Source organism: Cellulomonas sp. Y8, from assembly GCF_008033115.1.
In the GTDB taxonomy this organism is placed as follows: domain Bacteria; phylum Actinomycetota; class Actinomycetes; order Actinomycetales; family Cellulomonadaceae; genus Cellulomonas.
In genome coordinates this window covers 57,672-114,074 of the sequence record NZ_CP041203.1, presented here as the reverse complement: position 1 = coordinate 114,074, position 56,403 = coordinate 57,672, and the positions used below count along the sequence as shown (strand labels likewise).

Sequence of the window (56,403 nt, the reverse complement as noted above, 5' to 3'; positions counted from 1 at the left end):
GGGCTGGCGCCGGCTGCGACGCGGCCCGGACGCCGTCCCCGCGCCGCCGGCCGTCCCCGCCGACGACGCGCTCGGCGAGGCCCGGACCGGGCCGCTCGACGCGACGTACGTGTCGACGACCCGCTCCGGCGACTGGCTCGACCGGGTCGGGTCGCACGGCCTCGGCGTCCGCTCGGCCGCCACGGTGGCGGTCCACGAGGCCGGCGTGGTGGTGCGACGACGAGGGGCGCCGGACGTGTTCGTCCCGCGCGCGGCGCTGCGCGCGGTGGGCACCTCCGGCGGCATGGCCGGCAAGGTCGTCGGCGGCGAGGGGCTGGTCGTGCTGACCTGGGTCCCCAGCCCGGTCGACGACCCCCGAGGCCTCGACACCGGCCTGCGCCTGCGGCACCGCCAGGAGGCGGACGAGCTGCGCGCGGCCACCCAGACACTCATCGGATCGACACCCGCCGCGGGCGGGTCCAAGGAGAGCTCATGACGGACGCACTGCTGGTCCTGGAGGACGGGCGGACGTTCGCCGGCGAGGCCTACGGGGCCACCGGCACCACCTGGGGCGAGATCGTCTTCAACACCGGCATGACCGGGTACCAGGAGACGCTGACCGACCCCAGCTACCACCGCCAGATCGTCGTGATGACCGCGCCGCACATCGGCAACACCGGCGTCAACGACGAGGACCCCGAGTCGGGCCGGATCTGGGTGTCCGGCTACGTCGTGCGGGACCCCGCGCGGCGCGCGTCGAACTGGCGCAGCGACCGCAGCCTGGACGAGGAGCTGGCGGCGCAGGGCGTCGTCGGCATCTCCGGCCTCGACACCCGGGCCCTGACCCGGCACCTGCGCGAGCGCGGCGTGATGCGCGCCGCGATCGTGTCCGGCGACGCGCTGCTCGACGGCGCCGGTCGCCGGCGCGCGGCCGAGGACCTGGTCGCCGAGGTGCAGGACCGTCCGCAGATGGCGGGCGCGGACCTGGCCGGCGAGGTCTCCACGGACGCCGCGTACGTCGTGAAGGCGCTCGGCCCGGACGGCGCCGAGCTCGCGGAGCCCGTCGCCCGCGTCGCCGCCGTCGACCTCGGCATCAAGTCGATGACCCCGAACCGGATGGCCGAGCGCGGCATCGAGGTGCACGTGCTGCCCGCGCAGTCGTCCATCGACGACGTGCTCGCCACCGCCCCGGACGGCGTGTTCTTCTCCAACGGCCCCGGCGACCCGTCCGCGGCGACCCACGAGGTCGAGCTGCTCCGCGAGGTGCTGGACCGGAAGATCCCGTTCTTCGGCATCTGCTACGGCAACCAGCTGCTCGGCCGCGCGCTCGGCTACGGCACGTACAAGCTCGGCTACGGGCACCGCGGCGTGAACCAGCCGGTGCTCGACCGCGCCACGGGCCGGGTCGAGATCACCGCGCACAACCACGGCTTCGCCGTCGACGCCCCGCTCGACGAGGTGTCCGTCGCCCCGCACGACGGCGGGCGGTACGGCCGCGTGACCGTCTCGCACGTCGACCTCAACGACGACGTCGTCGAGGGCCTGGCCGCCCTCGACCTGCCGGCCTTCTCGGTGCAGTACCACCCCGAGGCCGCCGCGGGTCCGCACGACGCCGCCTACCTGTTCGACCGGTTCCTGGACCTCATGCGCGAGCCCGAGAAGGGTGCCGCCGCCGCCGGCCAGGCCACCGACGTCACCTCCACCACGAAGGGCGCCTGATGCCTCGCCGCACCGACATCCACTCCGTCCTCGTCATCGGGTCCGGCCCGATCGTCATCGGCCAGGCCGCGGAGTTCGACTACTCCGGCACCCAGGCGTGCCGCGTGCTCAAGGAGGAGGGCCTGCGGGTCGTCCTCGTGAACTCCAACCCGGCGACGATCATGACCGACCCGGAGTTCGCCGACGCGACCTACGTCGAGCCGATCACCACCGAGGTGCTGACCGCGATCATCGCCAAGGAGCGCCCGGACGCGATCCTGCCGACGCTGGGCGGCCAGACCGCGCTCAACGCGGCGATCGCGCTGGACGAGGCCGGCGTGCTCGAGGAGTACGGCGTCGAGCTGATCGGCGCCAACATCCCCGCCATCCAGAAGGGCGAGGACCGCGAGCAGTTCAAGCAGGTCGTCGAGGTCTGCGGCGGCGAGTCTGCGCGGTCGGCGATCGTGCACACCATCGACGACGCGCTGGGCGCCGTCGAGGACCTGGGCTACCCGGTCGTCGTGCGGCCGTCGTTCACCATGGGCGGCCTGGGCTCCGGCATCGCCTACGACGAGGCCGACCTGCGCCGGATCGTCGGCCAGGGCCTGCACTACTCGCCGACCACCGAGGTGCTCCTGGAGGAGTCGATCCTCGGCTGGAAGGAGTACGAGCTCGAGCTCATGCGCGACAAGGCGGACAACGTCGTGGTCGTCTGCTCGATCGAGAACGTCGACCCGGTCGGCGTGCACACCGGCGACTCGGTCACCGTCGCGCCGGCGCTCACGCTGACCGACCGGGAGTACCAGCGGCTGCGCGACATCGGCATCGCGGTGATCCGCGAGGTCGGCGTCGACACCGGCGGCTGCAACATCCAGTTCGCGGTGAACCCGGACACCGGCCGGATCATCGTCATCGAGATGAACCCGCGCGTGTCGCGGTCGTCGGCGCTGGCGTCCAAGGCCACGGGCTTCCCGATCGCGAAGATCGCGGCCCGCCTGGCCGTCGGCTACACGCTGGACGAGATCCCGAACGACATCACCGGCTCCACCCCGGCGTCGTTCGAGCCCACGCTCGACTACGTCGTCGTCAAGGTGCCGCGGTTCGCGTTCGAGAAGTTCCCGGCCGCCGACCCGACGCTGACCACCACGATGAAGTCCGTCGGCGAGGCCATGGCCCTGGGCCGCAACTTCACCGAGGCGCTCGGCAAGGCCATGCGGTCCATCGACCGGAAGGGCACGACGTTCCACTGGGACGGCGAGGCGCTCACCGGCGAGGCGCTGGACGCGCTGGTCGCGACCATCTCCCGCCCGACCGAGCACCGCCTGGTCGACGTGCAGCAGGTGCTGCGCGCCGGCGTCTCCGTCGACGAGGTGTACGCCCGCACCGGCATCGACCCGTGGTTCCTCGACCAGCTGCAGCTGATCAACGAGGTCGCCGCGGAGACCGCCGCCGCGCCGGAGCTGACGGCCGCGGTGCTGCGCCGCGCCAAGCGGCACGGGCTGTCCGACGTCCAGGTCGCGCAGCTGCGCGGGATCGGCGAGGACGTGGCGCGCGAGGTGCGCCAGGCGCTCGGCGTCCGCCCGGTCTACAAGACGGTCGACACCTGCGCCGCCGAGTTCGCGGCCCGCACGCCGTACCACTACTCGTCCTACGACGAGGAGACCGAGGTCGCCCCGCGCGAGCGCCCGGCGGTGCTCATCCTCGGCTCGGGCCCGAACCGCATCGGCCAGGGCATCGAGTTCGACTACTCCTGCGTGCACGCGACGCTGGCGCTCAAGGGCGAGTACGAGACCGTCATGGTCAACTGCAACCCCGAGACCGTGTCCACGGACTACGACACCGCGGACCGGCTGTACTTCGAGCCGCTGACCTTCGAGGACGTCCTCGAGGTCTACGAGGCCGAGAAGGCCGCCGGCCCGGTCGCCGGGATCATCGTGCAGCTCGGCGGCCAGACCCCGCTGTCGCTCGCGCAGCGCCTGGAGGACGCCGGCCTGCCGATCCTGGGCACCCCGCCGGCCGCGATCGACGCCGCGGAGGACCGCGGCGCGTTCGGCGCCGTGCTCGCCGCGGCGGGCCTGCCCGCGCCGGCGTTCGGCACCGCCACCACGCTGCCGGTCGCGCGGGAGACCGCCGCCCGGATCGGCTACCCGGTGCTCGTGCGCCCGTCGTACGTCCTCGGCGGCCGCGGCATGGAGATCGTCTACTCCGACGAGCAGCTCACCGAGTACGTCGAGCGCGCGCTGGCCGAGGCGACCGCCCGCGGCGGCGCGCTGCCCCCGCTGCTGATCGACCGGTTCCTCGACGACGCGATCGAGATCGACGTCGACGCGCTGTACGACGGGACCGAGCTGTTCCTCGGCGGCGTCATGGAGCACATCGAGGAGGCCGGCATCCACTCCGGCGATTCGGCCTGCGTGCTGCCGCCGGTGTCGCTCTCGGAGTCGGAGCTGCAGCGGATCAGCGTGTCGACCGAGGCCATCGCGGCCGGCGTCGGCGTGCGCGGCCTGCTCAACATCCAGTTCGCGCTGGTGTCCGACGTGCTCTACGTCCTCGAGGCGAACCCGCGCGCGTCGCGCACCGTGCCGTTCGTGTCCAAGGCGACGGGCGTGCCGCTGGCCAAGGCGGCGGCCCTGGTGATGACCGGCCGGTCGATCGCCGACCTGCGCGCCTCCGGCGTGCTGCCGGTCGACGACGCGAGCGTCATCGACCTGGACGCGCCGATCGCCGTCAAGGAGGCCGTGCTGCCGTTCAAGCGGTTCCGCACCGGCGACGGCACCGTGGTCGACACCGTGCTCGGCCCCGAGATGCGGTCCACCGGCGAGGTCATGGGCTTCGACACCGACTTCCCGACGGCGTTCGCCAAGTCGCAGTCGGCGGCGTTCGGCGGCCTGCCGACCTCCGGCCGGGCGTTCATCTCGGTCGCCGACCGGGACAAGCGGTCGATCGTGTTCCCGGTGAAGCGGCTCCAGGAGCTCGGCTTCGAGATCCTCGCGACGGACGGCACCGCCGCGGTGCTCAAGCGCAACGGCATCGCCTCGACGGTCGTGCGGAAGTTCTCGTCCGGCCGCGGGCCCGCGGGGGAGCCCACGATCGTCGACCTCATCTCGGCCGGCGAGGTCGACATCGTCGTGAACACGCCGTCCGGGCAGGGCGCGCGGGCCGACGGCTACGAGATCCGCGCGGCCACCACCGCGGCGGACAAGGCGATCGTCACGACCGTGCAGCAGCTCGGCGCCGCGGTGCAGGGCATCGAGGCGGCGCTGGCCGGGCCGTTCGGCGTGGCGAGCCTGCAGGAGCACGACGCGGCGACGGCGGGTCGCCGGGCCGCGGTGGCCGCGGGCGCGGCGGTCGCCGGGGGCTCCGGGGTCGTGGCGTGAGGCCGTTCGGCGCCCGCCTCGCGGCGGCGATGACCGAGCACGGCCCGCTCTGCGTCGGCATCGACCCCCACGCGTCCCTGCTGGACGCGTGGGGGCTGCCGGACAGCGCCGAGGGCGTGCGCCGGTTCGCGCTGACCGTCATGGAGGCCGTCGGCGGCCGGGTCGCGGCCGTGAAGCCGCAGGCCGCGTTCTTCGAGCGGCACGGCTCCGCGGGCGTCGCGGCGCTGGAGGAGGTCGTCGCGGCGGGCCGGGACACCGGGACGCTCGTCGTGGTCGACGCCAAGCGCGGCGACATCGGGTCGACCATGGGCGCCTACGCCGACGCGTTCCTGCGGGAAGGCTCGCCGCTCGCGGGCGACGCGCTCACGGTGTCGCCGTACCTGGGCTTCGGCTCGCTCGCGCCCGCCGTGGACCTGGCGCTCGCCACCGGGAGGGGGCTGTTCGTGCTCGCGCTCACCTCGAACCCCGAGGGGCTCGAGGTGCAGCACGCGCGGGGCGCCGACGGCGTGGCCGTGGCGGACCGGGTGGCGCGCTCGGCCGCGGAGTCGAACGCGGCGGAGCTCGCGGACGGCGGCGTGGCGGCGCGGGAGGCGCTGGGCTCGATCGGCCTGGTCGTCGGCGCCACCGTCGGCGACGCGGCCGCGCGGCTGGGCGTCGACCTGGCCGCCGTGCGAGGGCCGCTGCTGGCCCCCGGCGTCGGGGCGCAGGGCGCGGGACCCACGGAGCTCGCCGCGGTGTTCGGCGACGCGCGGTCGGCCGTGCTCGCGTCGTCCTCGCGCGGCGTGCTGGCCGCCGGACCGGGCGTCGGCCCCCTGCGGGACGCCGCGCGCGCGGCCGCCGACGCGGCGGGCGCCGCCCTGCGCTGACGCGCGCGCCCACGCCCCGGACCCGTTGCCCCGAGCGACGGGTCCGGGGCGTCTTCGACGCGACACGCTGCCGGGACGTGCCGGTTCGCCCTTCCCGTGCCATCCTCGGGAGATGGACCCCAGGGCCGGGTGCGACGTCGCACCGGGTACCCCGGGGATCACGTATGTTCCATGTCCCTGCCTCCCGACAGTGATGAGAAGGTGACTCACGTGGCACTTCCGACTCTCACCCCCGAGCAGCGCGCAGCGGCGCTCGAGAAGGCCGCCGCCGCGCGCCAGGCCCGCGCGGAGGTCAAGAACCGGCTGAAGTACTCGCAGGGCTCGCTGTCCGAGGTGATCGCCCAGGGCCAGAAGGACGAGACCATCGGCAAGCTCAAGGTCCTCGCCCTGCTCGAGTCCCTCCCGGGAGTGGGTAAGGTCAAGGCACGCCAGATCATCTCCGAGATCGGCATCTCGGAGACCCGCCGCGTGCGTGGCCTCGGCCCGCACCAGGTGAAGGCGCTGATCGACCGGTTCGGGTGACCGGTCGGCCCCACCGACGCCGGCCCGCGGGGCCGCACAACTCCAGGAGCACCAGAGCAGCATGACGACGCCGCGCGCCCGGTTGACCGTCCTCGCCGGACCCACGGCCGTCGGCAAGGGCACCGTGTCCGCCGACCTGCGGGCGCGGTACCCGCAGGTCTGGCTCTCCGTGTCGGCCACGACCCGGCCCCCGCGGCCGGGCGAGGTCGACGGCCTGCACTACCACTTCGTCACGCCCGAGGAGTTCGACCGCATGGTCGCCGAGGGCGAGCTGCTCGAGTGGGCGGTGGTGCACGGCCGGAACCGCTACGGCACCCCCCGGCGGCCCGTCGAGGAGCGGCTGGCCGCCGGGGAGCCCGCGCTGCTCGAGATCGACCTGCAGGGCGCGCGCCAGGTCCGGACGACGATGCCCGAGGCCCAGTTCGTGTTCCTCGCCCCGCCGTCGATGGACGAGCTGGTCCGCCGGCTCGTCGGCCGTGGCACGGAGGACGAGGAGGAGCGCGCGCGCCGGCTCGCCACGGCCGAGGTCGAGATGGCGGCCGAGCCCGAGTTCGACCACGTGGTGGTCAACGACGACGTCCGGCGCGCCACGGACGAGCTGGTCGCGCTGATGGGCCTGCCCGCGGCTGTAGACTGACGGGCAGTCCCCACCCCCTTCGACTACGGGAGCCACCGTGTCCGGAACCGTCGCCGAGCCCATCGGCATCACCGACCCGCCGATCGACCGCCTGCTCGAGCGCGCCGACTCCAAGTACGCGCTGGTCATCTACTCGGCCAAGCGCGCGCGCCAGATCAACGCGTACTACTCGCAGCTCAACGAGGGCCTGCTCGAGTACGTCGGCCCGCTGGTGGAGACCCGCCCGCAGGAGAAGCCGCTGTCGATCGCGATGCGCGAGATCGACGCGGGCCTGCTCACGGTCGCCCCGAACGAGGCCTGAGCCTCCCGCGCTGACGTGCGCATCGTCCTCGGCGTCGCTGGCGGCATCGCCGCGTACAAGGCCGCCCACGTCCTGAGGTCGTTCACCGAGGCGGGGCACGACGTCCGCGTCGTGCCCACCCGGGCGGCCCTGGAGTTCGTCGGGCGCGCCACCTGGGAGGCCCTGTCCGGGCACCCGGTGACGTCCGAGGTGTTCGAGGAGGTGCCCGAGGTCGCCCACGTGCGGCTCGGGCGCCAGGCCGACCTGGTCGTCGTCGCGCCCGCCACGGCGGACCTGCTGGCCCGCGCGGCCTCGGGGCGCGCCGACGACCTGCTCGCGGCCACGCTGCTGACCGCGACGTGCCCGGTGCTGATGGCGCCGGCGATGCACACCGAGATGTGGCAGCACCCGGCGACCCGGGCCAACGTCGCGACGCTGCGTGAGCGCGGCGTGCACGTGCTCGACCCGGACTCCGGCCGGCTGACCGGCGCCGACAGCGGCCCCGGCCGGCTGCCCGAGCCGGACGCCATCGCCGCGGCCGCGCTCGCGCTGGTCGACCCCGAGGGCAAGCCCCGTCCCCAGGACCTCGCCGGCCGCACCGTCGTCGTGTCCGCCGGGGGGACCCGCGAGCCGCTGGACCCCGTGCGGTTCCTCGGCAACCGGTCCTCCGGGAAGCAGGGCGTCGCCCTGGCCCGGACCGCGCAGGCGCGTGGCGCCCGGGTGACGCTGGTCGCCGCGAACCTCGGCGTCCGGGCTCCGGCCGGGGTGCGCGTCGTCGAGGTCGAGACCACCGCCGAGCTGCAGGACGCCGTGCGCACCGCCGCGGCCGACGCCGACGTGGTCGTGATGGCCGCCGCCGTCGCCGACTTCCGGCCTGCGACGGGGTCCGCGCACAAGATCAAGAAGCAGGCGGACGGCTCCGTGCCGCCGCTGGAGCTGGTGCAGAACCCCGACGTGCTCGCCGGGCTGGTCGCCGACCCGCCCCGGGCCGACGGCGGGCGGCAGGTCGTCGTCGGGTTCGCCGCCGAGACGGGCGACGACACGGGGGGCGTGCTCGACCACGGCCGGGCCAAGGCGCGCCGCAAGGGGGCGGACCTGCTCGCGGTGAACGCCGTCGGCGGCGGCCTCGGGTTCGGCGCCGAGCACAACGCCGTGACGGTCCTGGACGCCCGCGGCGAGGTGGTCGCGACGGTCGAGGGCAGCAAGGACGCCGTCGCCGACGGGCTCTGGGACGCCGTCGTCCGCGTGCTGCCCGCGTGACTCCGGTTGTCCCCGCGCCCCGCTAACCTGTGCGCATGACGATCGCCGACACGCGCCTCTTCACGTCCGAGTCCGTCACGGAGGGGCACCCGGACAAGGTCTGCGACCAGATCTCCGACGCCATCCTCGACGCGATCCTCGAGCAGGACCCCACCGCCCGCGTGGCGGTCGAGACGATGGTCACCACGGGCCTGGTGCACGTCGCGGGCGAGGTCACGACCACCGCGTACGTCGAGATCCCGCAGATCATCCGCCAGGTCGTCCGGAACATCGGCTACACGTCCTCCGACATCGGGTTCGACGGCGACTCGTGCGGCGTGTCCGTGTCGATCGGCCAGCAGTCGCCCGACATCGCCCAGGGCGTCGACAAGGCGTGGGAGTCCCGGCAGGACGCGTCCGACCACGACCCGCTCGACCTGCAGGGCGCCGGCGACCAGGGCCTCATGTTCGGCTACGCCTCGGACGACACCGAGAGCCTGCTCCCGCTGCCGATCTGGCTGTCGCACCGGCTCGCGGAGCGCCTCGCGCTCGTCCGCAAGGAGGGCGTGGTCCCGAACCTGCGCCCCGACGGCAAGACCCAGGTCACCGTCGGCTACGACGGCGACCGCGCCGTGCGGCTCGACACCGTCGTGCTGTCGACCCAGCACGGCCCGGGCGTGCACCTGGAGACCGAGCTCGCGCCGGCCATCGCCGAGCACGTCGTGGCGCCGGTGCTCGAGTCCGCCGGCCTGGACCTCGACGTCAGCGACTACCGGCTGCTCGTGAACCCGACCGGCCAGTTCGTCGTCGGCGGCCCCCAGGGCGACGCGGGCCTCACCGGCCGCAAGATCATCGTCGACACCTACGGCGGCATGGCCCGGCACGGCGGCGGCGCGTTCTCCGGCAAGGACCCGTCGAAGGTCGACCGCTCCGCCGCGTACGCGATGCGCTGGGTCGCCAAGAACGTCGTCGCCGCGGGCCTGGCCCGCCGCTGCGAGGTCCAGGTCGCGTACGCGATCGGCAAGGCGCACCCCGTCGGCCTGTACGTGGAGACCTTCGGCACCGAGACGGTGCCGGTCGACCGCCTGACCGCGGCGATCCGCGAGGTGTTCGACCTGCGGCCCGCCGCGATCATCCGGGACCTCGACCTGCTCCGGCCGATCTACCGGAAGACCGCCGCGTACGGCCACTTCGGCCGCGACCTGCCCGAGTTCACCTGGGAGCGCACCGACCGCGTGGACGCCCTGCGCTCCGCCCTGTCCTGAGCGACCGCGTGGCGGACGGACCCGACCCGGCGGTGGCCCCCGTGCCCGAGCAGCCGACGCTGCTCGGGCTCGACGGGGTCGGCGCCACGGGGTCGGCCGCCGGCGCGCGGGGTGCGGGTGCGCGCGCGGCCGGCGCTTCGACCCGGCCGCGGCGACGCGCCCGTGCGCGGGACGTCGACGTCGAGCCCGCTGCCGTGCTGCCCGTGGCGCGGGTCGCCGTCGAGCTCGCGCCCGCGCACCTGGACCGGCCGTTCGAGTACCTCGTGCCGGCGACGCTCGCCGACGCCGCGGTCCCCGGGACGCGGGTCAAGGTGCGGTTCGGGTCGCAGGACGTCGACGGCTACGTGCTCGACCGGACCGCCGAGCCGGAGCACGACGGCGCGCTCGTGCCGCTCCGGCGGGTGGTGTCGCCCGAGGCCGTGCTGACCCGGGCCGTCGGGCGGCTGGCCCGGGCCGTGGCGGACCGGTACGCCGGGACGCTCGCCGACGTGCTGCGGCTCGCCGTGCCGCCCCGGCACGCGCGGACCGAGGGGGAGGTGCCGCCGGCCGCAGCGCCGGAGGACGGTGCCGCGCCCGCGCCCGCGCCCGACGGTGCCGGGCTCGTGCCCGACCCTGCCGCGCCCGCGCTCCACGCACCCGCGCCCGACGGTGCCGCCCTCACGCCTCACGCGCCCGCACCCGTGCCCGACGGTGCCGGCCCCGCCCCCGCGTGGGCGCCCTACCGGGGCGGCCCCGCGTTCCTCGCGCACCTCGCCGCCGGCGGCTCCCCGCGAGCCGCCTGGTCCGCCCTGCCCGGCCCGGCGGGGGAGCGGTGGCCCGACGGCGTGGCCGAGGCCGCCCGGGCCACGCTCGCGAGCGGCCGCGGCGCCCTCGTCGTCGTGCCGGACGCCCGGGACGTCGACCGGGTGTGCGCCGCGCTGGTCGCCGCCGGCGTCCCCGCCTGGAGCCCCGACGGCACCGACGCGAGCCACGTGCGGCTCATGGCCGACGACGGCCCGGCCCGCCGGTACCGCGCGTTCCTCGCGGTGCTCCGCGGGCACGCCCGCGTGGTCGTCGGCACCCGGGCCGCGGCGTTCGCCCCCGTCCGCGACCTGGGGCTCGCGGTGTGCTGGGACGACGGCGACGACCTGCACGCCGAGCCGCGCGCGCCCTACCCGCACGTCCGCGAGGTCCTGGGCCTGCGCGCCGAGCTCGAGGGCTGCGGCCTGCTGCTCGCCGCGCACGCCCGCTCCACCGAGGTGCAGGCGCTCGTCGCGTCCGGCTGGGTCCGGGCCGTCGCGGCGGACCGGGACGTCGTGCGGGCCCGCACCCCGCGCGTGCGGGCGCTCACCAGCGTCGAGCTCGCCCGCGAGGGCGCGGCGGGGGCCGCGCGGCTCCCCGGCGAGGCGTGGCGCACGATCCGCGACCGGCTCGCCGACGGGCCGGTGCTCGTCCAGGTGCCGCGCGCGGGCTACCTCCCGGCGGTCGCCTGCGCCCCCGGTGCCGGGAGGTCGCCCGGTGCGCGCACTGCCACGGGCCGCTGGCGCTGACGTCCGGCGACGGCACGGCGCAGTGCCGGTGGTGCGGCCGCCTGGCGATCGGGTGGCGCTGCGAGGCGTGCGGCAACGGCACGTTCCGGTCGGTCGCGGTCGGCTCCGACCGGACCGCGGAGGAGCTCGGCCGCGCGTTCCCCGGGGTGACGGTGCTCGGGCGCGCGCTCCGGCGTGCTGGCGGAGGTGCCGGACCGGCCCGCGCTGGTCGTGTCGACCATCGGCGCCGAGCCCGTCGCACCCGGCGGCTACGCCGCGGCGGTGCTCCTCGACGCAGCCGTGACGACGGGGTCCACCTCGCTGCGCGCCACGGAGGACGCGCTGCGCCGTTGGCTCGCCGCGGCCGCGCTCGTCCGGTCGTCCCGGGACGGCGGCGTCGTGCTGCTCGTCGGCGACGGCGCGGAGCGGCCCACGCAGGCGCTGGTGCGCTGGGACCCGGTGGGGCTCGCCGAGCGCGAGCTCGCCGAGCGGGCGGAGGTGCGGCTGCCGCCGGTCGTCCGGGTCGCCGAGCTGGTCGGGACCCGGGAGGTCGTCGCCGCGGTGCTCGCGCGCGTCGAGCTGCCGGAGGGCTCCGACGTGCTCGGCCCCGTGCCGCAGCCCGAACCCCTCGCGCCGGGCGCCGCCGCCGTGCAGGAGTCGCTCGACCCGCCCGTCCGCACGCTCGTCCGGGTGCCGGTGGCGCAGGGGCGGGCCCTGGCGCGGTCGCTGGCCGCGTCCCTCGCCGTCCGCAGCGCCCGCCGGGAGGGCGGGACCGTGCGCGTGCGGCTCGACCCGGAGGAGATGCTGTGACCGCCGTCGACGCCGTCGTGTTCGACCTGGGCAACGTCCTGGTGCGCTGGGAGGCCGAGCGGGCCTTCGACGGCGTGCTCACCGACGCGGAGGTCGAGCGGTTCCTCGCCGACGTCGACTTCCCGGCGCTCAACCTGCGGCAGGACGCCGGCCGGTCCTGGCGGGAGGCCCGCGACGAGGTCGCCCGCACGCACCCCGAGCACGCCGCGACCGTCGACCTCTACGTCGAGCGGTTCGCGCACGCCCTGCCGGGACCGGTGCCGGGCAGCGCCGAGGTCGTCGACGACCTGCGGGCGGCGGGGGTCCGGGTGCTCGGGCTCACGAACTGGTCCGCCGAGACGTACCACCACGGCGAGGCGGTCGCGCCCGTCATCGGGCGGCTCGAGGCCGTCGTCGTGTCGGGCCGGGAGGGCGTGGTGAAGCCGGACCCGCGGATCTTCGCGGTGCTCGCCGAGCGGCACGGGCTGGAGCCGGCGCGCACGGTGTTCGTCGACGACAGCCCGGCGAACGTCGCGGGCGCCGCGGCGGTGGGGTACCAGGCGGTGCTGTTCACGGGTGCGGCGGCGCTGCGGGCGGACCTCGTCGCGCGCGGGGTGCTGCCCGCCTGAGGCGGGTCGCGGCGCGGAGCCGACGCGGGTTGCGGCGCGGGCCCGACGCGGTGCCCAGCGGCACACCGGCCCGCGGCGGGCGCCGCGTCGCTCTGCTTGGATCGGGGCCATGGCCAGCCGCTACGCGAGCGACAACGTCCGCGCCAACGTCAGCTTCGCCGTCGCCCTCGCGACCGCCGTCGGGGTGCTGGCGATCCGCGGGGACCGGCTCGGGGTCGGCCCCGGCGCGGCGGCGATCACCTTCTACCTCGCCATGTGGCCCGTCTTCACCGGCGTGTACCTGGTGTGGACGCACGCCACCTACGCCCGGCGCGGCCCGCGGGGCCTGGTGGCGAGCGCGTGGCGGGAGCGCACCCTCGGGCGGCGGTGGTGGAACCGGCTGCTCGGGTACGGCGGGGCGACGAGCTGGACGATGGCCGCCGCCGTGGTCGCCGTCGCGGTCACGATCCTCATCGCGCAGGACGCCCGCTACCGCGACGACTGGACGTACATCGCGCTCGGGCTGGTCAACGTCGCGTGCTCCTGGGCGCAGATGGTCTACGCGTTCACCCTGCAGTACCTCCGGCTCGACCAGGGGCGGCGCGACGACGGCGAGCGGCACCTGACGGTCGACGTCGAGGGGGACCCGCGGTTCGGCGACTACCTCACGCTCGCCGTGCTGCTGTCCGCCATGGCGGCGACGGTCTCGGGGCACATGCGGTCGCGCGCCGCGTGGACGCTGGCGCGCACGCACGTCCTGCTGGCGTTCGCCTTCAACTCCGTGGTCGTGGCGATGATGGTGTCGCTGCTGTTCGGCGGGCTCGGGTCCTGACCCGCGCGGCACTAGGATCGGTGCCCATGCGCCTGCTCTTCGCCGGGACGCCCGCGGTGGCGCTGCCCTCCCTGGACGCCCTGCTCGCCTCCCGCCACGAGGTCGTCGCCGTCCTGACCCGCCCCGACGCCCGCGCGGGCCGCGGCCGGACGCTCACGCCGAGCCCGGTGAAGGAGCGCGCGCTGGAGGCGGGCATCGAGGTGCTGACCCCGGCCACGCTCAAGGACCCCGAGGCGCAGGCGCGGATCGCCGAGATCGCCCCGGACGCGGCGCCCGTCGTGGCGTACGGCAACCTGGTGCCGCCCGCCGTCCTCGGCCTGCCGCGGCTCGGCTGGGTCAACCTGCACTTCTCCGTCCTGCCGGCCTGGCGGGGCGCGGCGCCGGTGCAGCACGCGATCATCGCCGGCGACGAGGTGACCGGGGCGTCGACGTTCTTGCTGGAGGCCGGGCTGGACACCGGGCCCGTGCTCGGCACGCTCACCGAGACCATCCGGCCGCTGGACACCTCGGGCGACCTGCTCGGGCGGCTCGCGGACGCCGGGTCCGACCTGCTGGTGAAGACCCTCGACGCGCTGGAGGACGGCGTGCTCACGCCTGTGCCGCAGCCCGCCGACGGCATCAGCCTCGCGCCGCGGCTCACGACCGACGACGCCCGCGTGCGGTGGCAGCACCCCGCCATGGCCGTCGACCGCCGGGTCCGCGGCTGCACGCCCGCGCCCGGCGCGTGGACCACCCTGCCCGACGGCGCGCGCCTCGGCCTCGGCCCGGTGCGGCTCGTGCCCGAGGTGACCGACCTCGCCCCCGGCGAGGTGCGCGTCGGGCGCGGCGAGGTGCTGGTGGGCACCGGCACGCACGCCGTCCGGCTGGGGGAGGTGCGGCCCGCGGGCAAGCGCGCGATGGCCGCGGCGGACTGGGCGCGGGGCGCGCGGCTCGACGAGGGCACCGTGCTCGGTCGGGACGACGCGGCCGACCAGGGGGTGCACGCGTGAGCGAGCGACGTGGTCAGGGCGGCGGGGATCGCCCGGGCGGTCGGAGCGGCCAGGGCGGCCGTCCGGGATCGTCGGGCCAGGGCGGCGAGCGCCGTCGCCCCGAGGGGCAGGGTGGCCAGCACCGCGACGCCGCCGGGCGCCAGCGCCCCGCGTCCCGCCAGGGTCCGCGCGACCGCACCGCCGCCGCGCCGTCCGCGCGCCGCCGCTCGTCCGACCCGGCCCGCACCGCGGCGTTCGACGTCCTGCGCACCGTGGCGGACTCCGACGCCTACGCGAACCTCGTCCTGCCCCCGCTGCTGCGCGAGCGCGGCATCCGGGGCCGCGACGCGGGCTTCGCCACCGAGCTGGCGTACGGCACCCTCCGGCTCCAGGGCCGGTACGACGCGGTCCTGGCCCAGTGCACCGGACGCTCGCTCGACCAGGTCGACCCGCCGGTGCTCGACGCGCTGCGGCTCGGCGCGCACCAGCTGCTCGGCATGCGGGTGCCGCCGCACGCCGCGGTGTCCGAGACCGTCGGGCTCGTGCGCGAGCAGGTCGGCGCGGGGCCCGCGCAGTTCGTGAACGCGGTGCTGCGGGCCGTCTCCCGCGAGCCGCTCGACGTCTGGCTCGAGCGGATCGGGGACGCCGCCGACCCGGCGGGCACCGACGCCGTGGCCCGGCTGTCGGCCGTCGACAGCCACCCCGCCTGGGTCACCCGCGCGCTGCGCGAGGCCCTGGTGGGCCACGGGCGGCAGGCCGACGAGCTCGGCGCGCTGCTCGCCGCGGACAACGAGGCGCCGCGGGTGTCGCTGGTCGCGCGCCCGGGACTCGCCGACCGCGACGACCTGCTCGCCGCCGCCGGCCCCGACGCCACCCCCGGCCGGTGGTCGCCGACCGCGGTCACGCTCGCGGGCGGCGGCGACCCGGCCGGGTTGTCCGCCGTGCGCGCCGGGACCGCCGGCGTGCAGGACGAGGGCAGCCAGCTTGTCGCGCTCGCGCTGGCGGACGCGCCGCTCGACGGCCCCGACGCGCGCTGGCTCGACCTCTGCGCCGGCCCCGGCGGGAAGGCCGCCCTGCTGGCCGCCCTCGCGGGGGAGCGCGGCGCGCGGCTCGTGGCCAACGAGGTGCAGCCGCACCGCGCCCGGCTCGTGCGGCAGGCCGTGTCCGCCGCGCCCGAGGGCGCCGTGGAGGACGTGCGGGTCGGCGACGGCCGCGAGGTCGGCGAGGCCGAGCCCGGCGGCTACGACCGCGTGCTGCTCGACGCCCCGTGCACGGGGCTGGGTGCGCTGCGGCGCCGCCCGGAGTCGCGCTGGCGGCGGACGCCGTCCGACCTGGCCCAGCTCACGGTCCTGCAGCGGGACCTGCTCGGGTCGGCCCTGTGCGCGGTGCGGGTCGGCGGGGTCGTGGCCTACGTGACGTGCTCGCCGGTGCTGGCCGAGACCCGGCTGGCGGTGCTCGACGCCACGCGCGCCGCCCGCAAGGCCGGGCTGGAGGTCGAGGTGCTCGACGCGCCGGCCGTGCTGCACGGCATCGCGCCCGGCCTCGACCTGCCCGAGCGGGAGGACGCACAGCTCTGGCCGCACGCGCACGGCACCGACGCCATGCACCTCACGCTGCTGCGCCGGACGGCCTGACGGCGGTCCGGCGGGAGCGCCGGACGACGGGCCCGGGTGCTCGCCGGGGCGGCGAGCGTGCGACCGGGCCGGCGCGCGCGACCGGAGCGGCCCGCAGGCGACCGGCGGGCCGCGGCGGGCGCCGATACGCTGGGCGGGTGCACGCGCAGATCAGCCCCAGCATCCTGTCCGCCGACTTCACCAACCTCGAGCGCGACCTGCACCGGATCAGCCGGGCCGACTGGGCGCACGTGGACGTCATGGACAACCACTTCGTCCCCAACCTCACGCTCGGGCTGCCCGTCGTGCGGCGGATCATCGAGGTGTCGCCGGTGCCGATCGACGTGCACCTCATGATCGAGGCCGCCGACCGGTGGGCCGTCGACTACGCGCACGCCGGCGCCGCGTCCGTCACGTTCCACGCGGAGGCCGCGCAGGCCGCCGTCCGGCTGGCCCGGGAGATCCGCGCGGCCGGCGCCCGGGCGAGCATCGCGCTGCGGCCGGCGTCGCCCGTCGAGCCGCTGCTGGACCTGCTGCCGGAGTTCGACATGGTGCTGGTGATGACCGTCGAGCCCGGGTTCGGCGGCCAGGCGTTCATCGAGGGCACGCTGCCCAAGATCCGCCGGCTGCGCGCCGCGATCGACGAGCAGGGCGCCGGCACGTGGATCCAGGTCGACGGCGGGGTGTCGCGCGACACCGTCGAGACCGTGGCCGCGGCGGGCGCCAACGTGTTCGTCGCGGGGTCCGCCGTCTACGGAGCCGAGGACCCGAACGCGGAGATCGACGCGCTCCGCGGCCTCGCGGACGGCGCGCTGGCGCGGCGCTGACGGGCGCCCACCCCGACCCCGCGCAAGCGCGGGAATGCCGCGTGTGGCATCATCGTTCGCTAGAACACACACACGTGCTCCGGGGTCGGTGAAAGTCCGAGCCGGCGGTGACAGTCCGCGACCCGCAGACGCCTCACGGCGCGAGCGGTTGACCTGGTGGAACTCCAGGACCGACGGTGAAAGTCCGGATGGGAGGAGTCGTGGCGGCGTTCTCGGCGTGAGCCGGGTGCGCCGTGGACGTCGTGCACCCGTGCGCCGCCCGCACCCCGGAGACCTGTCGGTCGGAGGGAGCGGGAGTGGGCACGCGGACGGCGGTCGAGCCGGCTGAGGTCGAGCGGGACGCGATGCTGCGCGCCCTCGACCTGGCCCGTCGCGGGCCCGCGCACGGGCCGAACCCGCGCGTCGGCTGCGTGCTGCTCGCGCCCGGTGCCCGCCTCCTGGGCGAGGGCTGGCACCGCGGCGCGGGGACCCCGCACGCCGAGGTCGCCGCGCTCGCCGACGCCCGGGCTCGCGGGCACGACGTCCGCGGCGCCACGGCCGTCGTGACGCTCGAGCCCTGCGACCACGTCGGCCGCACCGGACCGTGCTCCGTCGCGCTGCTGGAGGCCGGCGTCGCGCGCGTCGTCGTCGCCGTCCCGGACCCCAACCCGGCCGCCGCCGGCGGAGCCGCGCGGCTGCGCGCCGCCGGCGTCGAGGTGGTGCTCGGCGTCGAGGAGGCCGCCGGCCGGGACCTGCTCGGCCCGTGGCTGCGCGCCGTCGAGCGGGGGCGCCCGCACGTGACGCTCAAGCTCGCCGCCTCGCTCGACGGCCGCGTCGCCGCCGCGGACGGGTCGAGCCGCTGGATCACCTCGCCCGAGGCCCGCTCGCACGCGCACGCCCTGCGCGCCGAGGTGGACGCCCTGGTCGTCGGCACCGGCACCGCGCTGGCGGACGACCCCGCGCTCACCGCGCGCGCCGCCGACGGGACCCTCGCCGGGCACCAGCCGCTGCGGGTCGTCGTCGGCGAGCGGGACCTGCCGGCCGGCGGGCGGCTCGCCGGCCCGGGCGGCGAGGTGCTGCACCTGCGGACCCGCGAGCCGCGCGCGGCGCTGGCCGCGCTGCACGACCGCGAGGTCCGCCGGGTGCTCGTCGAGGGCGGGCCCACGCTCGCCGCGGCGTTCCTGCGCGCCGGCGTCGTGGACGAGGTGCACGCGTACGTGGCCCCGGTGCTGCTGGGCGCGGGGCGGACCGCGGTGGCCGACCTGGGCATCGGGACGATCGGGGACGCGCTGCGGCTGCGGACCCGCGAGGTGCGACCGCTGGGGCCCGACGTGCTCGTCGTGGCCGACGTCGAGGAGGAGGAGCGCTGATGTTCACCGGCATCGTCGAGGAGGTCGGCACCGTGGTGCAGCTGGACCTGGCCCCGGGCGGGACGGGCGGGGCGGGCGGTGACGCCGCCGGGGACGACCGCGACGCGCGGCTCGTGCTGCGCGGCCCGCTCGTCACCTCGGACGCCCGGCACGGCGACTCGATCGCGGTGTCCGGGGTCTGCCTCACCGTCACCGACCTGCCGGGCGACGGCACCTTCGCGGTGGACGTCATGCCGGAGTCGCTGCGGCGCACCGCGCTCGCCGACCTGGCGCCCGGCTCGCCGGTCAACCTGGAGCGCGCCGTGCGCGCCGACGCGCGCCTCGGCGGCCACGTCGTGCAGGGCCACGTCGACGGCGTCGGCACCGTCCGGCGCCGCACGCCGGGCCCGCGGTGGGACGAGGTGGAGATCGCGCTCGACGCGGCGCTCGCCCGGTACGTCGCCGAGAAGGGATCCGTCGCGGTCGCCGGGGTGTCGCTCACCGTGACCGCGGTCGGGCCGGACTGGTTCGGGGTGTCGCTCATCCCGACCACGCTCACCGAGACGACCCTCGGGGACGCCGCCGTCGGGACCCGGGTGAACCTCGAGGTCGACGTCCTGGCCAAGTACGTCGAGCGGCTGCTGTCCGCCCGCGCGGTCGCGGGGGTGGCGCGGTGACCGCCGTCGAGCCGATCGTGCTCGGCACCGTCGAGGAGGCCCTCGCCGAGCTCCGCGCAGGGCGCCCGGTGCTCGTCGCCGACTCCGAGGACCGCGAGAACGAGGCCGACGTCATCCTGGCCGCCGCGCTCGCCACCCCGGAGTGGGTCGCCTGGACCATCCGGCACTCGTCGGGCTACCTGTGCGCGCCCATGACCGGCGCCCGGGCGGACGCCCTCGACCTGCCGCTGATGGTCCCGCAGAGCCAGGACCCCCGGCGGACCGCGTACACGGTGACCGTCGACGCGGCGCACGGCGTGGCGACCGGCATCTCCGCGGCCGACCGCACCCGCACCCTGCACGTCCTCGCGGACCCCGCGTCGGGCACCGAGGACCTCATCCGTCCCGGGCACGTCCTGCCCCTGCGGGCCGTGCCGGGCGGCGTGCTGCACCGCGCCGGGCACACCGAGGCCGCCGTCGACCTGTGCCGCCTCGCCGGGGTCGAGCCGGTCGCCGCGATCGCCGAGCTCGTGCACGACGACGGCACGATGATGCGGCTGCCCGCCACCGCGGCGCTGGCGCGCGAGCACGGCCTGGTCGTGCTCACCATCGCCGACCTGATCGCGTGGCGGACGGCGCACGACGACCTGCCCGCCGAGCCCGCGCCGGGTGCCGAGGCGGCCGCGACCGCGCCGGGGCGCCGGGTGCACCGCGCGCACAGCGCCGTCCTGCCGACCCGGCACGGCGACTTCCGGGTGCACGCCTACCGCGACCTGCGGACCGGCGCCGACCACCTCGCGCTGGTCGCCGCGCAGGGCCTCGCCGACCAGCCCGTGGTGCGGGTGCACTCCGAGTGCCTCACCGGCGACGCGTTCGGCTCCTCCCGCTGCGACTGCGGCCCGCAGCTCGACGCCGCGCTGGACCTGGCGGCGCGCGAGGGCGGCGCGGTCGTCTACCTGCGCGGGCACGAGGGCCGGGGGATCGGCCTGCTCGCGAAGATCGGCGCCTACGCCCTGCAGGACCAGGGCCGGGACACCGTCGAGGCGAACATCGACCTCGGCTGGCCCGCCGACCGGCGCGAGTACGGCGCCGCCGCCGCGATCCTCGCGGACCTCGGCGCCGGGCGGATCACCCTGCTCACCAACAACCCGGCCAAGGTCGCCGGGCTCACGGCCCACGGCATCGAGGTCGCCGACGTGCGCGGCCTCGAGGTCGGGCGGACCGCGCACAACGAGGCCTACCTGCGCACCAAGGCGCGGGCGATGGGGCACCTGCTGCCCGGCCTCGACGCGCACCCCAGCACACCCACCACCCCCACGGGCCCCACCCCCTCGGGCCCGGCCACCACGTCTCGCACGGAGGACGCACGATGAGCGGCAGCGGCGCTCCCACCATCACCACCGACGGCAGCGGCCTGCGGGTCGCCGTCGTCGCGGCCAGCTGGCACACCACCGTCATGGACGGCCTGCTCGCCGGCTCCCGGCGGGCGCTCGCCGCCGCCGGCGTCACCGACGTCCGGGAGGTGCGCGTGCCCGGCACGTTCGAGCTCCCGGTCGCGGCCGGCCGGCTCGCCCGGTCCGGGGACTACGACGCGGTCGTCGCGCTCGGCGTCGTCATCCGCGGCGGCACCCCGCACTTCGACTACGTCTGCCAGGCGGCGACCTCCGGCCTGACCGACGTCGCCGCGCAAACGGGCGTCCCCGTGGGGTTCGGCGTGCTCACCTGCGACGACGAGGCCCAGGCGCTCGACCGCGCGGGGCTCGAGGGCTCGCACGAGGACAAGGGCGCGGAGGCGGCGGAGGCGGCGGTCGCGACCGTCGTCGCGCTGCGCGGGCTGTGAACGTCCTCGGCTGGCTGTTCGACGCCCAGCTCGTCGTCGCCGGGCACCCCGTCCTGTGGCGGGAGGTGATCGGCAACCTGTTCGGCCTCGCGTCCGCGCTCGGCGGTCTGCGCCGCAAGGTGTGGGCCTGGCCGGTGGGCATCGTCGGCAACGTGCTGCTGTTCACCGTGTTCCTCGGCGGCGTGTTCCACACCCCGCAGGCCCGCGACCTCTACGGCCAGGCCGGCCGGCAGGTGTTCTTCGTCGCCGTCGCGGTCTACGGCTGGGTGCGCTGGTCGCAGGCCCGGCGCGTCGCCCGCGAGCACGGCGACCCCGACGCGCCGGCCGTGGTGCCCCGGTGGGCGGGGCGGTCGGGCTGGATCCAGCTCGGGGTCGTCGGCGTCGTCGGGACCGTCGTGTGCGCCCTGGTCTTCCAGGCCCTCGGGTCGTGGGGTCCGTGGGCGGACGCGTGGATCTTCGTCGGCTCGCTGCTCGCGACCTACGGCATGGCACGCGGCTGGATCGAGTTCTGGCTCATCTGGATCGCCGTCGACGCCGTCGGGGTGCCCCTGCTGCTCAGCGCGGGCTACTACCCGTCGGCCTTCCTGTACCTCGTGTACGCGGGCGTCGTGATCTCGGGCTTCGTCGTGTGGTGGCGTGCCCGGCGCGAGTCCGAGCCGCAGCAGGTCACGGCGGCGGCGGGGGTCGAGGGGTGAGCGCCCGGGCCATGGACGCCGGACCGGGGGAGGGCGTCCGACCGTCTACCCTGGCGGGCGTGAAGACGTTCGACGCGCTGTTCGCTGAGCTCACCGAGAAGGCGGCCACCCGGCCCGCAGGATCGGGCACCGTCAAGGAGCTGGACGCCGGCGTCCATGCGATCGGCAAGAAGATCGTCGAGGAGGCCGCCGAGGTCTGGATGGCCGCCGAGCACGAGGGCGACGCCCGCACCGCCGAGGAGATCTCCCAGCTCCTCTACCACCTGCAGGTGCTCATGGTCGCGAAGGGCCTGACGCTCGAGGACGTGTACTCCCACCTCTGACCGGCCCCGGCCCGCTCGACCCCGCCGCCCCCTGCCACACCTGAACACCCCCGGAGAACCCCCGTGCTGAGGATCGCCGTCCCGAACAAGGGCTCGCTCGCCGAGCCCGCCTCCGACATGCTGCGCGAGGCGGGCTACCGCCAGCGCCGCGACTCCCGCGAGCTCGTCCTGCCCGACGCCGACAACGGCGTCGAGTTCTTCTTCCTGCGCCCCCGCGACATCGCCGTGTACGTCGGCACCGGCACCGTCGACGTCGGCATCACCGGCCGCGACCTGCTGCTCGACTCCGAGTCGCCCGCCACCGAGCACCTGCAGCTCGGGTTCGCCCGGTCGACCTTCCGGTTCGCGACCCAGGCCGGCCAGATGAACGACGTCCGCGAGGTCGCCGGCCGGCGCGTCGCCACGTCGTACCCCGTGCTCGTCGCCGACTACCTGCGCGGCCAGGGCGTCGTGCCCTCCGAGGTCGTCCGGCTGGACGGCGCCGTCGAGACCGCGATCCGGCTCGGTGTCGCCGACGTGATCGCCGACGTCGTCGAGACCGGCACCACCCTGCGCGCGGCCGGCCTCGACGTCTTCGGCGAGCCGATCCTCAAGTCGGAGGCCGTGCTCGTCCGCCGGGCCGGTGTCGAGGAGCCCGCCGGTCTCGACGTGCTCACCCGCCGGATCCAGGGCGTGCTGACCGCCCGCGAGTACGTCCTCATGGACTACGACGTGCCGACCGCGCTCGTCGAGCAGGCCGTCGCGATCACCCCCGGCCTCGAGTCGCCGACCGTCTCGCCCCTGCACAACCGTGACTGGTCCGCCGTCCGCGCCATGGTGCGGCGCTCCGAGACCAACCGCGTCATGGACGCGCTGTACGACGTCGGCGCGCGGGCCATCCTCGTGACGTCGATCCACGCCTGCCGGCTCTGACTCCGGGCGACGGGCGATGACGGGGGAGCCGGGGCGAGGCTCGGGCGGCGGCAGGGACGGCGGACCGGTCCCGGGCCGCGGCGGCGGTGGCGGTGCGGGCGGCGCCAGGGACGGCGGACCGGTCCCGGGCCGCGGCGGCGGTGGCGGTGCGGGCGACGGTTCGCCCGGCGACGGTGCTGCCGGCCGGCGGCCCGCGCTCGACGACGTGTTCCGTCCGCGCGCCGCGCGCGTGGTGACCGGCTCGCTGGCCGTCGTCGTCGCCCTGGCGACCGCCCTGCTCATCGTGCTGCTCGCCACCACCGGCGTCGAGGGCTGGTCCACGGCCGACCTCAGCGGGATCGCGCTCGTCGGTCTGGCGATCGTCGGGTTCCTGTGGCGGCAGGCCACCGTCTCCGCCACGCCCACCGCGGAGGGGCTGCGGGTGCGGAACCTCGCGAGCACCCGGACCGTCGCCTGGGGCGAGATCGTCTGGGTGCGGTTCGGCGAGGGCAGGCCGTGGGTCCAGCTGGACCTCGACGACGGCGACACCCTCGCGGTGATGGGCGTACAGCGTTCCGACGGCGACCGGGCCCGGCGCGAGGCGAAGCGGCTCGCGACGCTGGTGGCGGCGCGGCAGCGGAGCGGGCGGGGCGACTAGAAGGGCGGCGCCTCGTCCGTCGACCATGGGCTGGGAGGGGGCGCTTCGTCCGTCGTCCCGGTGCCGGGCCGCACAGCGCCGCCGTGGTGCGGCCTGCCCCGACCCCGTCGAGCCTCACGCACCCGCCGGGGCGCGGTGAGGTGCTCCGTGGGCGCGTCGAGCCCCGGTCGGGTGCGGTAGACGTGGCCGGTGGGGTCGGTCCAGTCGAAGACGCCGGGCTCGCGCTGGCGCAGGGTGAGGCCGAGCTCGTGCTTGGCGTGGTGGTGGCGCGTGCAGACCGGGCCGAGGTTGCGGTCGCTGGTGGCGCCGGGGGGGTCGGGATCCTCGCCCGTTGCAGCGGGCTCGGGGTGCCAAGGTTTCGTGTGGTCCAGCTCGCAGCGCGCCGCGGGGACCGAGCAGCCGGGGCCGGTGCAGGTCGAGTCGCGGTAGCGGACGTGGGCTGCCAGGGCGGCGGGCGGCCGGTAGGTCGTGCGCCCGACGTCCAGGACGGCACCCGTGAGGTCGTCGGTGACGAGGCGCTGCCACGTGCCGCCGAGGGCGAGGGCGCGGGCGGCCGTGGCGTCGATCGCGCCGTACCCCGCGAGATCGGCGGGCTTCTCGTCCTGGCCGAGCAAGGTCGACAGCGGCACGGTGACGACGACGTGGGTCCGGGCGTCCCGGGGGCCGGTCGTGCGGCTGCGGGCGGGCGTCGTGGGCGCCGACGCGCCGGTGCGGGTGGACGCGGTGGCTGCCGACGCGCCGGCGTGGGCGGCGGTGCCCCCAGGCGCGCTGCCCGCTGGCGCGCCGCCCGGCGCGTGGGTGTCGGGCCGGTCGATCGGTGGGAGGGCGCCCGCGGGTGACGCGAGGAGCAGGTCCGTCAACCCGTCCGCGCGCAGCTGGTCCAGGGTGCGCGGGTCGCCGGCTGCTCGCGCGGTGCGGGCGCACGACTCGAGCACGGTGTCGATCGCCACGGCCTCCGGGGCGGGCAGGACCAGCCGCATCTCCGCCAACTGGTCCGGCAGCGCCCGGGGGTGGGTGACCATGCGGGATGCCTGGGCCGCGGCGTGCCGGTCGGCGGCGTGCTCGGGGTCGACCTCCAGCAGAGCGCGGGCCACGTCGCGCCGGACCTGGCCGGTGGTGCGGTCGGTGGCGCGCGGGAGGACCCGGTCCTCGACGGCCTGCGCGATCTGCCACGGCAGCTCGCCGAGGCTCGCAGCCACGGCGCGGGCGGCGGGCACCGCGATCCGGCCGTCGGCCAGGGCACGCCCGGTGGCTGCGAGGTGGTGGTCGTACGCGAGGCCCTCCCGGACCAGGGCGAGCATTTCCTGCGGAGAGCGGTTCAGCCGCATGGACAGGGCCATCGCGGTGGCGCGCAGGGGCATGGTGAGCTGCTCGGCACGGTTCTGGTGGTCGGTCAGCCTCGGGTGCGGCATGTTCGGGGTGCGGTGCAGCGCCGCAGCAGCCCGGGCGAGCCCGGCGTGCGCCCAGCCCGCGACGCGGAGGTACGCGGCCGCGAGCTCGGTCAGGTCGAACGCGGAGAGCGACGGCAGGTCGAGGGCGCTCAGCAGCCGCACGAGGGGCACACCCGTCGGCGTCTCGTCGAGCGCGCACGGGATCCGGAAGGCGTCGGGCTGCGCGGGGTCCAGGTACTCCGCGACGACCGCGGCCTGCGCCCCTGCATCGGCGGCGGCATCCACCGGGTCGGCCGGTCCGGCGGCGCGCTCAGTGCCGCCGCAGGTGCACCCGCAGCCGCACGGCAGGACCGCCCCGCCGGGCGGCGGATCGACGCGTTCGCGCTGGTCATCTGCCATGCGTCCAACCTACGGGCGACCACCGACACGCCTTGCGCCGCGCGTCACAAGGCTGGGGACGAGACGTTCCTCCCGCCCTGTGGAGGAGTCGGCGCGCGCTCGTGGAGCGGAGATCAGGGCAGGTGCGCGACCGGCGGCGCGCGAGATCGATCCGCTGCGCGGCCGTTCCGCCGTGCCGCGTTCCGCGTCCGGTCGTGCCGCGTCCCGCTGTGCCCCGTCACGCTGCGCCGCGTTCCTGCCGTGCCGCGCTCCCACGCGGGTCGGAGCTTCCCACCCGGGTCGGCGCCCTCCCGCGCGCTCAGGCCCCCCGCGCCAGCCGCGCCGCGTGCGCGCCGGCAGCGGCGGCCGCGAGGAACGCCGCCGGGTCCTGCGCCAGCCCCCGGCCCATCGTCGACAGCCGGACCGGCGACCCGCCGAGCGCGGTGAGCAGGTCGGCGCCCGCCGCGACCTCCACGAGCCGGTGCCGGCCGGCGGGCTCGCCGAGCGACCGGGCCTGATGGGCCACGCGCCGCCCGACGGCCGCGAGATGGGCGTCGAGGTGCTCCTGGGGGTCGGGCACCCGCAGGCCGGGCTCCGCGCCGTCGCCGGACCCCGCGTCGCCGGCACCGGGGGTCGCCGCCGGCTCGAACACCGGCACGACCACGTCCGCCGGCGCCAGCGCCACCCGCCCGTAGGCCGTCAGCGAGTGGTGCGACACGCCGAGGTGCCGCTCCCGCGCGTCGGCCCCGGACACGCGCAGGGACGCCACGGGCCGGCCGCCGAGCACGGCCGCCGCGTTGACGGCCTCCCCGGCGGCGACGCCCGAGAAGCCCCACCGCGTGCCGGTGCCGAGGTTGCCGGGCCCCTGCGCGACGACGACCACGTCCGCGCCGACGACGTGCCGCGCGGCGAGCAGGGCGGTGTGCAGGGTGACGGCCTCGTGGTCACCCCCGAACGCCTGCCCGGCGGTGAGGCACGCCTCGATCCACCCGGCGTCGCGCAGCCCGGCGACGGCCATGGAGAACCAGGCGGGCAGGGCGCCGCCGTCGGTCATCACGTAGGCGACGCGCAGCGGCGGCACGCCCGCGCCCGGCCGGGACAGCAGCGCGTCGGCGTACCGGACGCCCGCGACGACGGCCGGCAGGGCGGAGTGCAGGTCGGCGACGACGACGGGCAGCCCCGCGAGGTCGTCGGCGTCGCGCAGGACGTCGTGGTGCGGCGACTCCTGGTCGTCGACCCCGAGCACCATCGCCTGGAGCGGGGTGTATCGCGCCTTGACCAGGTGACCCGGGCCCGCGGGCGGGTCGGCGGGCAGCCGGTCGGGGGACCCGGGGGCGACGACGAGGGCGTAGCCACCGGTCCCCAGCCCGCGCGCGAGCGCGGACACGTTGAGCAGCACGGTGTCGCCGACGCGCAGGTCTCCGACGAGGGCGGGGTAGGCCAGCGCCCGCACGGTCACGGGGTCGGGCCCGGACACGCCGTCGGCGACGACGACCGTCAGCTCCTGGGCCCCGGGCCACGACCGACCGACCTGCTCCACCGTGCCCGAGCGCCATGTGATCACCGGACCACGCTACCGGCCACTACGGTTGTCCCCGATGCCCGAACAGATCCACCCCGCCGAGCGGCTGCTCAACCTCGTCATCGCCCTGGTGCACACGCCCGGCCGGATGACGAAGGAGCAGATCCGCCGCACGGTCGCGGGCTACGGCGACGCCCCGTCCGACGAGTCGTTCGAGCGGATGTTCGAGCGCGACAAGGACGCGCTGCGCGAGCTCGGCATCCCGGTGGCGACGGTGACGTCGGCGGGGCACGGCGACGACATCGGCTACCGGATCGACCAGGACGCGTACGCGCTGCCTCCCCTGGAGCTGACGTCGGCCGAGCTGGGTGCGCTGTCGCTGGCCGCGGAGTTCTGGCAGGACCGGTCGGTGCGGGCGGACACGTCGCGCGCGCTGACCAAGCTGCGCGCGGTCGGCGCGGGCGCGGGGTCGAGCGACCTCGCGGCGGGGCTCGCCCCGCGGGTGCGGGCCGGTGGCGACGCGTTCCCGCCGCTGCTGGACGCGGTGCAGGCGCGGCAGCGGGTCCGGTTCACCTACCGGGCGGCGAGCACGGGCGAGGTGCGTGAGCGCCTCGTGGAGCCGTGGCGTCTCGTGGCGCGCCGCGGCGGGTGGTTCCTGGTCGGCTTCGACGTGGACCGCGACGGCACGCGCTCGTTCCGGCTCAGCCGGATCGAGGGCCGGGTCCGTGCCGTCGGCGCGGCGGGGGCGTTCGACGCGCCGACGCCGGAGCAGACGGAGGCCGCGCTGCTGTCCTGGGACGTCCGCGACGAGCGCACGGCGGTGCTGGCGCTGCGGGCCGAGCGCGCGGAGGCGCTGCGGGCGCGCGGCGAGCCGACCGAGCTGCCGGCCGACGCCGCGCCGGAGCTGCGGGCCGCCGTCGCGGACCGCGACCTGGTGCGCGTGGCCTACCGCGCGACGTGGGAGCTCGCGGAGGAGGTCGCGGGGTACGGCGACGCCGTGCTGGTCGCGGACCCGCCGGAGCTGCGCGACGCCGTGCTCGGGCTGCTCCGCGTCGCCGCGACGCTCGACGGGGGAGACGCCGCCACCGGCGCCGAGCCCGGCACCACCGACACCGAGGAGTCCCGCCGTGGCTGAGCGCGCGAGCGAGCGGCTGCTGCGCCTGCTCGGGATGATCGGCTACCTCGACCGCAACGACGGCGTGTCCGTCGAGCAGCTGGCCGAGCACTTCGGGGTGACCCCGTCCCAGGTGATGGCGGACGTCGACACGCTCTGGATGAGCGGGACGCCCGGCTACTACCCGCACGACCTCATCGACTTCGACGCGGACTCCTACGACCGCGGCGAGATCCGGCTGACGGAGTCCCGCGGCATGACCCGTCCGCTGCGCCTCGGCACGCGCGAGGCGGTGACGCTGCTCGCGGCGCTGCGCGCGATGGTCGCGGACCTCGGCCCGACCCTCGACCCGGAGCAGGTCGAGGTCCTGCGCTCGACGCTGGCCAAGCTGACGGCGGCGACGGGGGAGGCCGCGGGTGCGGTCGACGTGCGGCTGGCGGTCGACGGACGGCCGGAGGTGGTCGCGCAGATCCGCCGCGCGCTGGCGACGGGCCGTCGGCTGCGGATCCGGTACGTGAACGCCTCCGACGTGACCAGCGACCGCGACGTCGACCCGCTGCGGATGACGACGAGCGACGAGCGGTCGTACCTGCAGGCGTGGTGCCTGCGGGCGGGCGACGAGCGCCTGTTCCGCCTGGACCGCGTGCTCGCGGCGGAGGTGCTGGACGTCCCGGCGGAGCCGCACCCCGGCGCCGGCCGCGGGGCGACGGCGGAGTTCCGGTTCGACCTCGAGGGGGACGTGGCGACGCTGCACCTGCGCAGCACGGGCCGCTGGGTCGCGGAGACGGTCCCGGTCGAGGACGTGCGCAACCTGCCGGACGGGTCGTTCGAGGTGGACGTGCGCGTCGGCCAGCGGGCGTTCCTGCGCAGCCTCCTGCTCCAGGCCGCGGACGACGTGCTGGGGGTGCGCCCTCCGGAGGTCGCGCGCGACGTGGCGACCCGGGCCCGGGCGGCGCTCGCCGCGTACGGCCCGCTGGCCGGCCCTCCCGAGCCCTCGTCCGCCGAGCCCACGCCCGCCGCGGGCTGACGGGATAGGTTGGCCCGATGGTCTGGGTGGTCGTGTGGTCGGTGCTGGTCGTCGGCACCCTGGTCGGCGCGTTCTTCCTCGGCCGCGACCTGTGGCGCCGGTTCCGCGCCCTCGTCGCCGAGCTGCGGGAGGCGTCCGAGGTGCTCGGGCAGCTCGCCGAGCACGCGTCGACGCTCGCCGAGCAGGCGCAGGAGGCAGAGCGCGCGGCGCGCGCCGCCCGGGAGGCCGCGCTGCTGCCCGATCCCGACGAGGCGCGGGACCGCTGGGCGGTGCTCCGCGAGCAGGCGCACGAGCGCCGGGAGCGCCGGCGCGAGCGCGACCGCCGGACCCGCGAGGGCTGGCGCGCCTACACGCGCTGACCCCGCCTTCGCCTGCGCGCCGCGCGCGGCCCACGCGCGCCGCGACCGGTTCACCCGCACCGGGGGTGGCGCCGGTTAGGATCGACGGGTCAACGTCTCCCGTCCGACAGGAACGTCATGAACGCCCTGAAGCCCTGGCACATCGGTGTGCTGCTCGTCGTGATCCTCCTGCTGTTCGGGGCGCGACGGCTGCCGGACCTGGCGAAGTCCGTGGGCGAGTCCCTGCGCATCTTCAAGCGGGAGGTCAAGGACCTGTCGGAGGACGAGCCGCGCACCGCGCCCGCGCCGCCCCCGACGGCCGACCCGGCCCCGCCGCTCGCGCAGGGTCCCGTCGTCAACCCCGCCCCGTCCGCGGCGCCCGCGCCCTCGCTCGACCAGCCCGGCCACCAGCCTCCGGCGAGCGGCAGCACCACCCCCAGCGCCTGATCCGTGGCGCGCAAGAGGCGGCCCGACCCCGAGGGCCGGATGCCCCTGCGCGAGCACCTGCTCGAGCTGAGGAAGCGGCTGTTCCTGGCCGCGATCGGCCTGGCGGTCGGCGCGGTCGCCGGCTGGTTCCTGTACGAGCCGGTGTTCGAGCTGCTCCAGCAGCCGCTGCTCGACACGGCGGCGGGTCGCGACGGCCGGGTGTCGGTGAACTTCGCCGGCCTGGCCAGCGCGTTCGACATGCAGATCAAGGTGGCGCTGTTCCTCGGCGTCATCGTGTCGAGCCCGTGGTGGCTGTACCAGCTGTGGGCGTTCATCACGCCCGGCCTGACCCGCCGGGAGAAGCGGTCGGCGGTCGGGTTCCTCGCGGCCTCGGTGCCGCTGTTCCTGGCGGGCGCCGGTCTGTCGGCCTGGACGCTGCCGACCGCGGTCAAGGTGCTCACGGACTTCACGCCGGAGGGCGCGTCGAACTTCATCGACGCGCAGGCCTACCTGAGCTTCGTCATGCGGTTCGTCCTGGCGTTCGGCCTGGCGTTCGTGCTGCCGGTGGTCATGGTGTGCATCAACCTGGTCGGCCTGGTCCGCGCGAGCACGTGGGCCAAGGGCTGGCGGTGGGCGGTGCTGCTCGCGTTCGTGTTCGCCGCGGTGATGACGCCGACCCCGGACGCGATCACGATGATCGTCATGGCCCTGCCCATCTGCGGGCTGTACTTCGCGGCGCTGGGCGTGTGCGTCCTGCACGACCGGCGCGCGGACAAGCGGCTGGCGGAGGCCGAGCACGCCCGGGGCACCGAGGACCTCGGCGGCACCAGCACGGGCACCGCCGACGGGACCCTCGCCACGTGAGCCACCTCGGGGTGGTGGTGAACCCCGTGGCGGGCAAGGGGCGCGGGACCGGCGTGGGCGCGGCGGTGCTGGACGCGCTGCGCCGCCGCGGGCACCGGGTCGAGGACCTGACCGCCCGGGACCTGCGCACCGCGACGGCGCACGCGCGCCGCGCGGCGGTGGCGGGGCTCGACGCGCTCGTGGTGGTCGGCGGCGACGGCCTGGTGCACCTGGGCGCGAACGTCGTGGCCGAGACGGACCTGCCGCTGGGCATCGTCGCGGGCGGCACGGGCAACGACGTGGCGCGCGCCCTCGGGCTGCCCCGCGGGGACGTCGCGGCGTCGGTCGCGGCGATCGAGCGGGCGCTGCTGACGGGGCCGCGCACGATCGACGCGGTCCGGGTCGGCTCGCCCGCCCAGGCGGCCCGCGAGTGGTACCTGGGCGCGTTGTCCTGCGGGATCGACGCGGCCGTGAACGCACGCGCCAACGCGCTCGCCTGGCCGCGGGGCTCCGCCCGCTACGTGCGCGCGCTCGTGCCCGAGCTGCGGGCGTTCCGCCCGTACGGCTACCGGCTGACCACGGACGAGGGCGTCTGGGAGTCGGCGGGCACGGTGGTCGTCGCGGCCAACGGCCCGTGGATCGGCGGGGGCATCCGGGTCGCCCCGGACGCGCGGCTGGACGACGGGCTGCTGGACGTCGTCGTGGCCGGCCCGTTCAGCCGCGCCGGCGTGGTCCGGATCTTCCCCGGGATGTACGCCGGCCGGCACGTGCGGCACCCGCAGGTGCAGGTGATCCGCAGCCGCCGCGTGCTCGTGGAGCCCGCGCCGCACCTCGGCGGGACGCCGCCCGAGGCGCACGCCGACGGGGAGCGGATCGGCGCGCTGCCGCTGCTCGCGGAGGTCGTGCCGGGCGCCGTCCGGGTGCTGGCGACCGACCCGACCTAGGGTGGGGCGCGTGGCACGACGCAGCACGGCACGCACCCCCGAGCCCGACGAGCTGTCCCCGGCCGAGCGGTACGCCGCCGCGCGGCGCCGGGCGCAGGCCGAGAAGAGCGAGCTCGCCCGGTTCCGGCAGCTCCTGGACTTCCCGCTCGACGACTTCCAGGTCGAGTCCTGCGAGGCGGTGGAGCGCGGCAGCGGCGTCCTCGTCGCGGCGCCGACCGGCGCGGGCAAGACGGTCGTCGGCGAGTTCGCCGTGCACCTGGCGCTCGCCACGGGCCGGAAGGCGTTCTACACGACGCCGATCAAGGCGCTGTCGAACCAGAAGTACCACGACCTGGTCCGCCGGTACGGGGCGGAGCAGGTCGGCCTGCTGACCGGCGACACCACCCAGAACGGCGAGGCGCCGGTGGTCGTGATGACGACCGAGGTGCTCCGCAACATGCTCTACGCCGGGTCGAGCACGCTCGACGGCCTGGGGTACGTCGTGATGGACGAGGTGCACTACCTCGCGGACCGGTTCCGCGGCCCGGTGTGGGAGGAGGTGATCATCCACCTGCCCGACGACGTGCAGCTGGTGTCGCTGTCCGCCACCGTGTCGAACGCGGAGGAGTTCGGCGACTGGCTGCGCACCGTCCGCGGCGACACCGCCGTGGTCGTGAGCGAGCACCGGCCGGTGCCGCTCGGCCAGCACGTGCTGGTCCGGGACGACCTGCTCGACCTGTACGCCGGCCACGTGGACCCGACGGCGCCCGGGAAGAACCCGCCGATCAACCCCGAGCTCGCGCACCTGCTGCGCCGGGCGGAGCGCGCGTCGGACGCGCCGCACCGCGGGCGCCGGGGTGCGGGCGACCGCGGGTTCCGCGGCCCGGGTGGCCGGCGGCCCGGCGGCGGACCCGGGGGCGGGGGCCCCGGCGGCGGTGGGGGCGGCCCGCGGCCGGTGCCGCGCCCCGTCATGGTCGACGTCCTCGACGAGGCGGGCCTGCTCCCGGCGATCGTGTTCATCTTCTCCCGCGCCGGCTGCGACGCCGCGGTCGCCCAGTGCCTCGCGGGCGGCCTGCGGCTGACGTCGCCGGCGGAGGCCGAGGAGATCCGGTTCATCGCGGAGACCCGGTGCGCGTCGATCGCGCCGGAGGACCTCGACGTCGTCGGCTACTGGGGCTTCGTCGACGCGCTGGTCCGCGGCGTCGCGGCGCACCACGCGGGGATGCTGCCCGCGTTCAAGGAGACGGTCGAGGAGGCGTTCGCCCGCGGGCTGGTCAAGGTCGTGTTCGCGACCGAGACGCTCGCGCTGGGCATCAACATGCCCGCGCGGTCCGTGGTGCTGGAGAAGCTGGTCAAGTGGGACGGCTCGCACCACGTCGACATCACGCCGGGGGGAGTACACGCAGCTGACGGGCCGTGCGGGGCGCCGGGGCATCGACTCCGAGGGCCACGCGGTCGTCCTGGGCCGGGGCGACCTCGACCCGATGGCGCTGGCGGGGCTCGCGTCGAAGCGGCTGTACCCGCTGCGCTCGGCGTTCCGGCCGACCTACAACATGGCGGTCAACCTGGTCGCGCAGGTGGGCAGGGTCCGGGCGCGCGAGGTGCTGGAGACGTCGTTCGCGCAGTTCCAGGCCGACCGCGGGGTCGTGGGGCTCGCCCGGCAGGCGCAGAGCCACGCCGAGGCGCTCGAGGGCTACGCCGAGGCGATGACGTGCCACCTCGGCGACTTCGGCGAGTACTTCGCGCTGCGCCGCGAGCTCTCGGACCGGGAGCGGGGCGTGCACCGCGCGAGCGCGGCGGCCCGGCGGCAGCAGGCCGCGGCGACCTGCAGGGGCTGTCGGTCGGCGACGTGGTCGCGGTGCCGAGCGGCCGGCGGTCCACCTACGCGGTGGTCGTCGACCCGGGGGCGCACGGCGGCTTCGAGGGCGCGCGGCCGATGGTGCTCACCACCGAGCGCGAGGTGCGCCGGCTGTCGGTCCAGGAGGTCGGCGACGGGATCAGGGCGGTCGGGCGGCTGCGGGTGCCGAAGGGCTTCTCGCCGCGGGCGGCGTCGCACCGGCGTGACCTGGCGGCGACGCTCCGCGGGGAGATCAACGCGGGGAGGATCACCGGGGCCGCCCCGGCCCGGCGCCGCGGCCGGGCGGTCGCGGAGGACGAGGACGAGGCGATCGCCGCGCTGCGCCGCGAGCTGCGCGCGCACCCGTGCCACCAGTGCCCCGACCGCGAGGAGCACGCCCGCTGGGCGGAGCGGTGGTCCCGGCTCGAGGGCGAGCACCGGGCGCTGGTCCGGCGGATCGAGGGCCGCACCGGGTCGATCGCGGTCGTGTTCGACCGGATCTGCGAGGTGCTGGACTCCCTCGGCTACCTGGCGACCGACGACGACGGCGGCACGGTGGTGACCGACGAGGGCCGGTGGCTCCGCCGGATCTACGCCGAGAACGACCTGCTCCTCGCCGAGTGCCTGCGCCGCGGGGCGTGGGCGGAGCTCGACGTGCCGGGGCTCGCCGCCGCGGTGTCGGCCGTCGTGTACTCGGCGCGCCGGGACGACCGGGACCGCAGCCCCGCGGTGCCCGGCGGTCCGTCGAGCCGGCTGGGCATCGCCCTCGACGCCACGACGCGCATCTGGTCCGAGCTCGACGACCTGGAGAGCGCGCGCCGCATCGAGTCGACGCAGCCGCTCGACCTCGGCCTGGTGGCGCCCGTGCACCGGTGGGCGGCCGGGCGCGGGCTCGACGCCGTGCTCCGGGACGCGGACCTCGCGGCGGGCGACTTCGTCCGGTGGTGCAAGCAGGTCGTCGACGTGCTGGACCAGGTGGCCAAGGCCGCGCCCGACGCGCGGCTGCGGGAGACGGCGCGCAAGGCGGTGACCGCGGTGCGCCGCGGCGTGGTGGCGTACGCGGGGACGTGACGGGGGAGGCGCCCGGCGACGGACGCCCGCGGGCCCCCTGTGACCTGCCCGGTTAGGGTTCCCGCGTGAGCACCACCCTGTACCGGGGCGGTGCGGTGCTGACGCCTGCTGTCCTCGCCGCGCCCGCGACCGCCGCCGCGCCCTCCGCCCTGCTGGTCGCCGACGGCGCGATCGCGTGGGTCGGCGGTGCGGACGAGGCGGACGGCCTGGCCGACGGGGCGGTCGACGTCGTGGAGCTCGGCGGCGCCCTGGTGACGCCGGGGTTCGTCGACGCGCACGCGCACGTGCTCGACACCGGTCTGGTGCGCGCCGGCGTGGACCTGGGGGCGTGCGCCTCGCTCGCGGAGACGCTGGCGGCCGTGCACGCGGCGGCCACCGGGCCCGTCGGGCGGCGGCTGGCCGCGGACGGGGCCCCGCTCACCGGCTGGGGCTGGGCGGAGGACGGCTGGCCGGAGGGCCGCCCGCCGACCCGCCAGGAGCTGGACGCCGCCACGGACGGGGCGCCGGTCTACCTCGGCCGCGTCGACCTGCACGCCGGGGTCGTGTCGACCTCGTTCGCCGAGGTGCTCGGGCTGCGGGACCTGCCCGGGTGGCGGGCGGACGGACTGGTCACGAGGGAGGCGCACGCCGTCGCGCGCGCGGCGCTCCGTGACCTGCCCGCCGACGTCCGGGACGCCCGCTACCGCGGCGCGCTCGAGGCGGCGGCACGCGCCGGCGTCGTCGCGGTGCACGAGCAGAGCGCCCCGCACACGGACACCCGGGCGGGCCTCGCCGCGCTGCTGGCGCTGACCGCGGACCCGGCGTCGGCGCTGCCGCTGGTCGTCGGGTACCGGGCCGAGCTGTGCGAGACCGCCGACGACGTCCGCGCGCTCGCAGCCGCGCTCCCGGGCCTGGCCGGCGTGGGCGGCGACCTGGCCGCCGACGGCTCGCTCGGCAGCCGGACGGCCGCGCTGCGCGCACCGTACGCCGACGCGCCCGCCGGCTGGCCGCACCCCGCGGGGCGGCTCGACCTCACCGCCGAGCAGGTGAGCAACCACGTGGCGTCCGCCACCCGCGCGGGGCTGCCCGCGGCGTTCCACGTCGTCGGCGACCGGGCGCTCGACGAGGTGCTCCTCGGGTTCCGGGTGGCCGCCGAGGTCGAGGGCGTCGACGCGGTGCGCGCCGGCGGGCACCGGCTCGAGCACGCCTCGATGCTGGACGCCCCGGCGCTGGCGGCGCTCGTGCTGCTCGGGCTGACGGCGTCGGTGCAGCCGGCGTTCGACGACGCCTGGGGCGGGGACGACGGGACGTACGCGGCGCGTCTCGGGCGCGGTCGGGCGGCGTCCCTGCACCCGCTCGCCGACCTGCGCGCCGCGGGCGTGCCCCTCGCGTTCGGCTCGGACAGCCCCGTCACGCCGCTCGACCCGTGGGGCGCGGTCCGCGCGGCGGTGCGGCACCGGACACCCGACCAGCGGCTGCCGGTCGCGGCGGCGCTGGCGGCGCACACGCGCGGCGGCTGGGCGGCGGCCGGGCGTGCGGGCGCCGGCGGTGCGGCTCCCGGCGACCTCGTGGTGGGCGCTCCCGCCCACCTGGCGGTCTGGCGGGTCCCCGAGGGCACGGCCGGCCCCGGTGGCGTGCTGCCGGCGCTGCGGGACGACGAGCCCCTCCCGGAGTGCGTCCGCACGGTGCGCGCGGGCGCGGTGCTGCACGACGCGCTGGGGTGACGTCCGGCGCCGCGCCCGGCCCGGGTCGCGCGGACGGGTGAATCCGCTGCTCCGCGCGGGGTGCCGTCTCACCCGGTCGGCGGGCGGTCGCACGTCACCGGGTGCTCAGCCGACACGCCGGACGACACGCCGGGGCGTCTCGACCATCGGGACAAATCCGACAGCCCTCGACGCGCGTGGCGACCTGCGCGGACGCCTCCGGGCGGCGCCGCCGGACCCTTGACACCCCCCACCGGTTCGATAGGTTCTCGGGAGTGGTCCGGCAGAGGCGCCGCTCGGTGAGCGCCCCAGGGGGTAGGACGCCCGGACCACGTCGGGCTCCGACCAGGCCCGCGTGTTCACTAGAGAACGGGCACCGCCCCAGGTGGTGTCGTGCGGTACGAAGGACACGCGGGCCGGTCGGTCGGCCCCGCCCCCGACGGGGCGACCCCGGCCGGCACGCCGGCTGACGCGTCGACGGACCCGGACGCCGTCGCCCCACCCACCTGACCCGCTCCGGCCGACCAGTCGTGGCGCGCGCCGGTCGGCTCCACCGCACGCGCCGGGCCCGCCGCGTGGCGCCGGACGGACAGCCGGGTGCCGTACCCTGGCGCGGTGCCGCTCCGTGACCCCTCCCGCTGGTGGAGCGCGGTCCTGGCGGTCCTCGGCGGCCTGCTGACCTGGGCCGCGTTCCCCGACGTCGGCTGGTGGTACGCCGCCGCGCCCGGGATGGCCCTGCTGTTCCTCGCGATGCGCCGCGACAGCGCCCGGTGGAACGCCCTGCTCGGGTTCGCCTGGGGCCTGGCGTTCTTCGTGCCGCTGCTCACCTGGGCGGACGTCGCGGTCGGTGCCGTGCCGTGGATCGCGTTGTCGGTGGCGGAGGCGGGTTTCGTCGCGCTGTTCGGCGCCGCGTGGACCTGGGCCCGCCGGGGCGAGGCGGTGTGGCGCCGGGCGTCCCTGCAGCTCGTGGTGTTCGTCGTGCTGTGGGTCGCGGTCGAGGAGCTGCGCGGGATCTGGCCGTTCGGCGGCTTCCCCTGGGGCCGGCTGGCGTTCTCCCAGGCCGACTCGCCGGTGCTGTCCCTGGCGCGCCTGGGCGGCGCGCCGCTGGTCTCGGCCGCCGTGGCGGCGGCGGGTGCCGCGCTCGCGCTGGCCTGGCTCGCCGCGCGACGGTTCGCGCTCCTGCCGATGCTCGGCCGCGTGGCGGTCGCGGTGGCGCTGGTCGTGGTCGGCCTCCTCGTCCCGATGGGCACCCGCGCGGAGGACGGCACCCTGACCGTCGGGGCCGTGCAGGGCAACGTCTCCGAGCCGGGGCTGCACGCGTTCGACAACCGGCGCGAGGTCCTGGACAACCACCTCGCGGGCACGTACGCGCTGCTCGACCAGGTGGAGCCGGGCGAGCTGGACCTGGTGCTGTGGCCCGAGAACGGCACCGACATCGACCCCGAGGTGGACGCCCAGGCCGCGGCGGACATCGACGCCGCCGCGCAGGCCATGGGCGCGCCGATGCTCATCGGCACGATCCAGTACCCGGAGTCGGGCGGCCGGTACAACACGTCGCTGCTCTGGGAGCCCGGCGTCGGACCCGTGGCGTCCTACTCGAAGCAGCGGCCGGCGCCCTTCGCGGAGTACATCCCGCTGCGCAGCCTGGTCCGCCCGTTCTCCTCGGCCGTCGACCTGGTGCAGAACGACATGCTCGCGGGCACGGAGCCGGGCGTCGTGCCCCTGGAGTCCGCCCGCCTGGGCCGCACCGTGCAGATCGGCGACGTCATCTGCTTCGAGGTGGCGTACGACGGGATCGTCCGGGAGAGCGTGCGCGAGGGCGCCGAGGTCCTGGTCGTGCAGACCAACAACGCGTCCTTCGGCTACTCCGCCGAGTCGACCCAGCAGCTCGCGATGGCCCGGCTGCGGGCGGTCGAGCTCGGCCGCGCGACCGTCCAGGTGAGCACCGTCGGCGTCAGCGCCGTGATCGCGCCGAACGGCACCGTCGCCCAGGACACCGAGCTGTTCACCGCCGACCAGCTCGTCGCCCGGCTGCCGCTGCGCCAGTCGCTCACGCCGGCCGCGGTGCTCGGCGCGTGGCCGAGCGGCGTGGTCGGGGCGCTGGCGGTCGTCATGACGCTCGCCGGGATGGCCGGTGCGCGGCGGACCCGCCGGGACGACCGTCCGGAGGGGGCCGCGTGACGCCGGAGCCCGGCACCCGGTCCGCCGGACGCGTGCTGGTCGTCGTCCCCACGTACGACGAGCGCGACAGCCTGCCCCGGGCGCTGGCCGCGCTGCGGCTGCACGTCCCGGACGCCGACGTCCTCGTCGTCGACGACGCGTCGCCCGACGGCACGGGGGAGCTGGCCGAGCGGATCGCCGCCGCCGACGCCGAGGAGCGCGGCCGAGCCGCGATCCGGGTGCTGCACCGCACCGGGAAGCAGGGGCTCGGCACCGCGTACGTCGCGGGGTTCCGGTGGGCGCTCGAGCGGGGCTACGACGCCGTGGTCGAGATGGACGCCGACGGGTCGCACCGCGCGGAGGACCTGCCGCGGCTGCTGGAGCGGGTGCCGGAGGCGGAGCTGGTCATCGGGTCGCGCTGGGTCCGCGGCGGCCGGGTCGTGAACTGGCCGCTGCACCGGCAGCTGCTGTCCCGCGGGGCGAACACCTACGCCTGGCTGGCGATGGGGCTGCCGGTGCGGGACGCGACGGCCGGGTTCCGGGTGTACCGGGCGGCGGCGCTCGGGGGGCTGGCGCTCGGCGAGGTCGCCTCGCACGGCTACTGCTTCCAGATCGACATGGCCTGGCGGGTGCTGCGCGCCGGCGGCCGCGTGGTGGAGGTGCCGATCACGTTCGTGGAGCGCGCCGAGGGCCGGTCGAAGATGAGCCGGTCGATCGTCGTCGAGGCGCTGGTGCGCGTCACGGTGTGGGGGGCGCAGGAGCGCGCGCGTCAGGTGCGCGACCTGGTGCGGCGCGCGGCGGTCCGCCGCCGCGGCTGACACGACGACGGGCCCCGCACCCGAGGGTGCGAGGCCCGTGCTCACGGCCGTCCGTGGGACGGTCAGGCGCTCCGGCGGAGCTTGCCGGCACGGAGCAGGTCGAGGCGCTCGTCGAGCAGCTCCTCGAGCTCCTTGATGGTGCGGCGCTCCAGCAGCATGTCCCAGTGGGTGCGCGGGGGCTTCGTGGCCTTCGGCTCGGGCTTGGACGCGTCGCGCAGCAGCGCCTCCTCGCCGCACCGGCACTCCCACACCACCGGCACGTCGGCCTCGACCGAGAACGGCAGGATGATCGTGTGCCCGTTGGGGCAGTCGTAGTACGCCTGGAGACGCGGGGCGAAGTCGACGCCCTCGTCCGTCTCCATGCTGTGGGACCCGATGCGCATACCGCGCAGGGACCGGTTCGACATCAGGGACCTCCGTGCCTTGACATGCCTTGACTTGCCTGGACGTGCAGACGTATCGCTTGTTCGGTGGGGTCAACGTCCGGGGACCGTTCAGTGTTCCAGTCTGGCGTGAAGGTCCCGTGAACGCGCGGCGAGCGCGGGCGGGTGACCCTGGGCACACCCGGCGCGCGTGCCATCCCCGCAGGTCAGCGAGCCGTCGACGCGGTGTCGCGTGCGTCACGCCCGGCGCCGGGGGCGCCGCGTTCGGTCGCCGCTGTCAGGCGAGCGTGCTGCGCACCGCGCGCCGCACCAGCTCCGCGTCGTCCGCCCCCTCGTGCCGCCACCGCCGCTGCTGCTGGGCGCCGTTGCCGCGGCGCAGCAGCGCGTCGAGGTGCTCCCGCACCCACGGCAGGTCGCCCGTGCGCTCGAGAGCCGGGGTCACGTGCCGCACGAGCTCGTCGACCGCCTGCGCCGCGGGCACCGGGCGCGCCGTCAGCGGGCTCACCAGGTCGCCCGCCAGGCCCGAGCGCGCCGCCCGCCAGCCGGCCACGCGCACCTCCTCGGCCCGCGGCTGCGGGGCCAGGTCGTGGTCACCGCCGTCGACCGCGGTGTCGGCCAGCCCGCGCACCAGCGCGCCGAGCAGCACCGCGTCCTCCGGGTCGAGGCAGACGTCGGCGACCCGGACCTCGACCGTCGGGTAGCGCGCGGACAGCCGGGCGTCGAAGTAGACCATCCCGGTGTCGAGGATGGTCCCGCTCTCGACCAGGGACCGCACCGTCTCGCGGTACGTGGCCGCGTCGCCGAACGGGGCGGTGGCGCCGGCGGTCGGCCACCGGCCCCACACCTGCGAGCGGAAGCTCTCGTAGCCCGAGTCGTCGCCGCGCCAGAACGGGCTGTTGGCGGAGAGCGCCAGCAGCACGGGGTTCCAGCGGCGCAGGTGGTCGACGACGCGCACGCCCTCCTCGTCGTCGGCGACCTCGACGTGCACGTGGCACCCGCAGGTCAGCTGGTCACGGGCGGTCTGCGCGAACGCGGCGGCGATGTCCTGCGCACGCCGGTTCACGACGACGGTCGGCTCGACGTCCTTGGGCGACGTGGCCAGGGCGACGATGCGCGCGCCCGCGTGCTGCGCGGAGGAGTCGGCGTGCCAGCGACCCGCGCGCACCTCCTCGAGCAGCGCGCCCAGGTCCGTGCACGGGTGGGTCGACGTCTCGACCTGCTCCTGGGCGAACTCCTTCTCCAGGTTCCCGCCCGGCTCGCCCCCGTCGTCCTCGCCGTCCTGGGACGACGCGTGCTGCAGCACGGCCGCCGCGACCGCCCGGGGCGACCCGTCCTCCGCCACGAGCAGGAACTCTTCCTCGACACCGATCGTCCTCACGCCGGAAGTCTGACCGGGTCGCTCGCATCTGTCCTGCTGAGCGGGCTGCGAGGCCGCGGCGACGCGTCGCGCACGGGGCCACCGCCGCGGGTCAGCTCGGCCTCGTGGCCCTGCCGTCGAGCCAGAGGGTGTCGGACTCGTCCCGGTGGCTGCCGGTGGTGCCGACGTGCTTCGCGTCGATCTGCGGACCCTTCTTGATGACGTGCACCAGCGCCATCGCGTGCCCGCGGCCCAGGCCGTAGTCCTCGGCCAGCCAGGCCACGATCGCCCCGGCCTTCACGTCGGCCCCGTCGAGGCCCCTGGCCCGTGCCTCCTCGACGAGCTCGCGCGGGGTCCTGCCGGTCTTGTCCTCGATCGCGTCGAGGTAGGCCTGGAACGACATCGTCGGGTCCTCTCGGTGCGGGCGTGCTGCCGCCGCCGAGTGTCGCAGCAGGGCTCGCGGCGGGGCCGCGGCACGCCGTGCGGGCGGCGACCGGCCGCGGCCGTCCGGCAGACTCGTGCGGTGCCCCCCGCCCGCCCCGCCCTCGCCGACGCGCGCCCCGGGCCCCTGCTGGTGCTGGTCGGACCGGCCGCCTCCGGCAAGTCGACGGTCGGTGCGGCGGCGGCCGCGGGCCTCGGCGTGCCCTTCGTCGACGCGGACGAGGCAGGCGAGCCGTACTACCGCGAGGTGGGCTGGGACCTCGGGCGTCTGACCGCGCGGATCGCGGCGGTGGGCCGGCTCGCGGCCGAACGGGAGTGGGAGCCGGCCCGCGCCCACGCCGTCGCGCGCCTGGTCGACGCCCACCCCGGGGCCGTGCTGGCGCTAGGCGCGGGGCACACGTCGTACACCGACCCGGTGCACCGGTCGGCGGTCGGCAGGGCGCTCGCGCGGGCGGACGCGGTGGTGCTGCTGCGCCCCACCGCCGGGCGCGCCGACGCGCTGCGGGTGCTGCGAGCCCGCTCCGTCGCGGCGAAGGGCACCGACTGGGTGCGGGACGGCCACGACTTCCTCGCCGGCTGGCTCGACGACCCCGGGGTCGCCGCGCTGGCGACCCACGTCCTGGTCACGGGGGAGGAGGCGCCCCGGCGCACCGCCGAGCGGGTGGTCGCGATCGCGCGCCGCGCGTCCGGCTAGCCCGCGGTGGGGTCGTCCTCGACCCACTCCAGCAGGTCCCCGGGCTGGCACTCCAGGACCCGGCACATGGCGTCGAGGGTGCTGAACCGGACGGCCTTCGCCCGCCCGTTCTTCAGCACGGCGACGTTCGCGGGCGTGAGGCCCACCCGCTCGGCGAACTCGCCGACGCTCATCTTGCGGCGGGCCAGCTCGACGTCGATGCGCACGACGATCGGCATCAGATGACCTGGTCCAGGTCCGTGCGCAGCGCGGTGGCCTGGCGCAGCAGCGCCCGCAGCACCAGCAGCACCAGGGCGACCACGGTGACGACGGCGGTCGCGAGGAACAGCAGCATCGGCAGGCCGGGGTCGTCCGCGTGCAGGCCGACCCAGAGCAGCACCCCCACCAGCACCAGCCAGCCCGCGGCGACGGCCCACACGATCGCGTCCACCCAGCCGAGCGAGGCCTCGGTGAAGATCCGGTCCCGCCGGACCAGGGTCAGCAGCCGCCAGGTCGCGACGATGACCACCTGCACGCACAGCACCCAGAACACGGTGATGGCGGTCGCCGGCCAGCGGAGGGCGGCGTCCTCGGGGTTCTGCTCGGCGAGGTACCGGAACTGGCCGGGCAGCGAGAGGGTCTGGAACACGACCAGGATGCCGAAGAGCACGACGAGGGCGATGCGGAGCAGGGCGGTGGCCCAGCGGTCGAGGGTCATGGCATCGAGGATCGCTCGGAATCTATCGAAAAGCAATAGATCAGGCGACCCCGCACACTCCCTCCACCCGGGGACCGCGGAACGCACCCCGCGCGGGCCCGCAGGCCGTAGGTTGCCTGCATGGCCGGCCCGGAGGCGATGCAGGAGGTCGTGCTCGGCGAGGAGCCGGGCGCCTCGGCCGGCACCGCCGCGTCGGGGGCCGACCCCGCGGGCGACGCCCGCCGGCGGGCACGGCGGCGGACGCTGCTGCGCTGGTGGCCCGTGGGTGCCCTGGCGGTCCTGGCCGTCGTGGCGGTGCAGGTCGTGCAGGACGCGCGGGAGCGGGACCGGGTGGCCGCGGCGCGGACCGTCGAGGGCGTCGTCCGGTACGACGTCGGGCCGGAGCTGCGCACCGTGCCCCTCGACGAGGGGGAGACCGACCCGCGCCTGACGGGCGGCGTCCTCGCCGGGGACCTCCGGGTGGCAGGCGAGCGGGTCGACTTCGGGCGGCCGCGGGCCGTCTCGGCCGTCGACGCCCGCAGCGGTGCGACGTCCTGGCGGACCGAGGTGGAGACGCAGGCGGAGGCGACCGCGCAGCCCACGATGCGTCCGCCGGAGTGCTGGGCGGCCGGCGGGAGCGGCGACGCCGCCGAGGCCGCGAGCGCCGGCGGGTCGGTGACGCGCGTGCGCTGCCTCGTGGTGGACCGCCCGGCCACGCTCACGGGCGACGGCGGGTGGCGGGAGGACCCGCCGACCCGCAGCAGGCTCCTGACCCTCGACGCCGCGTCGGGTGCCGTGCTCGCGGACCGGGAGGTCGCGCCGCAGACGGCGGCCGCCGCGGACGACGCGCTGCTCGTGCTGGGCGAGGTCGTCGACGAGCGGACCGTGCGGTTCACCGCCGAGGACGTGGCGACGCAGGAGCCGCTCTGGTCGACCGAGCTCGCCGACCTGCTGGTCGACCCGGTGTTCGACCCGCACCTCGAGCTGGCGCACGACCACCTGCTGGTCTGGGTCGGCGGGCGCCAGCGGGTGCTCGGGACGGCCGACGGCGCCCTGCAGGCGGACGGGACCCAGATCTGGGTCGGGCGCGGTGGTGGCCTGCTGGTGCAGGACGGCGACCCGGGCTCGGTCCGGCTGGCGGGCCCGGACGGCAGCGGGACGGCGGTCGTCCCCGCCCTGCCGGTGCAGCTGGCCGTCGACGACGGGTCGGTCCCGGGGCTGGAGGTGCTGTCCGCGGTGGTGGGTGGCGACCGCAGCCTCCGCGCGGTCGAGGCGGGCTCCGGGCGGACGGTGTGGCAGGCGGGCCTCGACGGGGCGACCGACGGGACCGTCCTGCTGCTCGGCGGCGTGCTGTACGGCGTCGACGCCACGGCGGTCTGGGCGATCGACGCCCGGGACGGCCGGCCGCTGTGGCGCACCGTGCGCGCGACGGGCCCGGACGGCGAGCCCGTGCGCGACGTCTCGAACGTCTGGCTCTCCCCGCTGACGGACGGCCGGTCGCTGCTGCTCGTCGAGCAGGACGACGACGGCGGCGCGGAGCTGATCGCGTGGTCGCTGCGCTCGGGTGCGGAGGCGTGGCGGACCGCGCTGCCGGCGGAGGCCGACGGGTGGGCGTACGCCGTGGACGGCGCGCTGTACGGCGGGGGCGAGCGCCCGGTCCGGATCGGCGGCTGACCCCTCCCGCGCGCGCGTGCCCCGGCCCTACGGTGGCCTCATGCCGCCCGTCGAGCACGGCCCCGCGCCCGCGACCCCCGAGCCGTTCGCCCCGCGCACCGACCCGGCCGCGCTCGACGACCTGCGCCGGCGGCTGCGCGCCACCCGCTGGCCCGACGTCCCGGCGGACGCGGGCTGGTCGGCCGGCGTGGACGTCGCCTGGCTGCGGGACCTGGTGCGCACCTGGGCCGAGGACTTCGACTGGCCGGCGCGCGAGGCGGAGCTCAACCGGCTGCCCCGGTACCGGGTGCGGGTCGGCGGGCTCGGCGTGCACGTGGTGCACGCCCGCGCGGTGGGCGCGGCGGGCCCGGTGCTGCCGCTCGTGCTGACGCACGGATGGCCCGACTCGTTCTGGCGGTACTCGGAGGTCGTGGACCTGCTCGCGGACCCCGGCGCGCACGGCGCGGACCCCGCCGACGCCTTCGACGTCGTGGTGCCGGACCTGCCCGGGTTCGGCTACTCCGACCGGCCCGAGGTCGCGCTCGACTCGATCGCGGTCGCCGGGTTGTGGGCGGAGCTCATGACGACGCTCGGCTACCACCGGTTCGGTGCCGCGGGCGGGGACATCGGCAGCCACGTCACCCGGTACCTCGCGCTCGACCACCCGGACCGGGTCGTCGCGGTGCACCGCACGGACGCGGGGATGCCGGGTCCGCACGTCGACCCCGGCGCGGTGACGGACGAGGAGCGCGCGTGGATCGCCGAGGGCGCGCGGTGGGTCGCGGCCGAGGGCGCGTACGCGATCGCGCACCGGACCAAGCCGGACACGCTGGCGGTCGGGCTGACCGACTCGCCCGCCGGGCTCGCGGCCTGGGTGGGCGAGAAGCTGCGGTCGTGGAGCGGCGGGCGCGGCGACCCGGAGGGGGCCCTGACCCGGGACCAGATCCTCACGAATCTGACGATCTACTGGCTGACCGGCACGATCGGGTCCTCGATGCGGATGTACCGGGCGAACGCCGCGATCCCGCCGGAGCAGCTGGCGCGGCGCGTCGAGGTGCCGTCCGGGTTCGCGATCTACCCCGACGACGTCGTGCGGCCGCCGCGCGCGTGGCTCGAGCGGAGCGCGAACGCGGTGCGGATCACCGAGCCGCCGCGCGGCGGGCACTTCGCCCCGATCGAGCAGCCCGAGGCGTACGCGCGGGAGCTGCGGGAGTTCTTCCGGCCGTTCCGGGCGGGCGGGGGCGGGGCGGCCGGGTACTGAGATCGTCGCCCGCCGGCACGCACCGGGCGACGGGGTCCTTGCGCGCGACGGTGCCGCCCGGCCACGCTGGCTGCGCCAGCGCTCGCGACATCCCGGACGGAGACCCCATGACCGCCACGCGGACGGAGGCGGCGGCGACGCCGCACGTCGCCGACAGCCACGACCTGATCCGCGTGCGGGGCGCGCGGGAGAACAACCTCAAGGAGGTCGACGTCGAGATCCCGAAGCGCCGGCTCACCGCGTTCACCGGGGTGTCGGGGTCGGGCAAGAGCTCGCTGGTGTTCGCGACGATCGCCGCCGAGTCGCAGCGGATGATCAACGAGACGTACAGCGCGTTCGTGCAGGGCTTCATGCCGACGCTGGCCCGGCCGGACGTCGACGTCCTCGACGGGCTGACCACCGCGATCATCGTCGACCAGGAGCGGATGGGCGCGAACCCGCGGTCGACCGTCGGCACGGTCACGGACGCGAACGCGATGCTCCGGATCGTGTTCAGCCGGCTCGGGCAGCCGCACATCGGCTCGCCGCAGGCGTTCTCGTTCAACGTCGCGTCGGTGAGCGGCGCGGGCGCCGTGACGTTCGAGAAGGGCGGCGTCGCGACGAAGGAGCGACGCGAGTTCAGCGTCACCGGCGGCATGTGCCCGCGCTGCGAGGGCCGCGGGGACGTCCAGGACTTCGACCTCACCCAGCTGTACGACGCGGACAGGTCGCTCGCCGGCGGCGCGCTCACCGTGCCCGGCTACACGATGGACGGCTGGTACGGCCGGATCTTCGCCGGCAGCGGGTTCTTCGACATGGACAAGCCGATCCGCGACTTCACGAAGCGCGAGCTGTCGGACCTGCTCCACAAGGAGCCGACCAAGATCAAGGTCGAGGGCATCAACCTCACCTACGAGGGCATCATCCCGAAGATCCGGAAGTCGATGCTGGTCAAGGACGTCGACGCGATGCAGCCGCACATCCGGGCGTTCGTCGAGCGGGCCGTCACGTTCACCACCTGCCCCGACTGCGGCGGGACCCGGCTGAACGAGGGCGCGCGGTCGTCGAAGATCGGCGGGATCAGCATCGCGGACGCCTGCGCGATGCAGATCAGCGACCTCGCGGCCTGGGTCCGGGACCTGCACGAGCCGTCCGTGGCGCCGCTGCTGGAGGCGCTGGGGGAGACGCTCGACTCGTTCGTGGAGATCGGGCTCGGCTACCTGTCGCTCGACCGCCCCTCGGGGACGCTGTCCGGCGGCGAGGCGCAGCGGACCAAGATGATCCGGCACCTCGGGTCGTCGCTGACGGACGTGACCTACGTCTTCGACGAGCCGACGATCGGCCTGCACCCGCACGACATCCAGCGGATGAACGAGCTGCTGCTCCGGCTGCGGGACAAGGGCAACACGGTCCTGGTCGTCGAGCACAAGCCCGAGGCGATCGCCGTCGCCGACCACGTGGTCGACCTCGGACCCGGCGCCGGGACCGGCGGCGGGGAGATCGTGTTCCAGGGGACCGTCGAGGAGCTGCGGCGCAGCGGCACGCTGACCGGGCGGCACCTGGACGACCGGGCGTCGCTCAAGCCGTCGGTGCGCACGAGGTCGGGCGTGCTCGAGGTCCGGGGCGCGTCCTCGCACAACCTGAAGGACGTCGACGTCGACCTGCCGCTCGGCGTCCTCACGGTCGTCACCGGCGTGGCCGGGTCGGGGAAGTCGTCGCTGATCCACGGGTCGGTGTCGAAGCGGGACGGCGTCGTCGCGATCGACCAGGGCGCCATCCGGGGGTCGCGGCGCAGCAACCCGGCGACCTACACCGGGCTGCTGGAGCCGGTCCGCAAGGCGTTCGCGAAGGCGAACGGGGTGAAGCCCGCGCTGTTCTCGGCCAACTCGGCGGGCGCGTGCCCCACGTGCAACGGCGCGGGGGTCGTCTACACCGACCTCGGGATGATGGCCGGCGTCGCGACGACGTGCGAGGAGTGCGAGGGCCGACGGTTCCAGGCGTCGGTCCTGGAGTACACCTTCGGCGGCAAGGACATCAGCCAGGTGCTCGCCATGTCGGTCACCGAGGCGGAGGCGTTCTTCGGTGAGGGCGACGCCCGGACCCCGGCCGCGCACGCCGTGCTCGACCGGCTCGCCGACGTCGGCCTGGGCTACGTCAGCCTGGGCCAGCCGCTCACCACGCTGTCCGGCGGCGAGCGGCAGCGGCTCAAGCTCGCGACCCACATGGGGGAGAAGGGCGGCGTGCTCGTGCTCGACGAGCCGACGACCGGCCTGCACCTCGCGGACGTCGAGCAGCTGCTCGGGTTGCTCGACCGGCTGGTCGACTCCGGGAAGTCGGTCATCGTGATCGAGCACCACCAGGCCGTGATGGCGCACGCCGACTGGATCGTCGACCTCGGACCGGGCGCCGGGCACGACGGCGGCCGGATCGTGTTCGAGGGCACGCCGGCGGACCTCGTGGCGGCGCGGTCGACGCTCACCGGCGAGCACCTGGCGGCGTACGTGGGGGCCTGACCGGAGCCGGGCTCGGGGAGCCGGGCTCAGGGGGTGGGGACCGAGGCGACCGCCTCGATCTCGACCAGCACTCCCGGCCGCGACTCGGGCACCGAGACGACGGTGACCGCCGTGCGACGGCGGCCCCACACGGCGGCGCTCGCCTCGAACGCCGCCGTCGGGTCGACGCCCGCCGTGAGGAAGATCCGCAGGATCGCGACGTGGTCGGCGTCCGTGCCCGCCTCGGCCAGCACGGCGAGCACGTTCCGCAGCGCCTGCTCGGTCTGCGGGCCGAGCCCGTCGAGCAGCGTGCCCTCGGCGTCGAGGCCGTTCTGGCCGCCGACGTACAGCGTGGGGCCCGGGGGCAGCACCATCCCCTGCGCGAATGCGGGGCTGCGGACCATCCCGGGCGGGTCGATCGGGACCGGGCGGGCATCGGGCTGGGTGGACATCGTCGGCTCCCTGTCGTCGGAGGACCCCAGCATCCCGCCGACCACCGACACGTCCGCCGGGCGGCAGGTCATCCATGGGCTCGGTGCGCATCGACGGCACCCCCCGCACGGTGTCCGGGCGATCACCGGGGTGTGCGGGCCAGGTACAGCTCCGAGCGGTAGGCCACCTCCAGGACGTCGTCGCGAGCGGCCGACGCCGCGAGGCCCGGACCTCGTCCAGGACGACCCTCCCGTGCGCGTCGACGCCGCGCTGCACCTGCGTCGAGGACGCGGACATCTGCACGAACGCGTCGACGGCGCTCGGCTGGATCCACGTCTCCACATAGGTGGTGACCGTCCCCCCGGCTGCGGCGAACGGCCCGGACAGCTCGTCCGCGACGTCGAGAGCGCGGTAGTTGCGCGTGTACCCCGGGCTGCGCCGCTCGAGCAGGTCCTCGTACGCCGCCAGTAAGGAAGAGGACTCGTGATCACGGTTGTTCTGCAGGCTCCGTCGGCGGGGTCCTGTGCGCGAAAACCATCGGCAGCAGCCCACCCGCGCGCACGCCGGCCTCGCGATCCGAGGCCGCGGGTGCCGTGCCGCCCGGTCAGTCCTGGACCAGCACCGTCCAGAGCCGGGCGATGCGCTCCTCGCGGATCTCGGCGACGTCGATGCCCCGGACCACCGGGTCCTGCCCCGGCGGGCCGAACTGCCAGGCGAGCAGCGCGAGGTCCTGCGCCCGGCGGACGGGGCCGTCGGCCGAGAACGCGGACCCCGGTGCGCCGTCGAGCAGCCCCTGGGCCTTGCGGTGCACCGCGTCCCAGCCCTGCACGGTCTCCTCGGGGTCGGAGAACACGACGTCCCGGGTGTAGGTGTCCTCGATCGCCACCCGCCGGCGTTCGGGGTCGCGCTCCCCGAAGACCCGCCGCAGGTTGGCGTCCATCAGCTCCTCGATGCGGTCGGCCACACGCCGCCCCTCTCGTCGTGCCCGGTCCGGACACGGCGCACGCTACTCGCGGCCGGCGGGCGAGCGGGAGGGTTCCGTGGGCGCGGCGACGGGCGCACGGGCGAGCACGCGGTCGACGAAGCCCGGCCAGCCGAGCCGGGCGAGCGCGGCCGGACCGCCGAGGCCGCCGGTGCGCTCGGCGTCGGCGAACGCCAGCAGCCCGGCGACGCAGCCGAACTTGTCCCAGAAGTCGTCCGCCGCCGCGGCCCGGTGCAGGGCGGCGCGCTGCGCGGCCGCGTCGGTCAGGTCGCGCGCGTCCCGGAGGGCGTCGTGGGCGGCCCGTCGCCGGCCGACGAGCGACGTCGACGACGGGGCCAGTGCAGGGTGGCCGCGCATGGCGAGGTGCTGGGCGAGTCCTTCGTCGAAGACGAGCCGGTCGAGCCGGCTGCGGTGACCGGCCGCGGCGTCGGCGGGCCACAGCGAGGCGACGAGGACGTGCCCCACCTCGTGGTCGAGCACCGTCCGGGCCGTCGCCAGCCCCGCGTCGGGCCCGTACCCGGCCAGCCGCGCGACGTCGAGCACGACGACGTCCCGGCCGTCCGGGTCGGTGCGGACCCCGGCGTCGTACGGTTGCGGCCATCCGACGACCAGGGCGACGCGCGCGTCCTCGACCCGCGCCGGCCAGTCCGGCGCCACCGCCGCCCAGGCGTCCGGGTGCGCCGGGGCGAACGGGTCGAGCAGCCGGACGAGGGCGTCGCGCAGCCCGCGCACGACGGCGCGGTCGTCGGCGTGCGGTAGCACCGGGTGCGCGGACCCGGCGTCGTCGCCCGCGGCCGCGCGGACCACCCACGAGGTCGCGAGCTCGCCGTGGGCGAGGTAGTGGTCCACGGCGTGGGTGTCGAGGTGCACGGCGGTCCTCCCGGAGCGGCGGCTGGCCGGCGACATCGTCGCGCGCGGGGTGCCGGCCGGTGCGGGACCTCCGGCCCCGCCGGACGCCCCGGCAGCTCGAGGTGCCGCGGGCGCCCGCCCCGGTCGCGGTCGACGGGTGCGGGCACCCGCGCGGTGCCACGATGGCGCGCATGGACGACGAGGAGCGCGCCCGGGTCGCGCGGGAGTCGAGATCGCCCGCACGCGCAAGGCGGACCTGACCGACGACGGACGCGCACATGCGGACGGTGGTCGGCTACGTCCACCGGCACCTCGCCCCAGAAGCCCTCGGGCGACGTGGCGGACACGGCCTGGCGCCACTCGCTGATGAACTGGGGGCACGACCCGCTGAACCGGGGCTGACGAGCGGGGGAGCCGGGCGTCGTACGGCGCCCGGAGGACGAGGAGGAGCCACGTGCTGGTCCAGGTCTGCGGTCTGCCCGGCTCGGGCAAGACCACGCTCGCGGCCGCGGTGGCGGACGCGGTGCCGGTGGTGGCGCTCCGGGTGGACGCGATCGAGGCGGCGATGCGCCGCTACGACGTGCCGCCGGAGCAGTCCGGCATCGCCGCGTACGCGGTGATGCACGCGCTCGCCGGCCCGCACCTCCGCCGCGGCCAGGTGGTCGTCGCCGACGCGGTGAGCCCCTCGGGCGCGGCGCGCGACGGCTGGGCCGGGACCGCAGCGGCGCACGGGGCGACGCTGCGGGTCGTCGAGGTCGTGTGCCCCGACCCCGCGGAGCACCGGCGCAGGGTCGAGACGCGCCCGGCCGACCTGCCCGGGTTCCCGCTGCCGACGTGGGACGACGTCCGGCGCACGGCGCGGGAGTACGAGCCGCGGCACGACGAGCGCCTGGTGGTGGACAGCACGCGACCCGTCGCCGAGGCGCTGCCGGAGGTGCTGGCGTACCTGGGACTGGTGCGGTGACCGGGCGACCGTCCGGGGTGCCGCGGAAACCCGTCGCGCCGCCCGCACCGGAGGACTAGCGTCCCCGGATCGTGACGACACCTGCTCCCGCCACCGGCTCCGGCGAGCGCGCCCTCGTCCTGGGCGGCGGCGGCTCGACCGGCAACGCCTGGCTGCTCGGCGTCGTGGCCGGGCTGCTCGACGGCGGGGTCGACGTGACCGGCGCCGACCTCGTGGTCGGGACGTCCGCGGGGGCGACCGCCGCGGCTCAGCTCGGCGGAGCGGCCGCGGCGGAGCTGTACGCGGCCACCCTGGCGCCGCCGGTGCCGCCGGTGCCGTCGGCACCGCGGGCGGGCGGGGCGGCACCGGGCCGGGGAGCGCGCGGGCCCGGGGGCTCCGCGGCGAGCCGGGGCGGAGCGGGCGGACCCGGCCCCGGCGGCGTCGCGCAGCACCTGGCGCGCCGCCGCGCGCTGGTCGCCGCCGCGGCGGACCCCGCCGACCTGCGGCGCCGGACGGGCGCGGACGCGCTGGAGCGGGCGGCGGCGGCGGGTCCGGACGCGCCGGGGCGGTGGCGGGCCACGGTGGCGGCGCGGCTGCCGCGGGCGGCGTGGCCGGAGCGGCGGACGCTGCTCACCGCGGTCGACGCGCACACCGGCGAGCCGGTCGTCCTCGACGGCTCGAGCGGGGTCGAGCTCGTGGACGCCGTGGCCGCGAGCTGTGCCGGCGGTCCGGCGTACCCGATCGGCGACCGGTGGTACGTCGACGGCGCGCACCGGCGCGGGGAGAACGCCGACCTGGCCGCGGGGTACGGGCGGGTGCTCGTGCTGGCGCCGCTCGGCGGGGCGTCGCTGACCCCGGCGGCGTGGCGGCTCGACCTGGCGGCGCAGGTCGAGGACCTGCGGGCCGCCGGCAGCCGGGTCGAGGTGGTCGTCCCGGACGACCCGGGCCTGTTCGGCGAGCGGGCGATGGATCCCGCCCTGCGGCCGGTGGCGGCGCGGGCCGGGCACGACCGGGGCCGGGCGCTGGCGGGGCGGCTCGCGGGCTTCTGGGGCTGAGCCGAGGACCCCGCGCTCACACCCCTGCTCACACCCCCGCGTGCAGCTCGTCGAGCACGTGCCGGGCCAGCCGACGCTGCTCCGGGGGCTCGTTCGTGACGAGGATCAGCGCCTTCCACACGGCCCAGCCCCGACCGCGGGCCCAGGTGGCGTCGTCCACGCCGAGCTCGGCGCGGAACACGTCGCGGGCCGCGCCGGAGAGCCAGGTCCACACGGGCGTGGTGTCGCACGCGGTGTCGCCGACCGCGGAGCAGCCGAAGTCGAGCACGGCGGCGAGCACCCCGTCGCGCACGAGCAGGTTGTTGACCGCCACGTCGCCGTGCAGCCAGGTCGGTGCGCCGGTCGGCGGAGCGTCGAGGGCGTCGCGCCACAGGCCTGCCGCCAGGTCGCGGTCGCGGCCGTGCACCCGGTGCAGGATGTCGCCGACCTCGTCGTCCCAGTGCGCCAGCGGTCCGCCGCGGAACGCGCTGTGCAGGCCGGGTCCGGGCGCGCCCGTCGTGTCGCAGCCGCGCAGCGCGACGAGGAACTGCGCGAGGTCGCCGGCGAGCCGGACCGGGTCCTCGACGGCGGAGCGTGCCAGCGGGGTGCCGGGCCGCCAGCCGTAGACGGACCACGGCGCGGGGAACCGCTCGGACGGCTCGCCGACCGCGCGCACCTCCGGGACCGGCAGCGGGAGGTGCGGCGCGAGCCGGGGGAGCCAGGTCTGCTCCTTGGCGACCTGCGGCACGTAGCCGGGCGCGCTGGGCAGCCGCACGGCCAGGTCCTCGCCGAGCCGGAACATCCGGTGGTCGTTGCCGCCGTCCGCCACCGGCCGCACCGGCAGGTCCGCCCACCTCGGGTGCTGCTCGGCGATCAGCGCGCGGACCAGGTCGGCGTCGATGGCGTCGGCGTGGATCGGGGTGCCGGTGGTCACCGCTCGACGCTACCCCGCGCGCGCCGGGCCACCCTCGCGCGCACGGCGCACAGCGAGGGGGTACCCGACACGTCGAGAGTGCAGCCGCGGGATGCACTCTCGACGTGTCGGTTGCTCACTCGGCGGTCGGGCGCGGGCGCGGCACCCGCGAGCGCGGCACGCGGGGGCGCAGGACGACGCCGGGGCCCGCGCCGTCCTGCCAGCGCCGGCGCAGCCGCGCGGCGGGCCGCTCGACCAGCCACCAGCTCGCCGTCGCCGCCGCCAGCGTCAGCGCGATCCCGAGCGCCCCTCCCGCCAGGTCCCGCGGGTCGCCGAGCCACTGGGTGATCGGCAGGTTCCACAGGTACGCCGCGTACGAGACGGTGCCGAGCGCGACGACGGCCCGCACCGGCCCGCGCGCCCGCCACCGCGACTCCGCGGCCAGCAGCACGAGCACCGCGGAAGCCACCGCGATCGCCGGGACGACGGCCAGGTACATCCACGGCGACGCGTCCAGGCCCGGCGCGACGGCGAGGGCCGCGAACGCGGCGAGCAGCCCCCCGGCCAGCAGGCGCCGCACCGCGGTCCCGGCCGGCAGCGCGCGCGACGCCCGGTCGCGGCCGAGCCGGAGCGCGCAGCCGGTGAACAGCGCCACGGACCACGAGGTCGGCAGGGCGTAGACGCGGGCGACGTCCGGCGCCTGGTACGCGATGGTCGCGGCGCACAGCAGCAGCGAGCCGGCGATGCCGAGGGCGACCGCGCGGCGGACCCACCGCCGGCGCCACGCGACCGCCAGGACGAGCGGCCAGAGCAGGTAGAACTGCTCCTCGGTCGCCAGGGTCCACAGGTGGAAGAACGCACCGCTGCCGTGGGGGAGGTAGGGCAGGTTGGACGTGTAGGTGAGCGCGGAGAACAGGGTCCAGGGGACCTGCGACGGGCCGGCGAACAGCCCGAGCACGCCCTCGACCACCAGGTAGCCGACCAGCACCAGCGCCAGGGGCGGGAGCAGCCGCAGGGCCCGCGCGCCGTAGAACCGGCCCCACCGGACGCGCCCGTCCGCCTCGAGGTCGCGCACGAGCAGCCCGGTGATGAGGAAGCCCGACAGGACGAAGAACAGCGTCACGCCGACCATCCCGCCCGAGCCGAAGACGCTGCCGTCGGCGTGGGTGAGCATCACCAGGGCGATCGCCACGCCGCGCAGGGCGTCGAGCCCGGCGACCCGGCCGGCGGGGGCGGGGTCGACGCCACCGGGGGACACGGCGGTCCGCGGCGTCGCGCGGTTGTGTTCGGCAACTGTCACGGGCCGACGGTAGCCGCGCGCATGCCGATTCGGGCGGATTCGCCCGGTTTGTCACCCGCGGGGCGGGCACCCCTGCCGGGGGACCGGGGCCCGCCGCGCGCCCGGGTGACCTGCGCTGTAGCATCGCGCCCGCGCCCGCCCTCCGGCAGGCCAGCCGCACCCCGAACGGAGACCTGAGCAGATGCCCGGAGCCGACGCCGCCCGCCTCGCCGAGATCCTGGAGAGCCGGCGCGCCGACATCTCCGCCACCTGGCTCGAGGCGGTCATCACCGAGCTCCGTGGGCGGACGACCCGCTCCGAGGCCGGGCGGGAGCAGGGCGAGATCCTCGACGCGCTCGTCGGCGGCCTCGGCCAGGGCGGCCTGCGGCTGACCGACCCCGCGTTCGACGGCCTGCGCGGCCTGCTCGCGGACCTGTCGGCGACGCGCGCCCGCCTCGGGTTCACCCCGCGCGAGACCGCGGTCGGCGTGCTCGCGCTGAAGGAGGGGCTGTACGCCCTCGCGGCCGACGAGCAGGGCACCGGCCTCGCCGACCTGATGGCCCTGGTCCGGCTGGTCGACGACCTCGGCCTGTTCACCTTCGAGTCCTTCGCCGCGGCCCGGGAGGCCATCATCGCCGAGCAGGCCGAGCAGCTCCTCGAGCTCTCCACCCCCGTCGTCAAGCTGTGGGAGGGCGTCGTCGCCGTGCCGCTCGTCGGCACCCTGGACTCCGCGCGCACCCAGGTCGTCATGGAGAAGCTGCTGCAGACCCTCGTCGACACCGGATCGGAGCACGCGATCATCGACATCACCGGCGTCCCGGCGGTCGACACCCAGGTCGCGCAGCACCTGCTCAAGACCGTGGTCGCGGCGCGCCTCATGGGCGCGGAGTGCACGATCTCCGGCATCCGCCCGCAGATCGCGCAGACGATCGTGGCGCTCGGCATCGAGTTCGGCGACATCAGCACCAAGGCGACGCTCGCCGACGCGCTGGTCGCGGCCCTGCGCGCCAACGGCGCCGCGAAGGCGGCGACCGCCTGATGGACGCCGTCCCGATCCTCAAGCTCGGGTCGACGCTGCTGGTCTCCATCCAGGTCGACCTGCAGGACCAGACCGCGCTGCAGCTGCAGGAGGACCTGGCGGAGCGCATCACGCAGACCGGTGCGCGCGGCGTGCTGATCGACATCTCCGGGCTGGAGATCGTCGACTCGTTCATCGGCCGGATGCTGTCGTCGATCGCCGGGATCTCGCGGGTGCTCGACGCGACCACGGTCGTGGTCGGCATGCGCCCCGCCGTGGCGATCACGATGGTCGAGCTCGGCCTGCAGCTGGACGGCGTGAAGACCGCCCTCGACGTCGAGAAGGGCCTGCGGATGCTGCAGCCCGCCGACGCGACCTCGCCGGAGGCGCTCCTGCTCGGGCTCGACGCGGACCGCGCGTGACGGCGGTGGAGCCGGACGCGGCGCAGCGGCTGGCGATCACCACGGACGGCGACGTCGTCCGGGTGCGGCAAGCGGTGCGCGCGCTGGCCCAGGCGGCACGGCTGTCGCTGGTGGACCAGACCAAGCTGGTCACCGCGGCGAGCGAGCTGGCCCGCAACACGCTCATCTACGGCGGTGGCGGCGAGGCCGTGCTGTCGGAGCTCGCGGACGGGCGGCGCACGGGCGTCCGGGTCGAGTTCCGCGACGACGGACCCGGCATCCCCGACCTCGACCAGGCGATGACCGACGGCTGGACCAGCGGCAGCGGCCTCGGGCTCGGGCTGTCGGGCTCCCGCCGTCTGGTGGAGCAGTTCGAGATCGACACCGCGCCGGGCCGGGGCACGCGCGTCACCATCGCCTCGTGGTCGCGGTGACCGCGGACGCCACCGTCGAGGACGTCGCCTGGATCACGGCCGACCACGTGAGCGCGGCCGGCACGGCCCGGCGTGCCGCGGCCGCCCTCGCGGAGCGCGTGGGCATGGGCGCGGACCGGGTGGGCGAGATCGGCCTCGCGGTGACGGAGCTGACGGCGAACCTGGTGAAGCACGCGGGCTCGGGCGCGGTGCTGCTCCGGCTGCGGCACGCGGCAGCCGGCCCGGTCGTGGAGGTGGTCACCCTCGACTCCGG

At 76.5% G+C, this 56,403-nt stretch carries 53 protein-coding genes, 2 pseudogenes and 1 riboswitch (2 of these 56 running past the window's edge); of the genes and pseudogenes, 43 read left to right on the top strand and 12 right to left on the bottom strand.

What is annotated here, in order from left to right; all coding sequences use genetic code 11:
- The 23 genes and pseudogenes from FKM96_RS00530 to FKM96_RS00415 form a co-directional block, all read left to right on the top strand.
- Positions 1–475: the 3' portion of a hypothetical protein gene (locus FKM96_RS00530; RefSeq protein ID WP_147793612.1), read on the top strand. The gene continues 68 nt to the left of window position 1, outside the view; the window shows 475 of its 543 coding nt (coding positions 69–543); its start codon lies beyond the left edge, outside the window; the stop codon is at positions 473–475.
- The gene (gene carA, locus FKM96_RS00525; RefSeq protein ID WP_147793611.1) at positions 472–1,698 is read left to right on the top strand and encodes a glutamine-hydrolyzing carbamoyl-phosphate synthase small subunit; all 1,227 of its coding nucleotides are present in this window, start codon (positions 472–474) and stop codon (positions 1,696–1,698) included. Before FKM96_RS00530 ends, carA begins: the two co-directional genes overlap by 4 nt.
- Positions 1,698–5,054, top strand: a complete 3,357-nt coding sequence (gene carB / locus FKM96_RS00520) for a carbamoyl-phosphate synthase large subunit (RefSeq protein WP_147793610.1) — start codon at positions 1,698–1,700, stop codon at positions 5,052–5,054. Before carA ends, carB begins: the two co-directional genes overlap by 1 nt.
- Before the next feature lie 29 nt (positions 5,055–5,083).
- Positions 5,084–5,920 carry an orotidine-5'-phosphate decarboxylase gene (gene pyrF / locus FKM96_RS00515; RefSeq protein WP_147796810.1) on the top strand — a complete coding sequence of 279 codons (837 nt, stop codon included), beginning with the start codon at positions 5,084–5,086 and terminating at the stop codon, positions 5,918–5,920.
- Positions 5,921–6,130: 210 nt separating this feature from the next.
- Complete coding sequence (mihF, locus tag FKM96_RS00510; protein ID WP_147793609.1) at positions 6,131–6,442, top strand: integration host factor, actinobacterial type; 312 nt, start codon at positions 6,131–6,133, stop codon at positions 6,440–6,442.
- Positions 6,443–6,503: 61 nt separating this feature from the next.
- Positions 6,504–7,079 (top strand): guanylate kinase, encoded by a 576-nt coding sequence (gene gmk, locus FKM96_RS00505; RefSeq protein WP_147793608.1) that lies wholly within the window; start codon positions 6,504–6,506, stop codon positions 7,077–7,079.
- 37 nt (positions 7,080–7,116) lie between these two features.
- Complete coding sequence (rpoZ, locus tag FKM96_RS00500; protein WP_147793607.1) at positions 7,117–7,380, top strand: DNA-directed RNA polymerase subunit omega; 264 nt, start codon at positions 7,117–7,119, stop codon at positions 7,378–7,380.
- 15 nt (positions 7,381–7,395) lie between these two features.
- Positions 7,396–8,619, top strand: a complete 1,224-nt coding sequence (gene coaBC / locus FKM96_RS00495; RefSeq protein WP_147793606.1) for a bifunctional phosphopantothenoylcysteine decarboxylase/phosphopantothenate--cysteine ligase CoaBC — start codon at positions 7,396–7,398, stop codon at positions 8,617–8,619.
- Between the two features lie 35 nt (positions 8,620–8,654).
- On the top strand, positions 8,655–9,863 hold the full coding sequence (metK, locus tag FKM96_RS00490; protein ID WP_147793605.1) for a methionine adenosyltransferase: 1,209 nt from the start codon (positions 8,655–8,657) through the stop codon (positions 9,861–9,863).
- A gap of 32 nt (positions 9,864–9,895) precedes the next feature.
- A pseudogene (locus FKM96_RS00485) lies at positions 9,896–12,181 on the top strand (primosomal protein N').
- Positions 12,178–12,789, top strand: a complete 612-nt coding sequence (locus FKM96_RS00475) for an HAD-IA family hydrolase (RefSeq protein WP_147793602.1) — start codon at positions 12,178–12,180, stop codon at positions 12,787–12,789. The pseudogene FKM96_RS00485 and the gene FKM96_RS00475 overlap by 4 nt, the downstream one beginning before the upstream one ends.
- Positions 12,790–12,898: 109 nt before the next feature.
- Positions 12,899–13,600 (top strand): DUF1345 domain-containing protein, encoded by a 702-nt coding sequence (locus FKM96_RS00470; protein WP_147793601.1) that lies wholly within the window; start codon positions 12,899–12,901, stop codon positions 13,598–13,600.
- 26 nt (positions 13,601–13,626) lie between these two features.
- The gene (fmt, locus tag FKM96_RS00465) at positions 13,627–14,589 is read left to right on the top strand and encodes a methionyl-tRNA formyltransferase (protein WP_147793600.1); all 963 of its coding nucleotides are present in this window, start codon (positions 13,627–13,629) and stop codon (positions 14,587–14,589) included.
- Positions 14,586–16,202, top strand: a complete 1,617-nt coding sequence (locus tag FKM96_RS00460) for an RsmB/NOP family class I SAM-dependent RNA methyltransferase (protein ID WP_147793599.1) — start codon at positions 14,586–14,588, stop codon at positions 16,200–16,202. Before fmt ends, FKM96_RS00460 begins: the two co-directional genes overlap by 4 nt.
- Positions 16,203–16,339: 137 nt before the next feature.
- On the top strand, positions 16,340–17,008 hold the full coding sequence (rpe, locus tag FKM96_RS00455; RefSeq protein ID WP_147793598.1) for a ribulose-phosphate 3-epimerase: 669 nt from the start codon (positions 16,340–16,342) through the stop codon (positions 17,006–17,008).
- Positions 17,009–17,078: 70 nt separating this feature from the next.
- Positions 17,079–17,212, top strand: a riboswitch (FMN riboswitch).
- Between the two features lie 140 nt (positions 17,213–17,352).
- Positions 17,353–18,357, top strand: a complete 1,005-nt coding sequence (gene ribD, locus FKM96_RS00450) for a bifunctional diaminohydroxyphosphoribosylaminopyrimidine deaminase/5-amino-6-(5-phosphoribosylamino)uracil reductase RibD (protein ID WP_147796809.1) — start codon at positions 17,353–17,355, stop codon at positions 18,355–18,357.
- Positions 18,357–19,013, top strand: coding sequence for a riboflavin synthase (locus FKM96_RS00445; RefSeq protein WP_147793597.1), 657 nt, complete (start codon positions 18,357–18,359; stop codon positions 19,011–19,013). The genes ribD and FKM96_RS00445 overlap by 1 nt, the downstream gene beginning before the upstream one ends.
- Positions 19,010–20,365, top strand: coding sequence for a 3,4-dihydroxy-2-butanone-4-phosphate synthase (gene ribB, locus FKM96_RS00440; protein WP_210417331.1), 1,356 nt, complete (start codon positions 19,010–19,012; stop codon positions 20,363–20,365). The genes FKM96_RS00445 and ribB overlap by 4 nt, the downstream gene beginning before the upstream one ends.
- Positions 20,362–20,832 carry a 6,7-dimethyl-8-ribityllumazine synthase gene (gene ribH, locus FKM96_RS00435; RefSeq protein ID WP_147793596.1) on the top strand — a complete coding sequence of 157 codons (471 nt, stop codon included), beginning with the start codon at positions 20,362–20,364 and terminating at the stop codon, positions 20,830–20,832. The genes ribB and ribH overlap by 4 nt, the downstream gene beginning before the upstream one ends.
- Positions 20,829–21,527: a nicotinamide riboside transporter PnuC gene (gene pnuC, locus FKM96_RS00430; protein ID WP_147793595.1), complete on the top strand. Its 699-nt coding sequence runs from the start codon at positions 20,829–20,831 to the stop codon at positions 21,525–21,527. The genes ribH and pnuC overlap by 4 nt, the downstream gene beginning before the upstream one ends.
- A 59-nt stretch (positions 21,528–21,586) precedes the next feature.
- The gene (locus FKM96_RS00425; RefSeq protein ID WP_147793594.1) at positions 21,587–21,850 is read left to right on the top strand and encodes a phosphoribosyl-ATP diphosphatase; all 264 of its coding nucleotides are present in this window, start codon (positions 21,587–21,589) and stop codon (positions 21,848–21,850) included.
- A gap of 63 nt (positions 21,851–21,913) precedes the next feature.
- Positions 21,914–22,762: an ATP phosphoribosyltransferase gene (gene hisG, locus FKM96_RS00420; RefSeq protein ID WP_147793593.1), complete on the top strand. Its 849-nt coding sequence runs from the start codon at positions 21,914–21,916 to the stop codon at positions 22,760–22,762.
- 205 nt (positions 22,763–22,967) lie between these two features.
- The gene (locus tag FKM96_RS00415; RefSeq protein WP_147793592.1) at positions 22,968–23,399 is read left to right on the top strand and encodes a PH domain-containing protein; all 432 of its coding nucleotides are present in this window, start codon (positions 22,968–22,970) and stop codon (positions 23,397–23,399) included.
- On the opposite strand, the gene FKM96_RS00410 is transcribed toward FKM96_RS00415, so the two are convergent.
- On the bottom strand, positions 23,396–25,189 hold the full coding sequence (locus FKM96_RS00410; protein WP_147793591.1) for an HNH endonuclease signature motif containing protein: 1,794 nt from the start codon (positions 25,187–25,189) through the stop codon (positions 23,396–23,398). The two genes, FKM96_RS00415 and FKM96_RS00410, sit on opposite strands and share 4 nt — an antisense overlap.
- A gap of 298 nt (positions 25,190–25,487) precedes the next feature.
- Entirely contained in the window at positions 25,488–26,732 is a 1,245-nt protein-coding gene (locus tag FKM96_RS00405; protein ID WP_147793590.1) for a DUF3866 family protein, read from the bottom strand.
- A 34-nt stretch (positions 26,733–26,766) separates the two neighbouring features.
- Here FKM96_RS00405 and FKM96_RS00400 point away from each other — a divergent pair, with 34 nt between their 5' ends.
- The 10 genes and pseudogenes from FKM96_RS00400 to FKM96_RS00355 all read left to right on the top strand — a co-directional run bounded on the left by FKM96_RS00400 (position 26,767) and on the right by FKM96_RS00355 (position 38,929).
- Positions 26,767–27,825, top strand: a complete 1,059-nt coding sequence (locus FKM96_RS00400; protein ID WP_147793589.1) for a YafY family protein — start codon at positions 26,767–26,769, stop codon at positions 27,823–27,825.
- Positions 27,818–28,831 (top strand): YafY family protein, encoded by a 1,014-nt coding sequence (locus tag FKM96_RS00395; protein WP_147793588.1) that lies wholly within the window; start codon positions 27,818–27,820, stop codon positions 28,829–28,831. Before FKM96_RS00400 ends, FKM96_RS00395 begins: the two co-directional genes overlap by 8 nt.
- Positions 28,832–28,848: 17 nt before the next feature.
- Positions 28,849–29,190, top strand: a complete 342-nt coding sequence (locus tag FKM96_RS00390) for a hypothetical protein (protein ID WP_147793587.1) — start codon at positions 28,849–28,851, stop codon at positions 29,188–29,190.
- Between the two features lie 117 nt (positions 29,191–29,307).
- Positions 29,308–29,616, top strand: a complete 309-nt coding sequence (gene tatA / locus FKM96_RS00385; protein ID WP_147793586.1) for a Sec-independent protein translocase subunit TatA — start codon at positions 29,308–29,310, stop codon at positions 29,614–29,616.
- Positions 29,617–29,655: 39 nt separating this feature from the next.
- The gene (gene tatC, locus FKM96_RS00380; RefSeq protein ID WP_147796807.1) at positions 29,656–30,459 is read left to right on the top strand and encodes a twin-arginine translocase subunit TatC; all 804 of its coding nucleotides are present in this window, start codon (positions 29,656–29,658) and stop codon (positions 30,457–30,459) included.
- Positions 30,456–31,382 (top strand): diacylglycerol kinase family protein, encoded by a 927-nt coding sequence (locus FKM96_RS00375; protein WP_147793585.1) that lies wholly within the window; start codon positions 30,456–30,458, stop codon positions 31,380–31,382. The genes tatC and FKM96_RS00375 overlap by 4 nt, the downstream gene beginning before the upstream one ends.
- Position 31,383: 1 nt before the next feature.
- A pseudogene (locus tag FKM96_RS00370) lies at positions 31,384–34,269 on the top strand (DEAD/DEAH box helicase).
- Between the two features lie 65 nt (positions 34,270–34,334).
- Positions 34,335–35,972: an amidohydrolase gene (locus tag FKM96_RS00365; protein ID WP_147793584.1), complete on the top strand. Its 1,638-nt coding sequence runs from the start codon at positions 34,335–34,337 to the stop codon at positions 35,970–35,972.
- Positions 35,973–36,566: 594 nt separating this feature from the next.
- Entirely contained in the window at positions 36,567–38,132 is a 1,566-nt protein-coding gene (gene lnt, locus FKM96_RS00360; RefSeq protein ID WP_147793583.1) for an apolipoprotein N-acyltransferase, read from the top strand.
- On the top strand, positions 38,129–38,929 hold the full coding sequence (locus tag FKM96_RS00355) for a polyprenol monophosphomannose synthase (protein WP_246855112.1): 801 nt from the start codon (positions 38,129–38,131) through the stop codon (positions 38,927–38,929). Before lnt ends, FKM96_RS00355 begins: the two co-directional genes overlap by 4 nt.
- A gap of 62 nt (positions 38,930–38,991) precedes the next feature.
- Here FKM96_RS00355 and FKM96_RS00350 read toward each other — a convergent pair whose 3' ends face one another.
- The 3 genes from FKM96_RS00350 to FKM96_RS00340 all read right to left on the bottom strand — a co-directional run bounded on the left by FKM96_RS00350 (position 38,992) and on the right by FKM96_RS00340 (position 41,072).
- Entirely contained in the window at positions 38,992–39,336 is a 345-nt protein-coding gene (locus FKM96_RS00350) for an RNA polymerase-binding protein RbpA (protein WP_147793582.1), read from the bottom strand.
- 253 nt (positions 39,337–39,589) lie between these two features.
- Positions 39,590–40,690 carry a glutamate--cysteine ligase gene (locus FKM96_RS00345; protein ID WP_371300466.1) on the bottom strand — a complete coding sequence of 367 codons (1,101 nt, stop codon included), beginning with the start codon at positions 40,688–40,690 and terminating at the stop codon, positions 39,590–39,592.
- A gap of 91 nt (positions 40,691–40,781) precedes the next feature.
- On the bottom strand, positions 40,782–41,072 hold the full coding sequence (locus FKM96_RS00340) for a DUF4287 domain-containing protein (RefSeq protein WP_147793581.1): 291 nt from the start codon (positions 41,070–41,072) through the stop codon (positions 40,782–40,784).
- 120 nt (positions 41,073–41,192) lie between these two features.
- On the opposite strand from FKM96_RS00340, the gene FKM96_RS00335 reads away from it, so the two are divergent.
- Positions 41,193–41,804, top strand: a complete 612-nt coding sequence (locus FKM96_RS00335; RefSeq protein ID WP_147793580.1) for a shikimate kinase — start codon at positions 41,193–41,195, stop codon at positions 41,802–41,804.
- On the opposite strand, the gene FKM96_RS00330 is transcribed toward FKM96_RS00335, so the two are convergent.
- Positions 41,801–42,022, bottom strand: coding sequence for a helix-turn-helix transcriptional regulator (locus FKM96_RS00330; protein ID WP_147793579.1), 222 nt, complete (start codon positions 42,020–42,022; stop codon positions 41,801–41,803). The two genes, FKM96_RS00335 and FKM96_RS00330, sit on opposite strands and share 4 nt — an antisense overlap.
- Entirely contained in the window at positions 42,022–42,501 is a 480-nt protein-coding gene (locus FKM96_RS00325) for a DUF2975 domain-containing protein (RefSeq protein ID WP_147793578.1), read from the bottom strand. The genes FKM96_RS00330 and FKM96_RS00325 overlap by 1 nt, the downstream gene beginning before the upstream one ends.
- Positions 42,502–42,621: 120 nt before the next feature.
- Here FKM96_RS00325 and FKM96_RS00320 point away from each other — a divergent pair, with 120 nt between their 5' ends.
- The 3 genes from FKM96_RS00320 to FKM96_RS00310 all read left to right on the top strand — a co-directional run bounded on the left by FKM96_RS00320 (position 42,622) and on the right by FKM96_RS00310 (position 47,886).
- Positions 42,622–44,154 carry a PQQ-binding-like beta-propeller repeat protein gene (locus FKM96_RS00320; RefSeq protein ID WP_147793577.1) on the top strand — a complete coding sequence of 511 codons (1,533 nt, stop codon included), beginning with the start codon at positions 42,622–42,624 and terminating at the stop codon, positions 44,152–44,154.
- A gap of 40 nt (positions 44,155–44,194) precedes the next feature.
- The gene (locus FKM96_RS00315; RefSeq protein ID WP_147793576.1) at positions 44,195–45,394 is read left to right on the top strand and encodes an epoxide hydrolase family protein; all 1,200 of its coding nucleotides are present in this window, start codon (positions 44,195–44,197) and stop codon (positions 45,392–45,394) included.
- A 107-nt stretch (positions 45,395–45,501) separates the two neighbouring features.
- Positions 45,502–47,886 (top strand): excinuclease ABC subunit UvrA, encoded by a 2,385-nt coding sequence (locus FKM96_RS00310; protein WP_147793575.1) that lies wholly within the window; start codon positions 45,502–45,504, stop codon positions 47,884–47,886.
- Positions 47,887–47,912: 26 nt separating this feature from the next.
- On the opposite strand, the gene FKM96_RS00305 is transcribed toward FKM96_RS00310, so the two are convergent.
- From FKM96_RS00305 to FKM96_RS00295, 3 genes are all read right to left on the bottom strand, one after another.
- Complete coding sequence (locus FKM96_RS00305; protein ID WP_147793574.1) at positions 47,913–48,317, bottom strand: RidA family protein; 405 nt, start codon at positions 48,315–48,317, stop codon at positions 47,913–47,915.
- A 584-nt stretch (positions 48,318–48,901) separates the two neighbouring features.
- Entirely contained in the window at positions 48,902–49,261 is a 360-nt protein-coding gene (locus FKM96_RS00300) for a nuclear transport factor 2 family protein (RefSeq protein ID WP_246855111.1), read from the bottom strand.
- A gap of 42 nt (positions 49,262–49,303) precedes the next feature.
- The gene (locus FKM96_RS00295; protein WP_147793573.1) at positions 49,304–50,149 is read right to left on the bottom strand and encodes a hypothetical protein; all 846 of its coding nucleotides are present in this window, start codon (positions 50,147–50,149) and stop codon (positions 49,304–49,306) included.
- Between the two features lie 433 nt (positions 50,150–50,582).
- Between FKM96_RS00295 and FKM96_RS00285 the strand changes: the two genes are divergently transcribed.
- Positions 50,583–51,092 carry an AAA family ATPase gene (locus FKM96_RS00285; protein WP_147793572.1) on the top strand — a complete coding sequence of 170 codons (510 nt, stop codon included), beginning with the start codon at positions 50,583–50,585 and terminating at the stop codon, positions 51,090–51,092.
- A 68-nt stretch (positions 51,093–51,160) separates the two neighbouring features.
- Complete coding sequence (locus FKM96_RS00280) at positions 51,161–52,126, top strand: patatin-like phospholipase family protein (RefSeq protein ID WP_371300543.1); 966 nt, start codon at positions 51,161–51,163, stop codon at positions 52,124–52,126.
- A 28-nt stretch (positions 52,127–52,154) separates the two neighbouring features.
- Here the strand turns inward: FKM96_RS00280 and FKM96_RS00275 are convergent, their stop codons facing one another.
- On the bottom strand, positions 52,155–53,039 hold the full coding sequence (locus tag FKM96_RS00275; RefSeq protein ID WP_147793570.1) for an aminoglycoside phosphotransferase family protein: 885 nt from the start codon (positions 53,037–53,039) through the stop codon (positions 52,155–52,157).
- A gap of 115 nt (positions 53,040–53,154) precedes the next feature.
- Positions 53,155–54,318: an acyltransferase gene (locus FKM96_RS00270; RefSeq protein ID WP_147793569.1), complete on the bottom strand. Its 1,164-nt coding sequence runs from the start codon at positions 54,316–54,318 to the stop codon at positions 53,155–53,157.
- A gap of 181 nt (positions 54,319–54,499) precedes the next feature.
- On the opposite strand from FKM96_RS00270, the gene FKM96_RS00265 reads away from it, so the two are divergent.
- The 4 genes in view from FKM96_RS00265 to FKM96_RS00250 are tightly spaced (each overlapping or abutting the next) and all read left to right on the top strand, a layout consistent with a single transcriptional unit that may run on beyond the window.
- Positions 54,500–55,336, top strand: coding sequence for an STAS domain-containing protein (locus tag FKM96_RS00265; protein WP_147793568.1), 837 nt, complete (start codon positions 54,500–54,502; stop codon positions 55,334–55,336).
- Positions 55,336–55,737 (top strand): STAS domain-containing protein, encoded by a 402-nt coding sequence (locus FKM96_RS00260; RefSeq protein ID WP_147793567.1) that lies wholly within the window; start codon positions 55,336–55,338, stop codon positions 55,735–55,737. Before FKM96_RS00265 ends, FKM96_RS00260 begins: the two co-directional genes overlap by 1 nt.
- Positions 55,734–56,150, top strand: coding sequence for an ATP-binding protein (locus FKM96_RS00255; RefSeq protein WP_147793566.1), 417 nt, complete (start codon positions 55,734–55,736; stop codon positions 56,148–56,150). The genes FKM96_RS00260 and FKM96_RS00255 overlap by 4 nt, the downstream gene beginning before the upstream one ends.
- Positions 56,138–56,403, top strand: the 5' portion of a protein-coding gene (locus tag FKM96_RS00250; RefSeq protein ID WP_147793565.1) for a SpoIIE family protein phosphatase. The gene runs 760 nt beyond the window's last position; only the first 266 of its 1,026 coding nucleotides appear in the window; the start codon lies at positions 56,138–56,140; its stop codon lies beyond the right edge, outside the window. Before FKM96_RS00255 ends, FKM96_RS00250 begins: the two co-directional genes overlap by 13 nt.

What these genes read in the sequence shown, in the direction of transcription:
- carA (WP_147793611.1), top strand. Translation starts at nt 472, where the DNA reads ATGACGGACGCACTGCTGGTCCTGGAGGACGGGCGGACGTTCGCCGGC.
- carB (WP_147793610.1), top strand. Translation starts at nt 1,698, where the DNA reads ATGCCTCGCCGCACCGACATCCACTCCGTCCTCGTCATCGGGTCCGGC.
- pyrF (WP_147796810.1), top strand. Translation starts at nt 5,084, where the DNA reads ATGACCGAGCACGGCCCGCTCTGCGTCGGCATCGACCCCCACGCGTCC.
- gmk (WP_147793608.1), top strand. Translation starts at nt 6,504, where the DNA reads ATGACGACGCCGCGCGCCCGGTTGACCGTCCTCGCCGGACCCACGGCC.
- metK (WP_147793605.1), top strand. Translation starts at nt 8,655, where the DNA reads ATGACGATCGCCGACACGCGCCTCTTCACGTCCGAGTCCGTCACGGAG.
- FKM96_RS00470 (WP_147793601.1), top strand. Translation starts at nt 12,899, where the DNA reads ATGGCCAGCCGCTACGCGAGCGACAACGTCCGCGCCAACGTCAGCTTC.
- fmt (WP_147793600.1), top strand. Translation starts at nt 13,627, where the DNA reads ATGCGCCTGCTCTTCGCCGGGACGCCCGCGGTGGCGCTGCCCTCCCTG.
- ribD (WP_147796809.1), top strand. Translation starts at nt 17,353, where the DNA reads ATGCTGCGCGCCCTCGACCTGGCCCGTCGCGGGCCCGCGCACGGGCCG.
- FKM96_RS00445 (WP_147793597.1), top strand. Translation starts at nt 18,357, where the DNA reads ATGTTCACCGGCATCGTCGAGGAGGTCGGCACCGTGGTGCAGCTGGAC.
- ribH (WP_147793596.1), top strand. Translation starts at nt 20,362, where the DNA reads ATGAGCGGCAGCGGCGCTCCCACCATCACCACCGACGGCAGCGGCCTG.
- FKM96_RS00410 (WP_147793591.1), bottom strand. Translation starts at nt 25,189, where the DNA reads ATGGCAGATGACCAGCGCGAACGCGTCGATCCGCCGCCCGGCGGGGCG.
- FKM96_RS00400 (WP_147793589.1), top strand. Translation starts at nt 26,767, where the DNA reads ATGCCCGAACAGATCCACCCCGCCGAGCGGCTGCTCAACCTCGTCATC.
- FKM96_RS00390 (WP_147793587.1), top strand. Translation starts at nt 28,849, where the DNA reads ATGGTCTGGGTGGTCGTGTGGTCGGTGCTGGTCGTCGGCACCCTGGTC.
- tatA (WP_147793586.1), top strand. Translation starts at nt 29,308, where the DNA reads ATGAACGCCCTGAAGCCCTGGCACATCGGTGTGCTGCTCGTCGTGATC.
- tatC (WP_147796807.1), top strand. Translation starts at nt 29,656, where the DNA reads ATGCCCCTGCGCGAGCACCTGCTCGAGCTGAGGAAGCGGCTGTTCCTG.
- FKM96_RS00350 (WP_147793582.1), bottom strand. Translation starts at nt 39,336, where the DNA reads ATGTCGAACCGGTCCCTGCGCGGTATGCGCATCGGGTCCCACAGCATG.
- FKM96_RS00340 (WP_147793581.1), bottom strand. Translation starts at nt 41,072, where the DNA reads ATGTCGTTCCAGGCCTACCTCGACGCGATCGAGGACAAGACCGGCAGG.
- FKM96_RS00330 (WP_147793579.1), bottom strand. Translation starts at nt 42,022, where the DNA reads ATGCCGATCGTCGTGCGCATCGACGTCGAGCTGGCCCGCCGCAAGATG.
- FKM96_RS00325 (WP_147793578.1), bottom strand. Translation starts at nt 42,501, where the DNA reads ATGACCCTCGACCGCTGGGCCACCGCCCTGCTCCGCATCGCCCTCGTC.
- FKM96_RS00320 (WP_147793577.1), top strand. Translation starts at nt 42,622, where the DNA reads ATGGCCGGCCCGGAGGCGATGCAGGAGGTCGTGCTCGGCGAGGAGCCG.
- FKM96_RS00315 (WP_147793576.1), top strand. Translation starts at nt 44,195, where the DNA reads ATGCCGCCCGTCGAGCACGGCCCCGCGCCCGCGACCCCCGAGCCGTTC.
- FKM96_RS00310 (WP_147793575.1), top strand. Translation starts at nt 45,502, where the DNA reads ATGACCGCCACGCGGACGGAGGCGGCGGCGACGCCGCACGTCGCCGAC.
- FKM96_RS00305 (WP_147793574.1), bottom strand. Translation starts at nt 48,317, where the DNA reads ATGTCCACCCAGCCCGATGCCCGCCCGGTCCCGATCGACCCGCCCGGG.
- FKM96_RS00265 (WP_147793568.1), top strand. Translation starts at nt 54,500, where the DNA reads ATGCCCGGAGCCGACGCCGCCCGCCTCGCCGAGATCCTGGAGAGCCGG.
- FKM96_RS00260 (WP_147793567.1), top strand. Translation starts at nt 55,336, where the DNA reads ATGGACGCCGTCCCGATCCTCAAGCTCGGGTCGACGCTGCTGGTCTCC.